The organism is Amycolatopsis sp. SB7-3 (assembly GCF_041021335.1).
GTDB classification, from domain to species: domain Bacteria; phylum Actinomycetota; class Actinomycetes; order Mycobacteriales; family Pseudonocardiaceae; genus Amycolatopsis; species Amycolatopsis japonica.
This window is the reverse complement of the sequence record NZ_JBFPJQ010000001.1, coordinates 3,153,386-3,209,531: the sequence shown is the minus strand read 5'-3', so window position 1 is coordinate 3,209,531 and position 56,146 is coordinate 3,153,386. Positions and strand designations below refer to the sequence as shown.

Genomic DNA, 56,146 nt, shown 5'->3' with positions numbered 1-56,146 from the left:
ATTTGCCCTCCGCGATCTTGCGGAAGCCGTTCTCGACCACCGGCTGCGCGTCGATCTTCGCGTCCTTGACGTACTTGCCGACGATCTTCTGCCCACCGGGGGCGTCGCGCGCGTTGAGCACGTCCGCCGTCACCACGACCTGGCAACCGGTCGGGCTCGACGCGCTCGACTCCCTGTCCTGTCCCGAGATGGCGACGACGACGATCAGCGCCAGTCCGCCGCCGATGAACAAGACCGGTTTCGAGATGGCCATGATGGTCACTCCTCGAACAAGGGAATCGTTTTCTGTCCGGTCCAGAGTGGCAGAAGCCGGGGCGGTCGCCCAGATCCCGGATCGCCTACCACCCGGAGGCGCCAACCCGGCCGGTCACGGGCTACCCACCGTCACAACGCGAAAAGGCCCCCTTCCGCGAGGGAAGGGGGCCTTCAAGCGGTTACGGGACTCAGGCCTGGGCGATCTTCTTGGCCAGGTTGGCGTCCAGCGTCGCGAGGAACTCCTCGGTGGTCTGGAACGGCTGGTCCTTGCTGATCAGCAGCGCGAGGTCCTTGGTCATCTTGCCGCTCTCGACGGTCTCGATGACGACCTGCTCCAGCTTGTTCGCGAAGCCGATCAGCTCCGGGTTCGAGTCCAGCTTGCCGCGGTGCTCGAGGCCACGGGTCCACGCGAAGATGGACGCGATCGGGTTCGTCGAGGTCGGCTTGCCCTGCTGGTGCTGGCGGTAGTGCCGGGTCACCGTGCCGTGCGCGGCCTCGGCCTCGACGGTCTTGCCGTCCGGGGTGCGCAGCACCGAGGTCATCAGGCCCAGCGAGCCGAAGCCCTGCGCGACCGTGTCGGACTGCACGTCACCGTCGTAGTTCTTGCAGGCCCAGACGTAGCCGCCCTCCCACTTCATCGCCGCGGCGACCATGTCGTCGATCAGGCGGTGCTCGTAGGTGATGCCCTTGGCGTCGAAGTCGGCCTTGAACTCGGCCTGGTAGATCTCCTCGAACACGTCCTTGAACATGCCGTCGTAGGCCTTCAGGATGGTGTTCTTGGTCGACATGTAGACCGGGTACTCGCGGTCGAGGCCGTACTGCAGCGAGGCACGTGCGAAGTCCTCGATGGACTTGCGGAAGTTGAACATCCCCATGGCGACGCCGCCACCCTCGGGGTACTGCGCGACCTGGAACTCCATCGGCTCGGAACCGTCGGCCGGGGTGTAGGTCATGGTCAGCGTGCCCGGGCCGGGGACCTTGAAGTTGGTCGCCTTGTACTGGTCACCGTGCGCGTGACGGCCGATGATGATCGGCTTGGTCCAGCCCGGTACCAGGCGCGGGATGTTCTGGATGACGATCGGCTCGCGGAAGATCACGCCGCCGAGGATGTTGCGGATCGTCCCGTTGGGCGAGAGCCACATCTTCTTCAGGCCGAACTCTTCGACGCGCGCCTCGTCCGGCGTGATCGTGGCGCACTTGACACCGACGCCGTGCTTCTTGATCGCGTTGGCGGAGTCGACGGTGATCTGGTCGTCGGTGCGGTCCCGCTCCTCGATGCCCAGGTCGTAGTACTCCAGGTTCACGTCCAGGTACGGGTGGATCAGCCTGTCCTTGATGAACTGCCAAATGATGCGGGTCATCTCATCACCGTCGAGCTCGACGACGGTGCCCTGGACCTTGATCTTGGCCATGAGCAGCGGTGCTCCTTCCGCGGATCTTCGCGTTTCTTCTTCAGTCTCCGGTAGCGGTACAAGCGTACTGCTTAACGGTCCTGGATGGTTCCAGTAGTGGTCGGTATCAAGTCTCCACGAGGCTGATGTGTCCGACGTCACCCGGTCGTACGACGGCCATCCGGCCGTCACGGGAACGTCGGCGACCGCGCCATCATCGAACCGAACCCGACAATCGGCACGTCGGCCACCGGAAAGGCGGACCTCATGACCACCGACCCCTACGCCGTGCCACCGCACGGGCAGCCGGCGACGCCGGAGCCTTACCTCCAGCCTAGGCAAAGCAGCCGGGCGGTGCCCCGGGTGATCAGCGGGCTGGGTGGTTTCCTGCTCACGCCGGTCGCGCTCGGCGTGACCATCTACGGCGGCACGCTGGTCCAGCGGGGTTTCTCGCGCTCCCTGTCCATCAGCGAGGACCCGCTCGGCATCATCCTCCTGTTCCTGGGCGGCCTGCTCCTGCTCGGTGTGGCGTTCCTCGGGGCGTTGTCCGGACTCGGTCCGGCGCTGGGCGGGCTGGTGTGGGGTGTGCTGCCGGGCGTGGGGTTCCTCCTGAGCCCGCGCGACGTCATGAGCGTCATCTACGACGCCGGGGGCAGCGGCCTCGGTGTCGGCCTGGTGACCTGGCTGGTGATGGGCGCGCTGGTGGGGAGCGGTTTCCTGTTGATCGGGGCGGGCCTGGTGGGCACCCTCTCGCGCCGTCGTTCAAATCGCGTTTAGCGGGCTAAACGCGCTCCGCGGAGATCAAAGTGAACCGAAGGGGGCCGGCGTCCGTAGTCCGGGTCAGGGAGGTGACCCGCCCATGTCATCGCACCGGTACGTCGCGGAGTACGACGACGAGGACTACCAGGAGTACGGCGAGTACGAGCAACCCGAAAACCCGCGAGACCCCCGGAGGCCGTACGAGGACGTCGAGTCGTACGAACCGTACGAGCCGTTCGATGACGACCTGGGCGCCGAAGACCCGCGCGCTGGCCGAGGTGTGCGACGCGTCCTCAGCGGCGCGGGCGGCCTGATCCTGACGCCGGTCGCCCTCGGTCTGCTGGCCTGGGGCGGGCTGCGGCAGCAGATGCTCGTCCAGGCGACGCTCAGCACCCAGCGTGACGTCTTCAGCATCGGCCTGCTCGTGGGCGGCGGGATCCTCCTGCTGGCCGTCGGGCTGCTCGGCGCGCTCTCGGCGACCGGCCCGATCCTCGGCGGTCTCGTCTGGGGCGTCGCACCCGGAGTGGCCACCATCGCCGTGCCCGAGTGGGGCTTCCGGCTGGTGAAACTGTTGCCGCAGAACGACGTCACCTACGGCGTCACGAGCTGGCTGTTCATCGGCGGCCTGCTCGCGACCGGTTTCCTCCTGATCGGCGCGGGCCTCGCGTCGAGACTCGCCCGGAGGCGCCGCTGAGCGGGCTGGGACCATCGGCGCATGGGTCTGTTCACCGTTCCCGAAGCCCGCGCCGAGCTAGCCCGGCTACGCCCGGTGCTCGACGAGCTCGTCCGTCTCCGCGCCGACGCGGCCGAGCTCGCCGCTTCCCTGCGCCCCGGCGGCCGGGAGACCTCGCTCGGCGGGATGCCGGAGTGGAAGGCCGCGCAGGCCCGGCTGGACGACCTGATGACCACCGTCCAGCGGACGGGGGCGGAGCTGAAGGGGTTCGCCCCGCTCCTGGTCGACTTCCCCGCCGAACTCGACGGCGTCGACGTCCTGCTGTGCTGGCTCGAAGGCGACCCGGAGCTGTGCTGGTATCACCGCGTCGACCTGGGTTTCGCCGGGCGGCGCCGCCTCCCGGATAGGGTCTCGGTCGTGAGCGAGGAGATCGCGGCCGGGCTGTTCGACGGCATCGCCGCGCACTACGACGAAGACACCTTCCACGGCCTCGTCGCCGACGCGCTCGTCGACGGTCTCGGCAGCACCACGCCCGAGCGTGTTCTCGACGTCGCGACCGGGACCGGGGTGGCCGCGTTCGCCGCATTGCGCCTGGAGCCGGGCGAAGTGCTGGCGATCGACATCTCGCCGGGCATGATCGCCCAGGCCGAGGCGAAGGCGGCGACGCACGATCCCGGCAAGCGCATCACCTGGCAGGTCGCCTCCGCGGTCCCGTCGCCGGTGGAGGACGAGGGCGCGGACGCCGTGCTGTGCGCGTCCTCGCTGCATTTCCTCGGCGCGGCCGCCCTGCGCGACTGGTTGCGTGCGTTGCGCCCGGGCGGGCGGGTCGGATTCAGTCTGCCGATCGCGTCGGCGTTCCGGCCGTCGGAGGCGTTCGCCGCGATCGTCCCCACCGACCTGAAGCTGCCGGAAACCGAGGACGATGCGGCGGAACTGGCCGCCGAAGCCGGCTTCACCGAGGTGACGGTGAAGCGGCTCGACGTCGAGTCCGACGATCGGGTCCGGTCGGTGTTCGTGGTGCACGCGACCAGGCCCTGAGGGCTACAGCGGCGCGAAGAACGGCACGCACTTCGGCGCGGGGGCGTTCTCCGGGTCGAGCGCCTTGAGGATCAGGCTCGTCACGTTCGGGTCGATCGCCTGGCTGAGGTGCCCGGAAACGTCCACGCCACACCGGTCCTGCAACACGATGTCGGTCGTGCCCGGCTCGCCGAGCACACCGCTGGTGTACGGCGTGACCACTCGATCGTGCCGGCTCACGATGCTCGTGTACGTCGGCCCTGGCACGCTCACCCCATCGCGGGCGAGGTCGTCGAGAAACGCCGATGGCGCGAGGTATTCACGGCACGCCCCGCAGACGCCGTCGGCGAGCAGGTCGATCCCGGGCAGCGACAGCACGGCCTTCGCCAGCTCGGAGAACCCGTTGAGCGACGTGCCCTTGAAGTTCGAGCCGAAGCCGACGAAATGCTTCACCTTCTCCGCGCCTCCCTCGAATTTGAGGTAGTACGCGGGCATCGTCGTCCCCTCGGAATGCCCGACGATGTCGACCTTGTCCGCGCCGGTGCTCGTGCGCACGCGGTCGACGAACGCGCCGAGTTCGGCCGCGCTCTTCCGCATCGAGGCGAGCCCGCCGAACAACTGTCCACCCAGGACGGTGGAGCCGTAGGTCAGCGAATAGACGCAGTAACCGGCGTCCTTGAGCTTCGGCGCGTGGTAGAACCAGTTGGTCGTCGCGTTGCCGCCGAGGCCGTGCACCAGCACCACCGGCTCGGGATGGCTCGCGCTCGGCCGGCACGACCAGTCGTTCCAACCGCTCGACGGCGCCGCGCTCGCCACCGCCGGGACGGCGATCGTGAACGTCAAGGCCGCGACAAGCGTGGTGAGGATCCGAGCCCGCATCCCTGCCTCCGGTTACTCGTCAGTATGTGATGCGAGTCATCATGCGTCACAAATCGACGAGCCGAACCGGGAGAACGACCAGACTTACGCGTCGCCTCTTGTGACGGATCACAAGGGCAGCAGCACACGCCTTTCGATCGGACTGGACATGACGATCGACGTCGTCGTGGCGCCCAGTGCGGACAGGTCCTCCAGCAGTTCTTCCAGGTGGCTCGTGTCGCGCACGGCGATCTTCAGGATCCAGCAGTCCTCGCCCACCACATGGTGCAGTTCGAGGATTTCGGGGCGGTCCATGATCTTCCGCGTCCGCGGATGCCGGACGGTGAACCCGCTGTGCGGCGCCATCCGCACGAACGCCCGCAGCCCGAGACCGATCCCGGACGGCGAAACGAGTGCCGCGTAGCCGGTGATCGTGCCGTCGGCTTCGAGGCGTTTGACGCGTTCGCCGACGGCGGCGGGGCTCAGCGAGACACGGCGCCCGAGTTCGCTCAGGGTGATGCGGCCTTCCTCCTGGAGGAGTTCGAGAAGTCGCCGATCGATCACGTCCAGTGAACTTTCAGTGGATCCTCGATTCGACCGAGAATCTTTCTGCGATTCCGCCGTTTCACCCATGCTTTCCCCTTCAAACACCTGGATCACCACCGTAACACTGGTGAACATGAAGAAAGTGCTCGTTCTCGGCGGAAGCCGGTACTTCGGCCGCGGGGTGGTCGAGCGGCTCCGTGATGCCGGAATGGACGTCACCGTCCTCAACCGCGGCTCCACCCCCGCGCCGTCCGGCGTCGCGCATTTGATCGCCGACCGCGACGACGAAGCCAGGCTCAAGGCCGCGGTGGGTTCCCGTTCGTTCGACGTCGTGCTCGACCAGGTCTGCTACACGCCGGTCCAGGCGGAGATCGCGCGCCGCGTCCTGCGCGCGGACCGCTACGTGATGACGTCGACGATCGAGGTCTACGACCAGGTCCGGACCGAGACCCCGATGACCGAAGCGCTGCTCACCCCGGCGACCGTCGACCTCGAACTTCCCGAGTACGAGTACGGCGAAGGCAAGCGGCAGGCCGAAGCGGTCTTCTCGGCGGGAGACACACCGTTCGTCCCGGTACGCGTCGCGCACGTCCTCGGTGGCGAAGACTTCACTGGGCGGCTGCGGCATTACGTCGAACGGCTGGACGCCGGGGACGCCGTGGACATCCACGCGGATCCCCGCCCCTCGACGTTCATCCACGCGCGTGAAATCGCGGACTTCCTGACCTGGGCCACGCTCGCGGACTTCACCGGTCCGGTCAACGCGGGTTCGCACGGCGCACTGTCGGTGCTCGATCTCGCCGCCGCCATCAGCGCGGAGCCGGGGTTCCGGGTCGTCGAGCAGGACGCCTCGCCGTTCTCCTTCGACCGCTACGCCGTCTTGGACACCTCGCGCGCGACCGGCCTCGGCTTCTCCTTCTCCACCACCACCGACTGGCTCGCCGAAGCCGTCGAAGAACTCAGAAAGGCTTGACCCCCATGCGTTACCGCAGCATCGGAGACGTCGAAGTGAGCGCGATCGGCCTTGGCGCGATGCCGCTTTCGATCGAAGGCCGGCCGGATCGCGACCGCGCGATCGCCACCGTCCACGCCGCGCTCGACGCCGGGGTCACGCTGATCGACACGGCCGACTCCTACCACTGGCACGCGGACGAGATCGGCCACAACGAGGAGCTGATCGCCGCCGCGCTGTCCGTCCACAGTGGAGCGGACGCGGTGCTCGTCGCGACCAAGGGCGGCCGTGGCCGTCCCGGTGACGGCTCATGGACCGTCACCGGGACTCCAACGCATCTCAAGGCGGCCTGCGAGGGCTCGCTGAAACGGCTCGGCGTCGACGCGATCGGGCTCTACCAGCTGCACAAGCCCGACGAGAACGTGCCGTGGGCGGAGTCCGTCGGCGCGATCAAGGAACTGGCCGACGAAGGCAAGATCCGGCTCGCCGGGATCTCCAACGCGTCCCGGGCGCAGATCCTCGAAGCACGGGAGATCCTCGGCGAGACACTGGTTTCGGTGCAGAACGAGCACGCGCCCGCGCAGCTGGCGCACGAACCGGAGCTGGCGCTGTGCACCGAACTCGGGCTCGCGTATCTGCCGTGGGGCCCGCTCCGCGGCATCGGCGCGGAATTCCGTGCCGTGGCGGAGGAACGCGGCGTCAGCCCCCAGCAAGTGTGCCTGGCCTGGCTGCTCGCGAAATCGCCGTCGATGATCGCGATCCCCGGCTCGACGAGGCCCGCCACGATCCGCGATTCGGCGGCCGCGGCCGATCTCGTGCTCACTGCCGAAGAGCTGGCCCGCCTGCCGTGATCAGGCGCCGGCCACCAGCGCCACGCCCAGGCCGATCATCGTCGCGGCGACCAGGCCGTCCAGCACCCGCCACGACGACGGTTTGCGGAAGAACCCGCTGAGCAGCCGCGCGCCGAAACCGAGCGCGAGGAACCAGAGCACGCTGGCCGACACGGCACCGACCCCGAACGCCCATCGGTCGCTGCCGTGCCCGGCCGCGATCGCGCCGAGCAGGAGGAGGGTGTCGAGGTAGACGTGCGGGTTCAGCCACGTGATCGCCAGCGTGGTCAGCACGATGCGGCGCAGCGATCCGCCGGTCTCCGGGCCGCCGGTCTCCAGCGCGGCAGGCTTGAACGCGCGGCGGGCCGCGAGAGCGCCGTAGCAAAGCAGGAAGGCGCCGCCGATCAGCGCGACGACGGTCAGCGCTTCGGGTGACGTCCCCACCAGCGCGCCGACCCCGCCGACGCCGAGACTGACCAGGATGGCGTCCGAGAAGATGCAGATCAGCACCACCACGAGCACCGCCTCGCGACGGATGCCCTGGCGCAGCACGAACGCGTTCTGGGCGCCGATCGCGACGATGAGGGCCATGGTGGCGCCGAATCCGGCACCCAGGCTGAACAGAACGTCTCCCATACGGACGAGGCTAGGAAGCCGATCGTCAACAGTACAGCTAAAGATTCTTACGTAAGATTAGCGCTCGTGATGAGAGATCTGCCCCTCGACCTGGTCCGCACGCTGCTGGTGGTCGCCGACGAAGGCACGTTCGACGCGGCGGCGTCGGCACTGCACGTGACGCCGTCGGCGATCAGCCAGCGCGTCAAGGCGCTCGAACAGCGCACCGGCCTCGTCCTGCTCATCCGCACGAAACCGGTGCGGCTGACCGAATCCGGGCAGGCGGTGGTGCGGTTCGGCCGTCAGATGGCCCTGCTGGAGGCCGACACCCGGGCCGAACTCGGCTTGACCGCCGGCGACGAACCGGTCCGGCTGCCGATCGCGGTGAACGCGGATTCGCTGGCGACCTGGTTCCTGCCCGCCCTCACGCGGGTGCCGCCCGAGCAGAAGATCTGCTTCGAACTGCATCGCGAGGACCAGGACCACACCACGACCCTGCTGCGGGAGGGCCTGGTGATGGCCGCCGTGACGTCGTCACCCGATCCGGTCGCGGGGTGTTCGGTGCACCGGCTCGGGCACATGCGCTACCTGGCCGTCGTGAGCCCGGCGCTCGGCACGGACCTCGACCTCGCCGAAGCACCCGTCGTCGTCTTCGACCGTCGTGACGACCTTCAAGACCGCTTCGCGCGCGAGCGCGGCACGATCGCGAGCTCGCTGCGGCACTACGTCCCGTCGTCCGAAGGGTTCTTCGACGCCGTCGCGGCAGGCATGGGCTGGGGCATGGTGCCGCTCGCGCAGATCGGCGACCGCCTGCGCGACGGCACCTTCGCCTGCCTGGACCCGGACCACCCGATCGACGTACCGCTGTTCTGGCAGCAGTGGAAACTCGACTCCCCCGCGCTGGCTGCGGTGTCGGACGCCGTCACCACGGCGGCCGCGGACCTGCTGGTGGACCCACACGGATGAGGACGCGCGCACCGGGCCGGTCGTGAGATCCTGGGCGCATGACGCGCGCATTGCACCTGGTCGGGGACGAGGAAGCGGACCGGCTGCTCACCGAAGACCCGTTCGCGCTGCTCGTCGGGATGCTCCTCGACCAGCAGTTCCCGATGGAACACGCGTTCCGCGGCCCGCAGAAGATCGCGGACCGGATGGACGGTTTCGACATCGAGAAGATCCACGCGATGGACACCGAGACCTTCGTCGAACTGTGCGTGGTCCCGCCCGCGATCCACCGCTACGGCGGCTCGATGGCGCGCCGGGTGAAGGATCTCGCCCAGCACGTCGTCGAGGTCTACGACGGCGACGCGGCCGGGATCTGGACCGCCGGGCGGCCCAAACCGGACGGCCCCGAAGTCCTCAAGCGGCTCAAGGCGCTGCCCGGCTACGGCGACCAGAAGGCCGCGATCTTCCTCGCGCTGCTCGGCAAGCAGCTCGGCGTGCAACCCAAGGGCTGGCGGGCCGCCGCGGGTGCGTACGGCGACCGCGGCTCACGACGTTCGATCGCCGACGTCGTCGACGCGAAGACCCTCGGCGAGGTGCGCGCGTTCAAGAAGGCGGCGAAGGCGGCCGCCAAGGCTCCGGCGAAGTAGCTACTTCTTCCCGGCCCCCGGCCACGGCCCCGGCGTCTCGGCGGGCAGTTCGGCCTGCTCGACCTCGGTGCGGAACAGCCGGAAGCCACGCGCCTGGTAGTTCTTGAGCGCGGCCGGGCCATCGGTGGTGCAGGTGTGGACCGTGACGCGGCGCGCCGGCGTCTTGCCCGGCCAGCGCTCCGCGAGCGCCCACGCCTCCCGCAGCGCGACGGTCAGCAGATGCCCTCCGAGGCCCTTGCCGACGAAGGACGACATAAGTCCGAAGTACGCGAGTTCGACTTCGCCCTCGACAGTGCCGTCGAGCTCGAAGTAGCCGCACGGCGTCCCCTGCGCGTACGCCACCCAGGTCTCGACGCCCGGCCTGTCCAGCCACTCGATCCACTGATCCCACGACCAGCCGAGCCGGTCGATCCAGAACCAGTCGCCGCCGACCGCGGTGTAGAGGTAGCGGTTCAGCTCCGGGCTGACCAGCTCGGCGCGGGTGACCGTCACCGGGACCGCGGGCGGCTTCGCCGCGCTCAAGTCGTCCGGCGAAGTCTGTTCGAGGTGCCAGGTCGTGATCTCCATGCGGCGATCATTTCAGCCAGACCCGCAGCGGCCCCAGCGCCGTGTAGCCGTCGCGGAGGGCGGCGTCGAGATCTTCGCCGCGTTCGTAGCCGGTGATCGGCAAGCCGGGGAAGCTCGCAGCGACGGCCGAGGTCGCGCCGCGCCATGCATCGTCCAGGTCGCCTTGAGTGTACAAATTGGACAGTCCGGCGAAGCCGCCGTCACGATTGGCCGTCACCCCGGCGACACCGTTCGACCACACGGCGACGGACGGATCGCCGTACTGGTCGTCGACTCGGGCCCAGCCCGATTCGAGCGGCACGTCGGCCGTCCGCGCGATCCACGTCGCCTCGAAGAGCACCTCGAAACCTTCGCGCGCGAGATCCAGGCAGGCGAAGCTGTCCTTCACCGCGCAGCCAGGCGAGGTGTCGATCCCGTCCAGTACCTCCGCGACCGTCGCGTCGGGAGCCAGGGTCACCGCGTCGGGGTACAGCGGCGGCGTCCGGATCGGCGACTTCCAGACGCGGGCGGTGAAGGTGCCCGTCCGGCACACCACATCGCACCAGCGGGCGTTGACGCGCGCGGCGTCGGCTACACCCGCGCGAACCACAGCACGTCCGGTTCTCCTTGCGGTACCGGGATCTTCAGCTCCCGCACCTCGCCGAACCGCGCCCGCAGCCGTTTCGCGAACGACGGGACCGACTCGGCGCTCCACACCGCGAGCACGCCACCCGGCCGCAACCGCGCGGTGAGCATGTCGAGACCGGCGCCGGAATACAGCTTCGCGTTGCCGTCGGTGACCGTCCACTCAGGACCGTTGTCGATGTCGAGACACAGCGCGTCGAACCGCTCTTCCGTCCGACGCAACCATTTCACCAGATCGGCCTCGACCACGGTGACCCGTTCGTCGGACAGGGCGTCGTCATGGACGTCCTTGAGCGGACCCTCGCGGTTCCAGCCGATCACGGCGGGCTCGCGCTCGACGACCACGACCTCACCGACACCGGGGTGGTCCAGCGCGGCGCGCAGCGAATAGCCGACCCCGAGGCCGCCGATCAGCATCCGTGCCTTGCCCGGCACCAGATCCGCGGCCACCGAGACGAGCAACCGTTCGGATTCACCGTTACGGGTGTCCATCAGGAAGACGCCGTTGGCGATGACCTCGAAATCGCCGCCCGCCCGGCGGAGCACCAGTTCGCCGCTCTTCCCGGCCACCTTGTCGAGTACGTCGGTCATCCGGGCAGCCTATCGGCGACGGTCAGAGCAAGCCCGCCAATTTGTACAACACCAGACTGCCCGCGACGGCGACGTTGAGGCTCGCGCCGGTGCCCACCATCGGGATTTCGACGACGGTGTCGAGAAGGTCCAGCGCTTCCGGCGGAATTCCCTGCTGCTCATGGCCCAGCACCGCGATCGTCCGCCCTCGCGCGGGCGGGAGATCGGCGAGGCGCACGGCTTCGTCGGCGAGTTCGACGCCGACGATCGCCGTGCCCGCCGCCTTCTCCCGCGTCAGCCAGCCGGGTGGATCGTGCACCCAGTGCACACAAGCCGGACGCCGCAACGTGTTCCCGCGGCGCAGCGCCTCCGGTACCCAGGGAAACCTCGGTACGGCAAGGCAAGCGCCCACGGCGTCGCAGGTCCGCAACAGGGTGCCGAGGTTCGCGCCGTGCAGCGGCCACAGCGGTGCCGCGACGAGATGCCCCCAGCAGGAATGGGATTTCCTTCTTCTGGCCGCACGCAGCTCCGAGGGCGTGCGGACCCGGATCGACGGGCTCACCGGACGTGAGGCGTCGCGCCTCCAAGGATTTCGAGGATCATGCCGACACTGTAGCGGGATCACTCCGACGCTCCTAACCTTGAAACGTCGGAGGTGGTTCTCATGCAGGCGACCGTCGGAGACGAGATCCACGTGCACGGACGCACGGTGGGCTCGGCCGAACAACGCGGCGAGATCCTCGAGGTACGCGGCGAACACGGTGCCCCGCCGTATCTCGTCCGGTTCGCGGACGGACACGAAGGGCTGGTCTTCCCCGGCCCCGACTGCGAAGTCCAGACGCGCGCCGAGTAGCCGTCACTCGGCCATGGCGGGCTGCTTCGCGCGGCTCCGCCAGCCCGCCACGACCACGGCCGCGCCGAGCGCGGTCAGCACCGCCGCGATCTCGGGCAGCAGGAGCGGCCCGCCGCCGCTGAGCACCGCTCCCCCGACCAGGCCGGAGAGGCCGACGCCGAGGTAGATCGCGGACGCGTTGAGCGAGAGCACGAGTCCGGCGTTCTGCTTGGACAGCTCGATCAGCCGGTGCTGGATCGGCGGGTTGACCGACCAGGTGGCCAGCCCCCAGAGGAAAAGGACGACGGCCGCGCCCGCGACGGTGGTCGCCACCAGCGGCAGCATCGCGAGCACCACGGTGATCCCGCCGAACACGATCAGCAGCGGTCCCCTGGCGCCCCAGCGGTCGGTGGCGCGGCCGCCGAGGACGTTGCCGAGCGCGCCGCCCGCGCCGTAGACGAACAGCAGCAGGCTGACCGTCGTGCCGTGGATACCCGCGGTGGCCGACAGGACCGGCGAGATGAAGGTGTAGACGGAGAACGCGGCGAGGCAGCCGAGCACGGTCGCGCCGAGCATGGCGAGCACGCGCGGGTCCTTGGCGACGGTGAACCGTTCGGCCAGCCGGACCGGGGGCGGCGCCGGGACGGCGGGCAGGACCAGCCGGACGGCGAAGGCGCCGAGAAGCGAGAAGGCCGCGACGAGCGCGAAGACGGCCTGGTAGCCGACGCTCTGCGAAAGGACACTGCCGAGCGGGACGCCCAGGATCGTCGCGACGGTGAGCCCGCCGAAGACGAGCGCGACCGCGCGGCCCCGGCGTTCCGGCGCGGTGAGTTCGGCGGCGACGGCGCTCGCGGCCGGGGTGAAGACCGCCGCGCCGATCGCGGTGACGACCCGCGCGAGGAGCAGGGTCACGTAGCCGGGCGCGAGGGCGGCGAGCGCGTTGCCGATGCCGGTGACGACGAGCGCGGCGACCAGGAGCGTGCGGCGCTCCCAGCGGCCGGTGACCGCGGCGAACAGTGGCGAACCGACCGCGTACGCGATGGCGAAGGCGGTGACCAGCTGAGCGGCGGCCGTCTCGGAGACGGCGAGCTCGCCGGTCAGCGCCGGCAGCAGCCCGGCGACGACGTAGCCGCTGGTGCCGACCGCGAAGGTGCCGAGCGCCAGCACCGCGGTCCTGGGTGGTGCGAAAGTCATGACTCCCCAGCTCCAGACCCCGCGGATCGCGTTTTGCCCGCTAAACGCAGGTCGGCGCCGGATCGCGGTTAGCCCGCGAAAGGCGACACGGGGTCGTTGTTCGATGGTTGTCGTAGTTCGATGGTGACCGTACTACGGATACGCGGGAAGTTCGAGGGGCGTCGTACTATGGACGGATGACCGCGACGCAGCAGTACGTCTATCCCGATCGGGACGAGATCCGGATCGAGGCGGTCCTCGCCGCGCTCGCGGACCCGGTCCGACTCGACATGGTCCGCCAACTGGCCGATGCCGGCTCCGAGATCTCGTGCAGTGGTTTCGACGTCGCCGTGACCAAGTCCACACTCACCCATCACCTGCGCACACTGCGCGAAGCGGGCATCATCATGGGCCGCCAGCAGGGCACCGCCCGCTACAACTCCTTGCGTCGCAACGATCTCGACGAGCTCTTCCCCGGACTGCTCCAGGGCGTGCTCGCCGCCCGCCGCTGAGGGTGGTCAGCCTCACCCGAAACCGGGATGACAAACGCCCCCTCGATCCGTTGAACTGGACGCAGGACAGCTCGTCGACGCTGGGGCCGCACGCGCTGTCTTCTTTTGTGCCCGAGACCTAAATCGATTCAGCTCCCCATCCGCGACGCTGGGCGAGTAATCGTTTACTCACGTACGACCCTCGAAGGGAGAGCCGTGCCCGTCGCGCTGCTCGCGCTCGCCATCGGTGCCTTCGGCATCGGGACCACCGAATTCGTCATGATGGGCGTGCTGCCCGAAGCCGCCGCCGACTTCGGCGTGTCGATCCCGTCCGCCGGTTACCTCATCTCCGGCTACGCCCTCGGCGTCGTGGTCGGCGCCCCGCTGCTCACCGCCGCCGCCGTCCGGCTGCCACGCAAGACGATGCTGCTGGCGATGATGGGGCTGTTCACGCTCGGCAACACCCTCTTCGCGCTCTCGCCGAACCAGGAGTTCGGTGTCGCGTTCCGCTTCCTCGCCGGCCTGCCGCACGGCGCGTTCTTCGGCGCCGGAGCGGTCGTCGCGTCCAGCCTGGCCAAGCCGGGCGAACGCGCGAAGGCCGTCTCGATGATGTTCCTGGGCCTGACCCTGGCCAACGTCGTCGGCGTGCCGCTGGGCACCTTGCTCGGCCAGAAGGTCGGCTGGCGCGCGACCTTCGGCGTCGTCGCCGTGATCGGCCTGATCGCCATGGCCGCGATCGCGAAACTGGTCCCTCACCAGGGCAAACCGGCCGAGCCGTCGCTGCGCGGCGAACTCGGCGCCTTCCGCCGTCCGCAGGTGTGGCTCGCCCTCGCGATCGTCACCTTCGGCCTCGGCGGCGTGTTCGCCTGCCTGTCCTACATCGCGCCGATGCTGACCGACGTCACCGGCTACTCGCCGTCGAACGTCACCCTGCTGCTCTCGCTGGCCGGGGTCGGCATGACGATCGGCAACATCCTCGGCGGCAGGCTCGCCGACAAGGCGCTGATGCCGAGCCTCTACGTCTCGCTGTTGGGCCTGGCCGCGGTGCTGGCGATCTTCACCTTCACCGCGAACGGCAAGGTCGGCGCGGCGGTGACGATCTTCTTCGTCGGCCTCGCCGGGTTCATGATCGGCCCGATGATGCAGGCGCGGATCATGGAGAAGGCGGGCGGGACGCCGTCGCTGGTCTCCGCGGCCGTGCAGTCGGCGTTCAACATCGCGAACTCGATCGGCGCCTACCTGGGCGGACTGGTGATCGCGGGCGGCTTCGGCCTGGTCGCGCCGAACTGGGTCGGTGCGTCGCTGGCCGTCCTGGGGCTCTCGCTGGCCGTCGTGTCCGGCGGCATGGACCGCCGCGAAGCACGCCTCGCGCCCGCGATGGCTTCCTGACCTCTTAGGACAGGGGCCCGCCGGTGATCGTGAACGCGATGAAGAGGATCAACACCGACAGCGCGCCGTAGGTCAGGACGTCGACCGGCTTGCCCCTGATCGCCAGCAACCCGGCCTTCGCTTCGGGCAGCGCCGCCCGGAGCAGGCCGGCGAGCAGCAACGCGCCGCCGATCAGCGCGGCGCCCTGCCGCCAGTGGTACTGGCCGATCCGCAGGGCGGCGACCGCCACCACGAGCATCACCAGCAGAAACGGCAGGTGATGGAGCAGTGCCCCACGGTCACGCCGCTGTCCGGCCACCGCCATCAGTCCTCGTCCTTCGGGGTCTCGCCGGCAAATCGGTTCACGCCGTCAGTATCCCGGGTGAGTGATCCGGCAGCAGGTCAGGGCGTCTTCCGAGGGAGTCAATAGCGGCAAAACCCACATGCGGGGTGCACAGGAGCGCGGATACGGTCAAAATGTGACCGTGGCACAACCGACGACTCAGTTGAACGCGACCGAGCAGGACACCCTGGTCAAACAGATCGGCCTCGCCCTGCTGCGGGCCGCTCCGCGTGATTGGCGGAAGGTGACCGCCGAGTACCGAGCCGTCGGCAGGTACCACGAGATGACCGGCGAGATCATCACCGAGGACGGCACCTCGCACGAGTGGGTCGCGACGCACGACATCGCGACGCTGTTCGGCAGGCTCCGCGCCGGGATGTACCGCGACGGCCGCGGCACCTGGTTCAACGCCCGTTACCAGCTCGACCACCCGTCCAGCTACAACCTCGAGTACAACCGCGACGAGCCGCAGTGGCGCCTCGCGCCGCCTCCGCAGGCGCTCTCCGACGAACTGCGCATGTTCCCCCGCTCCGAGGAGAACGTGCCCGAATGGCTGATCCGGCGTATGTCCGGCCTCGGCCCCGAGCAGCCCGGACCGCATTTCCGCATCGCCCGCATCTTCGACACCATCGGCCCGGCCGGGCGTCCGGTGATCAACCGGCCCGACCTGGAGATCGAGGAGCAGGACAGGCTGCTCGAATACCTCGACCACGCGCCGCTGGTGGTCACCGAGCGCGGCTACGACATCGACCGGCTCGCCCAGACGCCCGAGGCCACCGTCCCGGTCGCCTTCCACAGCGACGGGCAGTGGATCTGGCCCGCCGCCGTCAACTTCTACCTGCGCGAGTACGGCGTCTCGCCGGAGCTCGACCTGATCGACCACGTCCGGCAGAACGACTTCACGCTGCCCGAGGTCGACGCCCCGACGCTGCAGGCCGCGGCGGGGTACCTCACCCGGGGGAATCAGCCCCCGCAGCAGCGCCCCGGCCCGGGTGGACCCAACGGCGTGCCCGCGGGACCGCCTCCGCAGGGCCCGCCGCAGAACGGCCCGGCGCCTTCGCCGCAGGCAGGCCCGGGCGCTCCCGCACAGGCCGGTCCCGGTGGTCCGGGGCCGAACCAGCCCCCCGCTCAGCCGCCCGTCCCGCCGCCGCACCAGCAGGGCCCGGATCCGGCCGTGGCGGCCGCCGCGGCCGCGGCACCGGTCGCCGCGGCGGCGGCCGTCCCCGCCGCCGAGTCGGCCGTCCCTGACCAGGCCGAGCAGGCCCAGCGGTACGAGGACGACTACGACACCCGGGACTACCAGGCGCAGGACTTCCACGAGGCCGCCGCCGAGCAGCAGTACGAAGAGGGTTACGAAGACCCGTACACGTCCGAACAGGACGCCTACACCGACGAGGCCCGGCAGGACACCGAGCCCGAGCCGGAACCGCGGATCGCCGACCCGGAGGCGACCACGTACGCGCGGGCTCCGCAGGCCGACGCCTACGAGCAGCCTCCTCACGAGGAGGAGCAGGACGCGTACGCCCGGCAGGAGGAAGAGCAGCCGTACGCGCCCCCGGAGGAGGAGACGACCACCGGCTATACCCCGGTCGAGCAGGCCGACGCCGGTCCTGAGCTGCCTCTCCTGACGCACGACGCGGAGCCGAACGTGGCGCCGCCGCCGTCGGATTCCGAGGTCACACAGGTCGACGCCCCACCGCAGGAGCGGGGGACCTTTGCTACCACCCCCGCGCCCCAGCCGGAGCCCGAGCCGCGACGCGAGGAAGCGCAGCCGCGCCGCGCCGAGCACCCCGTGCCGGTGCTGAACGAGCTGCAGGCGAGGTTCGACGAGCTCGACGTGCCCGAAGACGTCTACCGCATCGGCGGCCCCGCCGAGCACGGCTGGAGCGTCGAGCAGGTCGACGGTGGCGGCTGGCGCGTCGGCTGGTACGACGGGAAGCTGACCAACCCGGCGGTGTTCGGCGACGCCGAGGACGCGGCCGCGTTCATGCTCGGCAAGGTCCTGTTGAACCCGAACGGCGCCCCGCCTCCCGAGGAGCCGCCCGCCGCCGAAGAGCCGCCTGTCGAGGAGCCCGCTCCGGCGCCTCCCGTGCTGGCGACGCTGTCCCCCGAGATCGCGACCGGTTCGCATCCGGTGCCGCCGCGGGAGTCGATCCCGGCGCAGGAACAGACCGCGTTCACGACGGCCGAGGAGCTGCTCGGGGACGATCTGGACGACGAGCCCGCCCCCGCTCCGGTCCCGCCCGCGCCCCCGTCGCGGCCGAACCCGGTGCTGGCGAGCCCGCCGCCCGCGCCGCCGCGGCGTGAGCCGCCGGTGACGCCGCCGCCTCCGCCGCCGATGCGGCGCGAGGAACCGGCCCGTCCGCCGGTCGCGGCGAACGCCGGGGCGCCCGACGCCAAGCAGAACTGGCCGATCTCGCCGCTCAACGGCGAGCCGCCGCTGACGCTGTTCCGCGGCAAGGAGCTGCGTGAGCTGCCCGCCGGCAGCGAACTGGACCGTTTCGGCGGCCCGAACGGCAACCTGACCTACGCGGCCGGGACGCCGTTCGAGGAGCGCTCGCTCGTGCCGGAGTGGGTGAACCGGCCGTACCACGTGTACCGCGTGCAGCGTCCGCTCGAAGCCCTCGCCGGTGTCGCGATCCCGTGGTTCAACCAGCCGGGTGGCGGGTCGGCGTACCTGCTGCCCGCGTCGATCGAGGAGTTGCTCGCCGAGGGCGACCTCATCGAGCTGGACCCGGGCGAACCGCCGATCGACTAGCCCTCTCAAGCGCTATGAACGGGCCGTTCCTTGCAAATTTTGCAAGGAACGGCCCGTTCATTGCACGCGGGGTCAGTGGATGACGAGGCCGTGCGCGGCGGCGTAGGCGATCGCGGTCTCGGTGTCCACGTGGACACCGGAGAGGTTCGCCTGCACCAGGCTGTTGGCGTCGAGCCGCGCGCCGCGCAGGTCCGCGCCCTCGAGTTTCGCGCCCGCCAGCCGGGCACCGGTGAGATCCGCGCCGCGCAGATCGGCGCCGGTCAGGTCCGCGTCCAGGAGGTTCGCCTCACGCAGCCGCAGGCCACCCAGGTCCACTTTGGACAAACGAGCCTTGCTGAGCGAGACCAGCGAAAGATCGCATTCGGTGAAGGCGATCTTCTGGAACCGGCAGTCCACAAAGGACGATCCGAGCATCGAGCAGGAGCTCCACCGCGTGCCGGCCAGTACGGTGCGGTCGAAGGTGCACGAGCGGAACGCCGACGCCTCGTGGCGCGAGCCCTCGAAATCCGTCTTGGTGAAGTCGCACTGGTCGAAGGTGCAGCCTTGGGTACGCAGCCCGCGCAGGTCGGCTTCGGTGAAATCACAGCCGACGAAACTGCGTTTTTCCCACCATTGCCGGGAAAGGACGGCTTCTCGGTAGTCCTCGGCAGTCTCGATCACCCGTCCAGGATCGCATACCCGCTCACTCCCAGGTGATCCTGCCGAACATAGCGCGCAGCTTCGCCGCCCGTGCCTGCGAAGACGCGGCGATCCAGCCGATCCGGCCGAGCAGATGGGCGCGGAAGTCCGGATGCCTGCCCCGGTTCTGCGCTTCCGGGCCGGTCCGGGCGCAGTTGTGGAGCAGCGCACGCAGGGCGTCGTAGTCGGCACGCGTCGCGGCGGGCGCGCTGTTGACCACCAGCCCCGCGACCCGTTGCCGCTGGTGCGCGCCGGCGATCGACGTCTTGTCGTCCCGGAGCCGGAAACCCTCGCCGGTCACGATCCGCCGGACGCCGGGCAGCAACCGGTGCAGTGGTAGGGAATCCCCGGAGAACGCCAGATCGTCGGCGTACCGCGTGTACGTCGCGCCCAGTACGCGCGCGAGCCCGTCGATCCGACGGTCCAGATGGTGCGTGACCGCGTTCGCGACCGAGGGCGAGGACGGCGCGCCCTGCGGCAGATGCGTGGCCGCCAGGTTGCTCAACAGCCGCGTTCGCGCCGGATCCCGGCGTCCGCCGGGCACGGTGGCGAGGACATCGGGCGGAACGGCGGTGGTGAGCACGCCCGCCAGCGCCTCCGCCACGGCGGGCGGGTAGCCGGCGAGGGCGAGCAGCGCCGAGATCCGGCGCGCGGACACGGCGGGGAAGAACCCTTCGAGGTCCATCCTGACCACGGTCTCCCGGCCCGCGTGCGGCGCGGCGCACGACAGCGGCGAACGCCCGCGCCGGAATCCGTGCGCGGCCTCGTGCACCGGCAGCGCGCCGACGACGTGCCGCACGATCCGGCGCTGCAGTTCGGCGAGCCGCGGTTTCGGCCGCTCGATGAGCCGCACGCCGCCCGAAGCGGTTGGGATCCAGCGATAGGTGTAGTGCCGGACCGGCTCGGCGGCGCGCCTGTTCCAGCCCTTCGCGTCGGCGAACCACGAGAGTTCGCCCGGTGTCAGGTCGAGGCCGGCGGCGCACTCGTCGAACGTCGTCCAGCGGGCCACCTGGAATCGCCAGACCGGCAGGGGTTCGAGGAGCGACGCGGGGGTGACTCTTTCTCCTGTCATCCGCGCGGACTCGCACGCGGAGCATGCCGCGCTCGCGCGGGGCGCCTTGTCTCGCTGACTTCGTACTCCCCGGGGTTGCCCCGGAGTGGGTGGTGATCCACCGGCTCACCTCCGCGTCGCTGCCACCACCCTACCGATTTCAGCGACTGGGGATGATCTTCGAGCTCGCCACGTAATTCATGGCCTCGATGAACTTCGGATCGTTCATCCGTCGCTCCATCTCCGGATAGTCGAGATCGACCAGCCGGGTCTGGATCCACCACAGGTTGCCGAACGGGTCGAGAACCCGCCCGACACGGTCGCCGAAGAAGAGTTCGGTCTGCTTCGTGACCTCCTTGGCCCCCGCCTCGATCGCCCGGCGCTGCGTCTCGATGCTGTCCTCGACGTAGAGCCTCAGATAAGCCGGAGTGTCGACCCAGTCGTCCTGCGCGTCGAACAACATGACGACCGAGTCGCCGATCCGGACCTCCGCGTGCCCGATCTTCCCGCCCTCGACGTACACCGGTTCACCGATCGGCTCGGCGTCGAAGACGCGCTTGAGGAAGTCGATCACGCTCGCGGTGTCACGCGAGATGATCCACGGGGTGACCGAGTGGTAGCCGTCGGGAATCGGGTTGCTCATCGGAGTTCTCCTCAGTCGTCGTAAGCGATGAGAAGAACGCTAGAACCCGTATAGGACAGATCGTGTCCTAATGCGTCTTCAGCAGGAAAGGCGGCTGCGATTCCTGCCACTCCGGCATGTCCAGCGAGTTGAGCACCTCGACGATCCGCTTCTCTTCGTAGCGGAAATGCGTCTCCATGATCGCCGTGAGGCCGTCCAGTTCCCGTTGGACGTCGAGGATCTCGTCCTGACTCGACCCGGGGCCGACCCCGGCGACCAGCTTTTCGAGCCGTTCGATGATCCCGGTCATCACGCCGTGGTCGTGCGCGAGCTCTTCGAGCGAAGGCCGCAATTCGGGGAATTTGTCCGCCAGCACAAGGAAAGCGCCGCCGTCCTCGCCGGTGTGATGCCTCGTGAGCGCCGAGCAGAAGGTCAGGCAATGCGCGCGGAGATCGCGCAGCCGCTCGGCACGCCCTTCCGCGACCGACCCGAGGTCGTCGTGCAGCAGGGCCAGCTCTTTACGCAGCCAGTTGTGAACCTGAACGAGTTGATTTCCGAACGCCGTCAACCGGCCGTTCGTCCGAGAAGGGGTTTCCATGATTTCCCATGGTCCGGCGCCTCCATGCCCGCGACGGTCTCTTTGCCGGGTGCACTGCGACGCTGGCGCAACTTCAGCACACCCCCCGAGTGATCGTCAAGAGGGTTCAGTGGAAGTCACGGGACTTGGCGGTGATCCGCAACGGCAGATGCCGGATCTGTTCGGCGAGGACGTTCACCACCTCACCGGTGCGCTCGACCACGCCTCGGATCAGCAGCGCGGGACTGCCGCGGGCGACCCGGTGATAGCGCTGCCACACACCCATCGTGCAGATGACGTTGATCATCCCCGTTTCGTCTTCGAGGTTCATGAAGGTGACGCCGCCCGCGGTCGCCGGCCGCTGGCGATGGGTCACGGCGCCCCCGGTCAGCACCTCGGCGCCGTGCGGGATCTCGCGCAGGCCCGCTGCGGTGACGACGCCGAGTTCGTCGAGGTGTTCCCGGATGAACTGGGTCGGGAAGCTGTCCGGTGACACCCCGGTGGCCCAGACGTCCGCGGCCGCGATGTCGATTTCGTCCATCCCCGGCAACATCGGCGCTTTGGCCCCGGTGATCAGCCCCGGCAGCTTCTCCAGGCTTTCGTCGGCGACCGCGCCCGCCGCCCAGAGCGCGCTCCGCCTGCTCTCGCCGAAACAACCGAACGCTCCGGCCGCGGCCAGCGCCTCGACCTGCGGTTTGGTCAGCCGCACCCGCCGGGCGACCTCCGCCAGGTCCGCGAACGGGCCGTCCCGTTCCCGCTCCTCGACGATCTTCCGCGCCAGGTTCTCGCCGATCATCCGCACGGTGGACAGGCCGCCGCGCACGGCGAGCAGTTCTCCCCCGTCCGGCAAGGGTTCCAGCGTCGCGTGCGGGAGGCTCGCGTTGATGTCCGGGCCGAGCACGCGCACTCCGTGCCGCCGCGCGTCGGCGACCAGCGACTGCGGCGAGTAGAACCCCATCGGTTGCGCGCGCAGCAACCCCGCCAGGAACGCGTCCGGGTGGTAGTACTTGAAGTACGAACTCGCGAACACCAGCAGGGCGAAACTCAGCGCATGGCTCTCCGGGAAGCCGAAATTCGCGAAAGCCTTGAGCTTGCCGAAGATCTTCTCCGCCAGCTCCCCGTCGACGTCGTTCCTCGCGGCACCTTCGAGAAAACGTCGTTTGAGCCTTTCCATCCGGTGTTCGGAACGTTTGGCGCCCATGGCGTGCCGCAGCTGATCCGCCTCCGCCGGGGTGAAATCGGCGATGTCGAGCGCGATCTGCATCATCTGTTCCTGGAACAACGGGACGCCGAGCGTCTTCCCCAGCGCGTTGGCCAGTTTCGGATGGTCGAAATCCCATTTCTCCTGGCCGTTCTTGCGCCGGATGTAGGGATGCACCGAACCACCCTGGATCGGGCCGGGCCGGATGAGCGCGACCTCGACCGCCAGATCGTAGAATTTCTTCGGGCGCAAGCGGGGCAGCGTGGCCAGCTGCGCGCGGCTCTCCACCTGGAAGACGCCGATCGCGTCGGCACGGCAGAGCATTTCGTAGATGTTCTGATCCTTGAGATCCAATTCGGAGATGTCGACCTCTTCCCCTTTGTGGTCACGAACCAGATCGATCATATAGTGCAGGGCCGACAACATTCCGAGCCCGAGCAGGTCGAATTTGACCAGTCCGGCGGCGGCGCAGTCGTCCTTCTCCCATTGCACGACACTGCGATTCTCCATACGGGCCCATTCGATCGGGACCACCTCGCTCACCGGCTGTTCGCAGATCACCATGCCGCCGGAATGGATGCCCAGATGCCGGGGGAAGTCTTCGAGCGCGCAGGCCAGCTCCACGACCTCCTCCGGGATGTCGTGATCGTGGTCCTTCTCCGTCGCCCGCAACGCACCCCAGCGGTCGATCTGCTTGCTCCACGCGTCCTGCTGGCCGGGCGAGTACCCCAGCGCCCGCGCCGCGTCCCGGACCGCGGATCGCGCCCGGTAGGTGATCACGTTCGCCACCTGCGCGGTGTTCAGCCGCCCGTATTTCCGGTAGACGTACTGGATCGCCTCCTCGCGGCGATCGGATTCGATGTCGAGGTCGATGTCCGGGTAGCCGTCGCGTTCCGGGGCGAGGAACCGTTCGAAGAGCAGGCCGTAGCGCACGGCGTCGACCTTGGTGATGCCGAGCGCGTAACAGACCGCCGAGTTCGCGGCCGATCCCCGGCCCTGGCAGAGGATGTCGCTCTCCCGGCAGAACCGCACGATGTCCCAGACGATCAGGAAGTAGCCGGGAAAACCCAGTTCTTCGATGATGTCCAGTTCGTGGTCGATCAGCTTCCGGGCCTTCTCGCGGTACTCGGCGTCTTTGTTCTTCTCGTGCTCCTTCGCGCCCTTGTAGGTGAGCTCCCGGAGGTAGGACGCTTCGGTGTGCCCCTCCGGCACCTCGAACGGCGGCAGCTTCGGTTCGATGTGGTGGAGTTCGAACGCGCACTCCCGGCCGAGCAGCGCCGCCCGCTGCACCGCGCCCGGATACCGGGCGAAGATTTCGGCCATCTCCTCCCCCGACCGCAAGAACGCCGTCCCGGCGGCGGGCAGCCAGCCCTCCATGTCCTCCAGGCCCCGCCGGGCACGAATGGCACTGAGCGCGTCGGCGAGCGGTGCCCGCTCCGGCCGGGCGTAGTGCGCGGCCGTGGTCGCCACCGTCGGCAGGCCGAACTCGTCGGCCATCTCGCTCAGCAGGTCGTTGTGCGTGCTGTCCAGGGGAAGACTGTGGTCGATGAGTTCGACATAGACGTTTTCCCGGCCGAAGCAGTCGATGAGTTCCTTCAACCGCACCACGGCCGCGGCAGGGCCTTCGGTGACGAGCGCCTTGCGCACCGCGCCCTTGCGGCAACCGGTGAGCACGACGCACTTCCCGCGCACCTCTTCGGCGACCGCGCGCAGGTCGTAGACCGGCCTGCCCTTCTCCGCCCTTTCCTTGGGGGACAACGACCGCCGGTCGAAGCCGTGCAGCTGGCCGGCGGTGATCGCCCGGTTCAGGCTCAGATAGCCGTCCTTCTGCTTGGCCAGCAGGAGCAGATGCTCGCCCTCGGGATCGGCGAACCCGTTCTGCGGGCCGGACAGCCCGAAACTGAGCTCCGTGCCGAAAACGGTGTGCACGCCCAGTTCCCTCGCCGCTTCGGCGAAGCGCACCACGCCGTACATGCCGTCGTGATCGGTGAGCGCGATCGCGTCCAGGCCCAGCCGTGCGGCTTCCTCCACCAGTTCCTCGGGGTGGCTCGCGCCGTCGAGGAAGCTGAAGTTCGAATGGCAGTGCAGTTCGGCGTACGGCACCCGGCGCGCGGTGGCGCCGTCGTCGTCACCGATCAGCCCGGTCAGATCCGCGGGCCGCTGGTATCCCTGCCGCTTCGCACTCCACGCGGGGCTGTCACCGCCGTCGCCGGGCGGTACCTCACCCGCGAGTTCGCGGGCGAGGTCCTTCCACGGCCGCGGAGGATTGTTCCAGCCCATCGGTCACCGGTTCTCGGTCGAGCTTCTCGGCGCGGGGACGAACACTTCCGCGCGCGGGACGCACGCCGCCCAGGCCGAATCCAGCTCGGCACGTTGCACCGGGATGGCCGGCTCCTCCAGCCATCGCCGCACCAGCCGCGTGTACTCCTCGTCCATGTTCAGTCGTACTTCCCTTCCAGTGTCCACATCGGATTCTTGTGGTGCTCGAAGCGGAGCAGCACCGCTTCCTCGGCGTCCTGCCCGTCGGCCAGCAACACCTGCAACCGCATCCGCGTCCCCGACCGGGCATGGCCCGCGCCGGCCCGGACACCGACGAACCACGGCCCCGCCCAAGCGAGAACCTCGCGCGGCTCACCGCCCTCGAAGCTCACGAGGTACGGCGCGGCGGTGACCCGGCGCCGCGCGGTGATCTCCACGACGCGGCCGTTCTCGTCCAGCACCTGGGCGGGCACCGGCCGGGCGAACACCGTCGCCGGGGAGGGCGACGGAAGCCTTCCGGCCCAGTTCGCGTCCGCTTGCGCCGTCTTCTCCCGCCTGTCGCCCCACGGCACCAGCCGGACCCGCTCGGCGGGGCCGTGGCCGCCGTCGAGCACCGCGGTGAAGACGCTCTCCGGGCCGAGCAACCCCTGCACCCGCACCAGGGCACGACCGGCGCGCTCGCCGGACAGGTCCTCGTCCTCGGTGGACGGCCGCAGGACACCCGCCGCACCCGCCTGCCACAACCCGAGCTGCAGCGACCGGCCTTCGACCGTCTCCTCCGGCTCCAGCCGAAGCCGGACGACCCCGGAACTGGGGCGATCTTTGGCTTTCAGCCAGCCTTCGAACTGCCAGCGCACCCTGTCCGCGACGCCGAGCGGTGTCAGCGGTTCGGCGCAACGCCACACCCGGCCGAGCTGTTCGCCGGTCTCGGTGGTGGCGTAGATGCCGAGCCGGGTGCAGGCCAGCCCGTACGCGGCGAGCCCGGCATGGAAGCGTTCGCCGAGCCCTTTCGCCACGAACGCGGCGGCGTCGACCCGGTCGATCGGCGGGTCGAACGCCTTCGCGAGCGAGAGTTCCGGTGGCGGACGGCGGCGCGACGGCGGACGTTCGGACCGTCCTCGTGCCAGCCGATGCGCGAGCACCCCCTCCATTCCGAACCGCGCGGAGACGTCACTTTCACCGAGCGCCGCGAAAGCGCCCAGCGTCTGCAAGCCGAGCTGCTTGAGCAAGGTGACCAGCTCGGCGCGGCCGGCCTCGGGCTGGTCGAGCTCGCGGATGGGCAGCGGGGCAAGGAATTCCGCCGTCCCACCGGGTTCGACCAGCGTCGACCGGCGGGCGGCGAGCGTCGCGGCGAACAGGCCGTCGGCCACGCCGACCTGGCTCTCCACTCCCGCCGCCACCGACACCTCGTCCACCAGTCTTTCGAGGAGGCCGTGCTCACCGCCGAAGTAACCGGCCGCGCCGTCGACCGGGACGGCGACGATCCCCGGGCGCACCACCTCGACCCCGACGGCCAGCTCTTCCACCGCCCGTGCGACGGATTCGAAGAGCCGGGCGTCGCGACCTTCGTCCTCCCCGAAGACCGCCAGCTCCGGACAGCAGGACTGGGCCTCGCGCCGCCGCATCCCGCGGCGGACGCCGTAGCCCCTGGCCACCGCGGTGCAGGCGACCACGCGGTTCGCCGAGAAGACCGCGGCCGGGCGGCCGACGGGTTCGCCCGCGACGGCCGCGGCGGCGACCGCGGGCCAGTCCGGGCACCACAGGACGAGCATGCGCACCGGCGGGTTCATGCCGTCCCCCACTTGGTCGTGGGGAACTCGGCCCGCTCGACCTCGCCCTCGCCGGGAAAGCGCAGCAAGGCCGACATCGGCCGGGCGGCCGCACCCCGGCCGCCTGCCCGCACTTCCACCTCACGGGCGCGCAGATAGCCCGCGCCGCCGCCGGTGAAACCCGTCCAGCGCGAACGACGACAACTCAGCTCGACCTCCGCACCGGGCCAGGAACCCAGCGAAAGCAGCACCGAACCACGGTTGCGCGCGCGGGCGGACAGTCTTCTCGCCACGTCGGGCCGGACGAGCCCCGGACCGACGACCACGAGATCGAAACCGTCCAGCAAGGCCGCGGTCACCGCCGGGAACTCGGCACCGGGACGGGGGACCAGCGCCAGCCTGCCCACCTCGACCCCGAGTTCCGCGGCGGCGACCACCCCGAGCGCGGGCAGGCCGACCGCGACCGCCCACGCACCGCCGGCGGTCGCGGCGGCCAGCAGGGTGAGCATCAGTGACGTGGACCCCAGCACCGAAACGGTGCTCCCGCGCCGGAGCCCCGCGGCGGGCAGCAGACCGGACAACGCCGGGGACACCGGGAGCACCCTTCCCGTCGTCCTCGCGTGTTCGGCCACGGAAGCCACGCCACTGGCCGTGCTCACTCCTGGCAAAGCCGCCAGCCTCGCCAACGGCAAGGCCCGCGCCTCGACCACCTCCGCTGTCACCGGACCTCGCCTCCCCACGACACCTAGACCGTCCTTTGTGGACGGCACCGGCGTGCCACGGGGAAGGCGGCACTTCGAACGCTTGTTCGATGACTCCAGTAGACCGGGTGGCACAGCGGTTGTCAAGCGAGCCGGAACGATCACCGGACCTGTCACGTCCGAGACCGGGGGTCTTCCCGTCAGGAAAGGAAAACCGCAGTGGACGACGCTTGGCCCGAGACGGTGAACGGCTGGGAACTCGCCAGGGAAGGCCATATCGAGAACTACCGCAAACGCCTGGCCAACCGGGTCACGGTCACCGCGATGTGGGAGAACGGGACCGGGCGGGGCCGGGTGGACGCCCGCACCGAGCCGCTGGGCGGCGGCCGGACACTGACCAGCAGCCGCAAGGATTTCCGGGACAAGGACGCGTTCTGGACCGCCGCGACGTGCGTGCTGGAGATGGCCGCGAACCTGCCGTCGCTGGACTGGCACACGAGCCCGGCGCCCACGGCGCTGGCCGGGACCGTGGCGGGCATGGTCGAGGCGGAGCCCGGCACCAGCGGCCACCCGGAGGCCGAACTGACGTTCACGTTGACCGAAGGGCACACCGTGACGCTGGTCATGACCGACGAACAGGCCTTCGACCTGAGCAACAGCATCTCGCGGCTCGATCACCACGTCTGGTCCGAAGAACGCGAAGACGAAGAAGAGGATGAAGACGACTACGACCTCGATGAGGTCGAGCCCATCGTCGTCGAAGAAGTGCCTGACGTCAGCGAAGTCCGGTCCGGTCCGGACAGCGGGCACGACCTGGTCACGGTTCTGGAGGAACGGTTCGGCGTCACCGAGGACAACCTGCTGGCGCACGTCGACTGGTCCGCGCTCATCGTGGTGGGCGAACCCGAGGTGAGCTCCCTCATCGAACGGGGTGGCGAGCTGACCGACGCGGTCGCGCCGCGGTGGTATCCGGTCGTGGCGGACCGGCCCGGTGAGCGCTGGGTCGTCCTGAAGCGCACCGGCCTGCGCTACCAGGGGGAATGAACGGCGGTTTCTGTCATTCTGGACGCCATGCCCTCGCCAGCCTTGCGCCGTGCCCTGACCGATCCCGGTGAGCCACCGCTTCGCCCGTTGCCGGACGAGGTGAGCGGACTGCTGGAAGAGCTGGCCGCGCCCCCGCGGCTGGCCGCGCATCTGCGCGCGGTTCACGACGTGACGTGTGCACTGGCCGACTGGTTGGAGAAGCAACACCCGGAAGTGGTCTTCGACCGCGAAGCGACCCTCTTCGGCGCGGCCGTCCACGACATCGGCAAGACGATCCACCGTGAAGAGTTGTCCGGGCCCGGCTCCGCTCACGAGCAGGCCGGTTACGAACTCCTTGTCTCCCGGGGGATCGCCGAGAACCGCGCGCGTTTCGCGCGGACTCACGCCGCTTGGAGGGCGGACGTCGGTGTCGAAGATCTCCTCGTGAGCGTCGCGGACAAGGTGTGGAAAGCGAAGCGGGTCACCGATCTCGAACAGGCCCTCGTCGACCGTCTCGCCGTCGCGACCGGACAGCTGCCGTGGGAGATCTTCTTGGGGTTGGACGACGTCCTCGACCGGATCGCGGCCGACGCCGACGGGCGGCTGGCATTCCAAGCCTGCCATCCCGTCGGCGACCGGCCTCAGACGGCACGGGGAAGCGGATCCGGGTGATACCGCCGGAAAGCGGGTGCGGCGGTACCCGGCTCACCGTGCAGCCAGTCGTAGAGGAAGCGGAACTCCGGGCCGAACCGGTTCGCCTCGGCGTTCAAGCGTTCCGGTGACGTCGAGGGCCAGCGACCGGTTTCGACGCGGTCCCGCAGCACGCGCAACGCCGTCAGTTCTTCCGCGGCGGTGTGCTGGCAGTGCCCGCCCCGGTTCACGAACAGCTGCCGGATCCGGCCGGGATCGACGCGGTCGCCGTAGGTCCGCTCGTGTTCGGGGGCGACGCCGTCGCCGATCGGATGCAGCGTGACGACGGGCTGACGACCGCGCCCGGTCGGGGTCCCGACGCGGCCGAGCCATCGTTCGGCGGCTTTGTCGGCCTCGATCCGTGGCGCGGTCGCGAGCCGTGTCAAGTCGGCGTCGAGGTCCAGGCCCGCGTCCCGGTAGGCCTGGTGCACGAGGCCGCGTTCACTGGACCGGGCGAGCAGGCCGCGGTAATCCACACCGGTGTTCCCGGTCGGATTACCGCCGGCCTGCGTCTCCAGATCGGCCCGATGCGCACCCCAGGCCAGCTGGTCGTAGACCGCTTGGACGAACTTCGTCTGCTGACGGATCTGCTCGGCGACATCGGTGGAACGGGAATGATGCGCCGTCGACCAGCCGGGGACGTCGGCGAACGCGTTGGCGAGAGCGAGCCGCGCCCGTCCATCGGGTGATTCCAGCGCCTTCGCGATCACCTGATGTGCTTTCGCGAGATTCGCCCCAAGGTCGGTGACGCGGACGATCTCCAGCTCGGGCGCCAGCAACGTCCGGACCGTGAACCCCAGATCGAGCGCCTGGCCGAACAACGCGGCACCACCCGCGACAGGACCGCACATCGCCAGCGCGCCGTCGATCCGGTGCGGGAGCCGCTCGGACAGCAGGATCGCGTTGAGCCCGCCGCCTGAAGCTCCCCAGGTGAGCACCTGCTCCGGGCGGCCGACGTTGCGGTCGAACCAGGACAGCAGCGCCGTCTGATCGTGAACGGCTTCACGGGCCGAGAAACCGTTCGGCTTGCTGTAGAGCGACGCGGCCAACGCGTATCCCTCGCCGAGGAGAACGGGTTTCGCCTCCGCCCGGTTGGCGAGTTCGATCTCCTCGGGAACGTAGCCCGGCGGATAGATCCCGTGGTTGTACAGCAACAACTTGCCGTTCCAGTTCGACGGCACCTCGACCCGGTACCGGGCACCGTCGATCGTTCCGGTGTGCACGTGGACGTCGTCCGTGTCGATGGCGGGCGCACCGGTGACGATCAGCGCGGCGGCCAGGATTCCTGTCAGTGTCATGGCGGAAATGCTGGCAGCGTGGAGCGTCGCGGGAATCCGTCGAAACGCGGCTTCTCGCCTACGCTTCCCGGCGTACGAGCGCTTCCGCCAGCTCGACGACGATCCCCGCCGGGCCACGCACGTAGCAGAGCCGGTAGCTGTCCTCGTACCGCACCAGCTCGCCGACGAGCGTGGCACCGTGCGGCCGCAACCGCTCGAGGGTCGCGTCGATGTCCTCCACCGAGAACACGAAGTGACTGATACCGGGCGTGTTCATCGGCGCGTGCGGATCACCTTCCGGTCCTTCCGGCGTGTGGTACTTGATCAGCTCCACTCCGCCGTGGCCGTCCGGCGGCCGCAGCACGGCGATATCCGTCCGGACCCCTTTCAGCCCGGTGATGCGATCGACCGTGTCGCCTTCGAGTGACGCCTCGCCTTCCAATTCGAGACCGAGCGCGAGGAAGAACGCCTTGGCCGCTTCGAGATCGTGGACGACGGCACCGATGTGTTCCAGCTTCATGATCGGCTCCGTTCAGGCGCTCTGGCGGCGGATGAGCTCTTCGACGGCGGTGGGCAGCGTTTCCTCGAAGTCGATGAGCTTGACCCAGGTCGGGGTCATCACGATGCGGACCATGCTGTCGTAGAGCGATTTCACGTTCACTTCCCACTCGGCCCGCTGTTCCGGCGTCATCTCATAGGTGCCGTTCCACTGCATGTACTCGTCGGGGATGCCGTCCACGTAGTCCAGCTCGACGGTGCCACGGAGGAGCAGGATCTTCGGCGGATGCGATTCGGTGTCGATCGTCAGCGCGACGGCCGGGTTGCGGCGCAGCGACGCCAGCTTCGGCGCGTTGGTCGAAGTGCACATGACGATCTCCGTGCCGTTCCAGTGGATGCTGATCGGGATCGCCCGGGGCGTGCCGTCGAGCGCGGTGTAGGCCAGCCGGGCCATGTCACGGGCCAGGAGCTCCTGGGCGTACGGACGGTTCAGGATCTCGTCGATCGTGCTCTGCCGCATGTCTCTCTCCTCGGGTCGCCGTCTTCGCGGACACCCCGGGGACGCCGCTGTCCGCCGCACTTCGACATCGCGAAATGTGACCTGCATCACTTCGCCTATCTGGTCTCAAAACTCGGTGAACCAACGGCCCGCCTCTGGCTCCGCGCCACCCGCCTGTGGGCCCGGCCCAACGGACCGGAGGTCGGTCAGAGAGACTGGGGGCCAATGCCCGCCCTCTCGACCTGGAGTCTTTTATGCCGCAAGGGACCGTCCGTTGGTTCGACGCCGAACGGGGTTTCGGCTTCCTCGCGCCCGAGGACGGCTCGCCGGACGTGTTCGTGCACGCCTCCGAGATCGTCGGGGACGGCGGCGCGAAAGTGCTCCGTGAGGGTCAGGCCGTCGTGTTCGAGGTCGGCGAGAACGACCGCGGGCCCCAGGCGCTGCGCGTTCGCGTCACCGCCGATGCGGCCGCCGGCAGCGCCGTGGGCCTGCTCGGCACCATCAACTGGTACGAGCCGGGCAAGGGGTACGGCTTCGCGTCGCCGGACGGCGGCGGCGCCGACGTCTTCGTGCACAGCTCCGCCATCGTGACCGGCGGCGTGGTCACCGAGGGGCAGCGGGTGGCCTTCCTGATCGTCGAAGGCGAGCGCGGACCGCAGGCCGGGCACGTGATCCCGCTGGGAGCAGGGGCCGGCTCACCCGCTGCGGCTGGTATCGCGGACGGTGCCGACGGCACGGTGGCCTGGTACGACGAGGACAAGGGCTTCGGCTTCATCAACCCCGACTCCGGCGCCGGGGACGTCTTCGTCCACGCCCGGGCCCTGGCCGAGGGGCTGACGTGGCTCGCGGAGGGCGACCGCGTCGCCTACGAGGTGACCAGTGGGGACAAGGGCCCGCAGGCCCGCGACGTGCACCTGGTCCGGGGCGCCGAGCCCCAGACGGCGCCGCAGCGGTCGGCACCTGCCGCGGCGGCGCGGGACGTGCCCGTACGAGGCGGCGAGGGCGTCGTCGCGCGCTACGACGACGACCGCGGCTTCGGCTTCATCACCCCGGACGCGGGCGGCGACGATCTCTTCGCCCACGCGTCCGTGATCATGGGGTCGGAGCCGCTGCGGAAGGGTGACCGGGTCCGGTACACGGTGCGTCAGAGCGACCGGGGCCCGCAGGCCGACCGCGTCGAACGCCTCTGAAGAGACGGCCCCACCGGAGGCTGATCACTTCCCGGCGGTAGTCGTAGCGAGCTAAATGCGCTCCGGTTGTCGAAAGCGCCCTTGGCCAGGCGTCGCTCTCATGAAGACACAAGAGAGAGGACAGTCATGGCGAAGGAATCCGAGGTCCGCTTCGAGGGCTTCATGCCCACCACCCCCGCCGACACCTGGGCCGCGATCACCACCGCCAGCGGCGGCTGGCTCTGGCCGATCCAGTACGAACCCCGCGACGGCGGCGCCGAGTCCGGCCTCACCCCCAACGGCGGCATGGTGACCGTCTGGAAGCCGTCGCGGCGCTTCGTCACGTACGCGGAAGACGAGACCGGCTGGTTCAACACGCTCGAATACCTCCTCGAACCGAAAGACGGAGGCACGTACCTGCGCTACGAGCACACCACCGTCCTCGACGACTGGGACGTCGAATACGACGCGTGCGAGCAGCACACGGCGTTCTACCACCACTCGCTGGGCGAGTACCTGACGCACTTCAACCGGCGTCAGGCGAAGTACTTCAAGGCCGATGCGCCCGACGCGTCGAAGGCTCCGGAGGCGTTCGAGACCGTGAAGGCGGCTCTAGGCGCGAAGGCCGTCGGCGACCGGGTGCATCTCGAAGTCGCCGACGTCGACGGTGTCGTCGACTACCTGACGCCGGCCTTCATCGGCGTCCGGACCGAAGACGCGCTGTACCGCTTCTACGGCCGGAACGTCTGGGGCTGGCCTGTGGGCATCGGGCACCACCTGTTCGCCGAAGACGCCGACGCGGACAAGGCCGCGAAGGCGTGGACAGCCTGGCTGAACGGCCTGTACGCCTAGCGGGGCAGGTTCTTCACGAGTTCGGCGCCCACGGATTTCGCCACTTCAGCGGACTCCGCGGGCGGGATCGGCGAGTTCGTGAAGAACCCCTTGTCCCAGCCCTTGTAGGTGACGAGGACGACGTACACGCCCTGGATGACCCGCAGCTCGGCGCCGCTGAAGGCGCTGTCGGTGTCGAGGGAGACGAGGACCGCCTTCTCCCCGATGCCCTGCACCTGCTGCTGGCGCTCGGACGGCGCGGCCGATCCGGTGGACGACTCGGCCGCGCGCTTCTCGGCGTCCGGGCCCTCGTGGCGGTAAATCATGACCTGGAGGGCGCGGTCGTGGACGTTGTCGCTCTCCGGCGGCAGCCAGGAACAGCCCTGCTGCTTGGTGACGATCTCGCCCGCTTTGATCTCGTTGTCGCGGACGCCCTGGAAGCTGGTGGTGAACGTCTTGTTCAGCAGCCCCGGGGAGACGGCGCACTCGGCGGGCGGCTGCTGTGAGACCGGCGCCTTGCCGACCGAGGAGTAGTACTCCGACGCGAAGATGGCGCCTGGGATGCCCAGCCCGAGAAGGACCACGACACCCACGATCACGCCGACGATCAGCCCGGTCTTTTTCTTCTTGGGCGGCTGCCCGTAGCCGGGCGGGCCATAGCCGGGCGGCGGACCGTATCCGGGACCGGCGGGCGGGCCGTAACCCGGCTGCTGTCCGTAGCCCGGCTGACCTCCCTGCCCAGGCGGCGGGCCGTAACCCGGCCCCTGGCCGTACCCCTGCGGCGGCTGGTGCACCGATCCTCCCCTGGCGACTCACTTACGTCCGCGTCGCGTTTAGCCCGCTAAAGGCGACATGCGCCCGGACCTGCGTTTCGCGGGCTAAACGCGATCCGGGGCCAGCATGGCACGAACCCCCGGGCCCAGGCACAGGGAACGCCCGCGGGCACCCCCGGATCGCGATTAGGGGGCTAAACGCAGGTCCGCGCGCGGATCGCGTTTAGCCCGCTAAACGCAGGTCGGCTCAGTGGGCGAAGTGCCGCGTGCCGGTGAGGTACAGGGTGACCCCGGCGGCCTCGGCGGCGGCGATGACCTCGGCGTCGCGGATCGAGCCGCCCGGCTGGACGACGGCGCGGACGCCGGCCTCCAGCAGGACCTCGAGCCCGTCCGGGAACGGGAAGAAGGCGTCCGAAGCGGCGACGGAGCCCTTCGCCCGGTCACCGGCCCGCGAGACGGCGAGCCGCGAGGAGTCGACCCGGTTGACCTGGCCCATGCCGACGCCGACGGTCGCGCCGTCGTTCGCCAGCAGGATCGCGTTCGACTTCACCGCGCGCAGCGAACGCCACGCGAACTCGAGGTCGGCCAGCGTCCGCTCGTCGGCGGGCGCGCCGGTCGCCAAGGTCCAGTTCGCCGGGTCGTCGCCCTCGGCGGCGATCGTGTCGACGGTCTGCACCAGCATGCCGCCCGAGATCGGCCGGAACTCGATCGGATCCGGCGACGTGATCGCGGGCAGCTTCAGCAGCCGCACGTTCTTCTTGCGCTGCAGGATCTCGAGCGCCTCGGCGTCGAAGTCCGGCGCCAGCACGACCTCGGTGAACACCTCGGAGATCTGCTCGGCGGCCTCACGGCTCACCGGCCGGTTGGTCGCGATCACCCCGCCGTACGCCGAAACCGGGTCGCACGCGTGCGCCTTCCGGTGCGCCTCGGCGATGTCCTCGCCGACCGCGATCCCGCACGGGTTGGCGTGCTTGATGATCGCGACGGCCGGGGCGTCGAAGTCGTAGGCGGCGCGGCGCGCGGCGTCGGTGTCGACGTAGTTGTTGTACGACATGGCCTTGCCGTGCAGCTGTTCCGCGTGCGCGAGGCCGGGCCGCCAGTGCTTGTACAGCGCGGCCTTCTGGTGCGGGTTCTCGCCGTAGCGCAGCACGTCGCCGCGCTCCCACGAAGCGCCGGTGAAGTCCGGGAAGCCGGAGTCGTCCGCGGGCGCGTAGACGTTGGCGAACCACGCGGCGACGGCGGTGTCGTACGCCGCCGTGTGCGCGTATGCCTGCGCGGCGAGCCGCTTGCGGTCGGCCAGCTCGAAACCGCCCGCCGCGACGCGCTCCAGCACCCATTCGTAGCGCGACGGGTCGACCACGACGGCGACGCTGTTGTGGTTCTTCGCCGCGGCGCGCACCATCGCCGGACCGCCGATGTCGATGTTCTCGACACAGTCCTCCGGGCTCGCCCCCGAGGCGACGGTCTGCGTGAACGGGTACAGGTTGACCACGAGCAGGTCGAACGGCGCGATGTCGAGCTGCTTGAGCTGCTCGACGTGCTCCGGGCGGTCACGGTCGGCCAGCAGACCGGCGTGCACGCGCGGGTGCAGCGTCTTGACCCGGCCGTCGAGGGACTCGGGGAACCCGGTGACCTCTTCGACCGGCGTCACCGGCACCCCGGCGTTCGCGATGACCTTCGCCGTGCCGCCGGTCGACACGATCTCGACACCCGCCGCGTGCAGCCCGGTGGCGAGTTCGAGCAGGCCGGCCTTGTCCGAGACGCCGATCAGCGCACGCCGGACGGGACGCTGTCCCTGTGCGGTACTCACGAAAACCTCACCTTTCGTCCCTCGACCGAGCACCCGCTCCGGCCGAGTTTCTCGATCGTTTCCACCAGGAGCCTGCGTTCCACGGCCTTGATCCGCTCGTGCAGGACGTTTTCGTCGTCGTCGGGCTCCACGATCACCGGCTCCTGCGCGATGATCGGCCCGGTGTCGACCCCGGCGTCGACGAAATGGACCGTCGACCCGGTGACCTTGACGGCCATCGCCAGCGCGTCGGCCACGGCGTGCGCGCCGGGGAACGACGGCAGCAGGGCCGGATGCGTGTTGATCACGCGGCCGGGGAACCGCGCGAGGAATTCGGCGCCGAGGATCTTCATGAACCCCGCGGAGACGACCAGGTCCGGCTGGTAGGCGGCGACGGCTTCGGTGATCGCCTTGTCCCAAGCCGCGCGATCCGGATGGTCGGCCATCCGCACGGTGAACGACGGCACGCCGGCGCGTTCGGCCCTGGTCAGCGCCGCGACCCCGGTGCGGTCCGCCCCGACGGCGACCACCTTCGCCGGGAAGTTCGGCTTTTCGACGGCGTCGAGCACGGCTTGCAGCAGCGTGCCGGAACCGGACGCGAGGACGACGAGCTTCACCGGAGTGGGCAGGTCCAACCGACTAGCCAGAACGGGCTCCTTGCCACGGCGGTACGCACTCGGGCGTACGGCGCTTCACCTGGTCGCGACAACCCTAACGGTCGTCGCCGGGGGCGCTTTCGTCGCCGGACCCGTCGGTGGACTCGGTCACAGCCTCGTCCTGCTCGGGCTCGGTTTCGGGCTCCGGTTCCTCCGGGACTTCGTCGGTGTCCTCGCCCAGCTCCCCGGCGAGTTCCGCTTCGGCCTCTTCGTCGAGTGCTTCGTCTTCGAGTGCTTCGGGTTCCTCGGCCGGTTCGGCTTCTTCTTCGACTTCGGTGATCTCTTCGACGTCGGGTTCACCCGGCGGTTCGGGGGCCTCGTGCGCTCCGGCGAAGAACGCGACGAACCCGCCGGGGACGACGATCCAGCAGAACGCGATCACGGACGCGACGCCGACCGGCACGCTGACCGGGTCGAACGGCCCGTCGCCGAGCCTGCCGCCGGAGACGGTCCCGAGGATGACGCAGCCGAACGCGACCAGCGCGCCCGCGACGGCGACCGCCCGCATCCGCAGCATCGGATCCTCGTCGATCGCGCGGATCCGCCAGCCGACCAGCGCACCGACCAGCGCGGGCAGGAGCAGCAACGCGGGCCACCAGGCAGCGTGGTGCGACGGGATCCCCGCCAGCACCGGCACCCCGGGCACCTGCCCTTCCTGGTAGCCGAACATGCCGACGGTCAGCGAGCCGACCGAGAAACCGGGCCCGGTGGTGAACGACAGCGCGGCGACGACCGCGTTGGGCAGATAGGCGACGGAGAGCACGAACAGGCCGAAACTCGCACCGAAGCCCGGCTCGAACAGACTGTCCACAGTGGACCAGGAGAGCGCGGTGGCCGCGGTGAAGACGACGGCGCCGCAGGCGATGAGGGCGGCCAGGCCGAGTGCGCCCGCCCGCAGGCCGTGGACGGCCACCGGGTCGAACCGGTCCCGGATCACGGCCGGAAGCCCGCAGACCTTGGCGACCCCGGCGACGGCGGCGAGCCCCGCGAGGAGGCCCGGCACGCAGAAAGCGGTCAGCGGGTTCACGTCGATCGGCGATCCACCGGCCGCCAGCGCGATCAGCACGCCGAACAGCGCGTGCGCCCCGGCGATCACCGTCACCACCGGGACGGCGTCCGCGGGGGTCCGGCCGCCGACACGGCGGGCGGCGCGCGCGGCCGCCCTCGCCACGAGCCAGCCGACGGCGAGCGTCGGCAGCAGCGGCAGCACGCCGAGCGGATGACCGCCGAGGTCGAGTTCCACCTGCCACGAGGCGAGCCAGCCGGGGCCGGCGGCGAGCAGGGCGCCGGTGGCGGAGAACCGGGTCCGGTCGGCGGCGAACGAGACCACCGCGAGCACCGCCGCGATGGCGGTATAGGAGAAGAGCAGGGGCGCGCAGGCGGCGGCGAGCAACACACGAACCCGCTTCGCCCTGGAGACCTCCAGCTCGGGGACGAGGTCGCTCACCGGCTCTTCGCCCGGCGGGCGTTCGTCGCGGGTGAGCAGCTTCATGAACCGCACCATGACATCCGGACTGGGCCGTCCGGGTGAGGCACGCCGCCGCCGGTCGGGGCACGTGGCCCAACCCACCCGGTCGGGTACCCCGGAAAAGAAAAACACCCGCTGTGACACGGAGAGTCACAGCGGGTGCTTGCGTGTTCGGAAACTCAGCTCTGCTGGCCGAAACCACCGGGCGGCGTGCCCGGGTTCTGGCCGGGCTCCGACGACGAGGACGGCTGCTGGAAGAACTGGCCCTGCTGCGGCGCGTACGTCGTGGCCTGCTGGCCCGGCGGCTGCGTCACCGGCGGCTGGAACCCGCCCGGCTGCGAGAACGGACCGGACTGCTCGCCCGGCTGCTGCCCCTGCTGGCCCGCGCCGGGGAACGGCTGGACCTGCGTGGCGGCCGGGCCCTGCTGACCCTGCTGGCCGAACGGACCCTGCGGGCCCTGCTGCGGGAACTGCTGGCTGTACGGGGCCTGCGGCGCCTGCTGCTGGGGCTTCGCGGCGGGCAGCTTGATGACGTCGTGTTCGAAGAGCAGCGCGGCGACCGCGACCAGCATCTGCAGGATGCCGAGGATCAGCACCACGGTGAGGATGCCCGGGACCGAGACGTCCTCACGACCGCTTCCGTAACCGATGACCAGGTCCAGCGCGCCGAAAGCGCCGATGACGCTGAACAACGCGGCGAACGGCAGCGTCTTCGGGCCGCGCGGCAGCGCGTGCAGGGCCGCGAGCAGACCGCTGACCAGGAGGAAGACCGAGACCTGTCCGGCGGCGTCGGCCTCGTCGGAGAAACCGATGAAGAACTGCACCAGGCCGAGGACGGTGACGGCGAGCGCGAGCAGCAACGCCAGGTTCAGCGGGGCGGCCGGTGACGGCGCCTGCTGCTGAGGGAAGGCCCCCGAGGCGGGGTTGGGGTGTTGCTGGCCGCCACCCTGCTGGGGGTAGCCGGGCCCACCGCTGGGATAGGACATCCGAATGCTCTCCTGTCGTTCGACCGGCACCCCGGGGCGCGCGGGACTCCCGGGACAAACGAGGCGGCTGTGATGCTCGAACGCTAGCGCACACGCGGACACCCCACGCCTCGGGCTCTGAGACGTCTGTACACCCGATCAGGTTCCCGGCGGAACCCCTTCCCGACCGTCGGATCGCGTTTAGCCCGCGAAACGCAGGTCGGCCGCGGACGTGCGTTTCGCGGGCTAAACGCGATCCGGGGCGAAAAGAGGCGGGCCGAGCACCGGTGAGGGTGCCCGGCCCGCCGGGGGAAGCTCAGTCTCCGAAGGATCAGAGGCTGTTGTACAGCTCGCGCGCCAGGACGGCGGTCTCGCTCGGGGTCTTCCCGACCTTGACGCCGGCGGCCTCGAGGGCCTCCTTCTTCGCGGCGGCCGTGCCGGAGGAGCCGGAGACGATGGCGCCGGCGTGGCCCATGGTCTTGCCCTCGGGCGCGGTGAAGCCGGCGACGTAGCCGACGACCGGCTTCGTCACGTTGTCCTTGATGTAGGCCGCGGCGCGCTCTTCGGCGTCGCCGCCGATTTCGCCGATCATCACGATGACCTTGGTCTCGGGGTCGGCCTCGAACGCCTCGAGGGCGTCGATGTGCGTCGTGCCGATGACCGGGTCGCCGCCGATGCCGACACCGGTCGAGAAACCGATGTCACGCAGCTCGTACATCATCTGGTAGGTCAGCGTGCCCGACTTCGACACGAGGCCGATCGGGCCCGCGCCGGTGATGTCGGCCGGGATGATGCCGGCGTTCGACTTGCCGGGGCTGATCACGCCGGGGCAGTTCGGCCCGATGATGCGGGTCTTGTTGCCGGTCGCGACGGCGTGCGCCCAGAAGTAGGCGGAGTCGTGCACCGGGATGCCCTCGGTGATCACCACGGCGAGCGGGATCTCGGCGTCGATCGCCTCGATGACCGCGTCCTTGGCGAACTTCGGCGGCACGAAGATGACCGAAACGTCGGCGCCGGTCTCCTTGACGGCCTCCTCGACCGTGCCGAACACGGTGAGGTCCTTGCCCTCGATGGTGACGGTCTGGCCGGCCTTGCGGGCGTTGACGCCGCCCACGATGTTCGTGCCGGACTTCAGCATCTTGGTCGCGTGCTTCATGCCCTCGGAGCCGGTGAGCCCCTGGACGATGACCTTGCTGTTCTCGTTGATGAAGATCGACATCTCACGCACCTGCCGCGGCGAGCTCGGCGGCCTTGTCGGCCGCGTTGTCCATTGTGTCCACCACGGTGACCAGCGGGTGGTTCGCGTCGGCCAGGATCTGGCGACCCTCGACGACGTTGTTGCCGTCCAGCCGCACGACGAGCGGCTTGGTGGCCTCGTCGCCCAGGATCTTCAGCGCCTCGACGATGCCGTTCGCGACCGCGTCGCAAGCGGTGATGCCACCGAAGACGTTGACGAAGACGCTCTTCACGTCGGTGTCGTTGAGGATGACGTCCAGACCGGCCGCCATGACCTCGGCCGAAGCGCCGCCGCCGATGTCGAGGAAGTTGGCGGGCTTGACGCCGCCGTGCTTCTCGCCCGCGTAGGCCACGACGTCCAGCGTGGACATCACGAGGCCCGCGCCGTTGCCGATGATGCCGACCTCGCCGTCGAGCTTGACGTAGTTGAGGTCCTTGGCCTTGGCCTTCGCCTCGAGCGGGTTCTCCGCGTCCTTGTCGACCAGGGCCTCGTGGCCCGGCTGACGGAACGAGGCGTTCTCGTCGAGGGTGACCTTGCCGTCGAGGGCGATGATCTTGTCCTGCGGGTCACGGACCAGCGGGTTGACCTCGACCAGCGTGGCGTCCTCGGAGACGAAGGTCTCCCAGAGCTTCACGACGACGTCGGCGGCCTCGTCGACGACCTTCTCCGGGAACTTGCCCGCGGTCAGGATCTCGACGGCCTTCGCCTTGTCGACACCGGCGATCGCGTCGACCGGGATCTTCGCGAGCGCTTCGGGGCGCTCGACGGCCAGCTGCTCGATCTCCACGCCACCTTCGGCCGAAGCCATCGCGAGGAAGGTGCGGTTCGCACGGTCCAGCAGGAAGGAGAAGTAGTACTCCTCGGCGATGTCCGAGGCTTCGGCCACCAGCACGCGACGCGTGATGTGGCCCTTGATGTCGAGACCGAGGATCGCCTCGGCCTTCTCGGCGGCCTCATCCGGCGTCTGGGCCAGCTTGACGCCGCCGGCCTTGCCGCGGCCGCCGGTCTTGACCTGCGCCTTGATGACGACCTGGTTGCCGATCTTCTCGGCGGTGGCCTTGGCTTCTTCGGGGGTGTTTGCCACGGCACCCGGCAGAACCGGTACTCCGTGGGCGGCGAAGAGATCCCTCGCCTGGTATTCGTAGAGGTCCACTACTCCAGTCTCCTGACGACACGCCACTGTGGTGGTCCGTTGCCGGACCGCGCTGTCGGACCAGTCGAGGTTAGCGACCTGCGCAGAAGCAGGGGACTCCGCACCTGGTGAAGTCGGTCACCGTACGCGGTCAGACGGTGTTTCCACGGTGTGAGACCGCACACCGGAGACCCAGTTCGCCGCGTCTTCCTGGCTTTCGAAGGCGTTGTCGAACCCGCTCGGGCCGTTACCGACCGCGAAGAGCAGAACGCCCGGGAGCGTTTCGGCGAGCCCTTCCGGTTCGCTCGCGCCACGCAGGATCCCGAGGATGTCCGGATCCTCCTGTTCAACCGTCCGGACGAGTTGTTCGACGGTGTCGAGACATCCGGCGTAGACGACCTCGACGCCTTCGTCGCGCAGCAATCTGCCGAGCGCGACCGCCGAACCTTCCTCGACACCGAACTCGGCCAGCACGACCCGAAGAAGAGGCCGGGTCATCCGGCCCGCCGTGAACCCGCGACGGCCATCCCGGCCGCGACGAGGGTGACGACGGCGCCGCCCAGCGCGAGCCAGAACCCCACCCCTGCCGACGAGCCGTCGTACTCCGAGCCGACGAGCGGCAGTTCCGCCGCGCGCAGGCCGAGCACCAGCGCGGCCCCGGCCAGCGCGGACGCCGCGGCGACCGGCCGCGAACGCGGGACGAGCGCGTACAAGCCGAGAACGACCGCCAGCGCGCCGAGCAGGCCCCACGACGCCGCGCCGAAGTTCGACCACAGTCCCGGGGCGGTGTAGCCGGGCGCGCCGAACACCGGGGTGCCGAACGCGGCGATCGCCAAGACCGCGGCCGCGACGACCGGGGTGAGCACGGTCCCGCTCACGCGCGTTTCGTCCGTTTCTTCCTCGGAATCGTCGCGTTCCACGACGCCGGTGATCACCGCGGCGAGCGCGGCCAGCGCCGCCAGCACGAGCGCGATGAACGTCCAGGTGACCCCGGCGCCCGCCGAGTAGCCGACCTTGTCCGGCAACGGCACCGGCAGGTCGACCCCGAACAATGCCGGGTCCACCGCCTTGTCCTCGGTCACGGACAAGGCCGCGCCCAGCACCGCCGCGCCCGCGAGGACGACGCCCGCCCACGTGGCCGCGACGACTCCCCTGGCGAACGCCGAGAGCCGCGGCACGAAGACGAACAGCGCCGGCACGGCGAGCACGACGGAGGCACCGAGCAGCAGCCAGCGCGCGGGTGTCTCGGAGACGGGCGTCGGACCGTTGGCCTTCAGCACCGGGGCAAGCGCACCCGCGGCCGCGGCACCGGCGGCCAGCAACGCCAGGCCTCCGGTGGCCAGCCGCCACCAGAACAGTCCGGGCAGCCTGGCTTCGCCCGCCAGGTCACCGGTGACGGCCTCGTCCGCTTCCGCGACGTCGAACCGGGTGAAGGCCAGTCCGACCAGCGCCAGACCGGCGATGGTCACCACCACCGAACCCGGCGCGACCGAAAGCCGGTCCACGACCAGCCCCGCGACCACCGGCGGGACACCGACGGCGAGCGCCGCCAGCCCCGCGCCCGCGAAGCCGCCCTTGCCGACCCCGGCCGAAGGCGAGCTCACGGCCACGAGCACCGTCAGCGGCAGCAAGGCCGCGAGCAGCAGGTACCCGGCCATCGCGACCGTCGGGCCCTCGAAGGCGTTCTTGGCCAGGAGGTACGCGTTGCCCGAACCGAACGGCGCGAGCAGCAGACCGACCCCGCCCGCCACGCCGAGCACGGGGCCGAGCAACCGCCAGCGGCGCCGTCCGTCGAGTTCACCCGCCAGTTCCGCCTCGTCGCGGGCGGTCCCGGCGGCGAAGGCCCCGGCCGCGAGGGTGAGCAGGTGCCCCGCCACCAGCGGCCACAGTCCCGGCCCGGCCTGCGGCATCGCAAGCAGCCTGTCGGCGAGGAACAACTCCGGACGCGCGGCCAGGGAACCATCCGCGAGCAGCTGCAGATCCAGCAGCAGCCGCCCGGGCGCGAGCGCGGTGAGCCCGAGCACCAGGCCCGCCGTGAGCCCCGGACGCCCGGAGACCAGTGCGTAGAGCACGGCCGCCGCGGGCGCCAAGGCCAGCACGACCAGCAAGGGAGCGGCGGTGAACCCGGGCGAACCACCCTGGACGACGGGCATCAGCGCGCCGGCGGCCAGCGCGACCGCACCGGCCGACACCAGCCCCGCCGACAGCAGGAGCGCTCGCGGGCGGGCGCCCGGTTCGCTCCGGAGAAGTTCGGCGGACGCGGTCCCGGGGACGGCTTGCCCGGTGGTTTCGTCACCAGGGTGCCGTGAGCGCGAAGTCATCGACGGCGACGCTAGCAAGCCGGGCTCGGCCGGGCCCGGCAGCAGGGGCACCAGCGTGGCCGAACGCCTCCTCGCCGTGACTGGCCGGCCTGGCTCCGGGTAAGGACCCTTCAACACCGTCGGGCAACCGGTTATTTCCCTCGTTCGCCCCCTTTCCGGCCGCCCGGTACCCCCGAACGGCCCTTCGAACCTGTAACGCAAGTCACACGGTTGTGAGTAAACCTGGTTTAACTTTGGGTAATCCCCACTGGACAACGGCCAGATCTCCGTCGCCCGATCGGCCGAGAGCGCCGTCAGATCTTGCTGACCGGGGTGCCGCTTCGTTACTGTCCCGGGGTCCCCATTACAGTCAGATCACGAATGAGAGCACCGAACGAACCACCCCCGAGGTCGTTCACCGGGATCCCCCGCCCGGGCTCTTGATCCGACTCCCCGAACTATGGAAGGCCCCGTCTTGGCTTCACACCGCTCCCCCGGCGGCCAAGCTCCTTCCCCGGCGCTCGAGAACGCACTCGATGGTGCGGTCGTTCGCGTCCGGGGCTCGCACCGCCTGTCGCCCCCGTCCTCGGCCCTTCGTGGCCGTGTCGTGGTCGCAGCCGTCGCTGCCGGCGCCTTCGCGGCCGCCGCTGCCGGGCAGACCCTGAAGTCCGTTTCGGAATCCTCCGACGCCGCCGTCACCCCGCTGGCCAGCACCCAGGACGCGAGCGCCTCGTTCGCCCTCGGTGGCGGAGCCGGTGGTGGCGCCCCCGAACTGCTGCCGACGAGCCAGTCGACGAACGCCTCCGCCGAGGCCCAGAAGCTCTCGGACAACAACAGCATCACCCAGGCCCGCGTGAAGCGTGAGGCCGAAGCGGCCCGCAAGGCCGAAGAAGAGGCCAAGCGCCCCAAGACCTGCATGCCGACCAAGGGCACCTTCACCTCGGGCTTCGGTGCCCGGTGGGGCACGAGCCACCTCGGCATCGACCTCGCGGCCCCGATCGGCACGCCGATCGTCGCGGCTTCCGACGGCACGGTCATCGAAGCGGGCCCCGCCAGCGGTTTCGGCCTCTGGGTCAAGGTCCAGCTCGCCGACGGCACCGTCCACGTCTACGGCCACATGAACTCGTTCTCCGTCCGCGAAGGCCAGAAGGTCAAGTGCGGCGAGGAGATCGCCGAGGTCGGCAACCGCGGCCAGAGCACCGGCCCGCACCTGCACTTCGAGGTGTGGCAGAACGGCACGAAGAAGATCGACCCGCGCCCGTGGCTCGCCGCCCGTGGCGTGAACGTCGGCTGATCGAGCCCCGCTCTTCCCCGCAGCACCTTTTCTCACCACACCGGTGATCCCGTCCGTGACGAGGGCGCGCCGGGCAATGACGCTCAGGCGCGCCTCCAGGACCTCCGCTTCCCCCATCGCGGGCATCACGAAGCGTCGTAGGTCCTCCGGTACGGAGCCCGAGTGATTTTCCGGGCTCTCAGAGCCCTCAGGCGACGCCGTCCGGCAGCTTCCGGACGAAGTACCCCACGGCGATCTGCCAGACCGTGCAGAGACCGGCCGGGCGCCGTTCGATCGGCCGCCATCCGGCGAAAAGTCTCCGAGACGGAGATCGGCACCCGGCTGGCCGCGGCCCGAACAGCCATCGCCGCGCGTGCCCGCATACGACACACCGTCCGGCCCCGTCCGGTTCGTGTGTCCGCAGTAACGCGCGCCAGGCCGCGACCAGCCTGAGCACTTCCGGCGGTTCCGGACCCCGATCCGGTCCCGCCCCTTCTTCAACACCCCGCAAGTACTCGAGTACCCCACTCGAGAGAACCTGAAACAGCACCCCGTCCACACCGTGCGCCCCCTCCCCAATTCGGGGCACACCGGCTTGTCCAGCATACCCCAGCGCATCGAACTCGTGTTCGACGACACAGGTATACGGGAAGGGTCCGACAGTTTTCGGACGCGCGGGGAAAACCGCAGGTCAGGGCTAGAGTTTGACCATCGGGACGCTGCCGATCAGCATCAGCCGGACCTTGCCGGCGGCACCGAAATCGATCGTCGCCGTGGCACGCGGGCCCGCGCCGTCGCAGGCGACGACCGTGCCGAGCCCGTACTTGTCATGGCTGACCCTGTCGCCGACGTCGAGTTTGAGCGCGACGGTGTCCTTCCAGCCCTTGCCGAACGGACTCGTGCTCGCCGCCCGTGACGACGAACCGCCGCCACCGCCCCGGCTGCCCCAGGTCGTCGCGGCACGCGGCGATCCGCCCGACGAACCGAAACCACCGGAGGAAGAGGAAGGCGCGAGCCTGCGCCAATCCACCAGATCGGCGGGAAGCTCGTCGAGGAACCGCGAAGCCGGGTTCATCTGCGGCTGGCCCCAGGCAGAGCGCACCATCGAACGGGAGACGTACAGCCGCTTCCTCGCCCGCGTGATCGCCACATAGGCGAGCCGGCGTTCTTCGGCCAGCTCGGTCGGGTCACCGAGCGCGCGCATATGCGGGAAGATCCCGTCCTCCCAGCCCGTTCCGAAGACGACCGGGTACTCCAGGCCCTTCGCGGTGTGCACGGTCATCAACGTGACCACGCCCGCGTCGTGCCCCTCGCCGTCGTCGCCGCCGTCGGGCGACGGGACCGAATCCGCGTCGGCCACCAGCGAAACCCGCTCCAGGAACGCGGGCAGCGAGCCCGGCTCCGGCACACCCGGGTCCGCCTCCGGCAGCTCACCGTCTGGACCGGCGACCTCCGCGGTGAATTCGGTGAACTCCCGCGCGACGGTGACGAGTTCCGTCAGGTTCTCCACCCGTGACGCATCCTGCGGGTCGTCGGACTCCTCGAGTTCGGCGCGGTAACCCGTGCGTTCCAGGACCGCTTCGAGGATGTCGGCGACTTCGGCGCCGCTCTCGACGACCTCGCCGAGCTCGTCCATCAACTCGACGAAACCGGTGATCGCCTTGGCGGAACGCGGGTTCAGCAGCGGCACCTCACCGCTGACGGCACCGCGCAGCGCCTGCGCGAACGAGATGCGCTCACGTTCGGCGTACGTCGCGATGACGGCTTCGGCGCGATCCCCGATGCCGCGTTTGGGGACGTTGAGGATACGGCGCAGGCTGACCGTGTCCTCCGGGTTCGCCAGCACCCTCAGGTACGCGAGCATGTCGCGGACCTCGCGCCGCTCGTAGAACCGCACCCCGCCGACGACCTTGTACGGCAGGCCCAGGCGGATGAAGATCTCTTCGAAGACACGGGACTGGTTGTTGGTGCGGTAGAAGACGGCGACGTCGGAGTAGTCCGCTTCGCCCTTGTCCGCCAGCGCGTCGATCTCGCCCGCGACGAACGCCGCCTCGTCGTGCTCGTTGTCCGCGACGTAGCCGACGATCTTCTCGCCGTCGCCCGAGTCGGTCCACAGCCGCTTCGCGCGCCTGTTCGGGTTTCGCGCGATGACCGCGTTCGCCGCGTTCAGGATCGTCTGGGTCGAGCGGTAGTTCTGTTCCAGCAACACGGTCCGCGCGTTCGGGAAGTCGCGTTCGAATTCCTCGATGTTGCGGATCGTCGCCCCGCGGAAGGCGTAGATCGACTGGTCCGCGTCACCCACGACGCACAGTTCGGCGGGCTCGATCCCGGCCTCGTTCGTCTCGGTGCCGACCAGTTCGCGGACCAGCGTGTACTGCGCGTGGTTCGTGTCCTGGTACTCGTCGACGAGCACGTGCCGGAAGCGCCGCCGGTAGTACTCGGCGACGTCCGGGAAGGTCTGCAGGAGTTCGACCGTCCGCATGATGAGGTCGTCGAAGTCGAACGCGTTGGCCTGGTTCAGCCGCCGCTGGTACTCGACGTACACCTCGGCGACGCGGCGTTCGAGGTCGTTGCCCGCGTCGGCGACCGCCGTCTCCGGATCGATCAGTTCGTTCTTGAGGTTCGAGATGTGCACGGCCAGCGTGCGCGCCGCGTACCGCTTCGGGTCGATGTCGAGATCGCGGGCGACGAGGGTGATGAGCCGCTTCGTGTCGTCCGAGTCGTAGATGGAGAAACTCGACGACATCTCCAGCGTTTTGGCCTCACGGCGCAGGATCCGCACGCACATGGAGTGGAACGTCGACACCCACATGGCGTTCGCGCGGCGGCCGACGAGGTCGCTCACCCGCTCCCGCATCTCCGCGGCCGCCTTGTTGGTGAACGTGATCGCCATGATCTGGCCGGGGTGGACGTCCCGCTCGGCCAGCAGGTACGCGATCCGTCGGGTCAGCACCCGGGTCTTGCCCGAACCCGCGCCCGCGACGACCAGCAGCGGCGAGCCCGCGTGGGTCACGGCTTCGCGCTGTGCCGGGTTCAGGTCGTCGAGCAGATCCGAGTGCCGGGGCTTGGCCGGACCGTCCGCTGGGAGATCGAAGAGGGTGTTCATCGCCGGTCCACGCTACAGCGCCGGGCGTAGGCGGTGTTGCCGCCTGCCGTCCGACGCGCGGACGGTGTTCGCGGCGGAGGATCGGATGCCATGGACACCAACGGAATTCCCTCCAGGCTCAGGGCCGCCGACGCCGACCGTGAGCGGGTCGCCACCCGCATCCAGGCCGCCGGCGGTGAAGGACGGCTCACTCTCGAAGAGGTGGAAGACCGGCTGAGCGCTGTGTATTCCGCCAAATACACGGAAGACCTCGCCGCGCTCACCTCGGATCTGCCGGAACCCGCCCCGAAGCGGCGGCCGATCGTCCTCGGCCATCCGGCGGTGCGGGTCCATCTCGCGATCGCCGTCGCGCTTTCGGTGCTGTTGACCGTCCGCTGGGTCGCCTCCGGGGTGCCGTTCTTCTGGCCGGCGATGCCCATGTTCTGGCTGGCCATGAGCGTCCTCGTGCACGCGCGTGTCCGCGGAGCGCGCCGTCGCTTCCGGCCGGAGGGCGGCGCCGCTGTGGCATAATGACCGGCATGCGGCACCACGCGACGCGATTTTTTTACGGGACCCGGACTCCGGCTCCCGTGATCGCATAGTGCCGCCATTGCCATCACCCGAAGCCCCGGAGTCCACGGACCCCGGGGCTTTACGCTGTTCCGGGGGCCAGCAGGGAATCCGGACCGAAGAAAGGTCCCGATGAACACCACACAGAAGCCGGACGCCGAAGAACCCACCGCCACAGCCGAAGAGATCGGCGAACTCCGCAAGGAGATCGACTTCCTCGACGGCGAGATCCTGCGGCTGGTCAAACGCCGCGTCGAAGTCTCGAAGACGATCGGTGCGGCCAGGATGGCCGCGGGCGGCACCAGGATCGTCTACAACCGCGAGATGGACGTGCTCGCGCGCTACCGCGAACTCGGGCCGGAGGGCCGGCAGCTGGCGATGGCGCTGCTCAACCTGGGGCGGGGCAGGCTGGGGCGGTAGGTGGTAGCAAAGGTCCCTTGCTCCCCCACGACGCACCCGGATCGCGTTTAGCGGGCTAAACGCGATCCGGCCACGTCACGATCCTGCGGCGTGAGGCGGAACTCAGGGTGTTCCCCGAGCCACGACGGCGCGGGACCAGGCAAACTGGACACATGATTAACCTCATCGCCGTGATCATCGCGATCGCCGGTGTCCTCGCGGCATTGGGCCATGTCGGTTATCTCGCCATGCTGAACAACGCGGCGGGTAAGCGCGCCGGTGGCACTCCCGTCGCCCAGTACGTCAAGACGCGCTGGCCGATCGCAGCGGGTACCACCGCGGCTTCGCTTTTCGCCTGGCTGCTCACGAGTGGGGGAACGCCGCTCGACATCATCGCGATTTTGCTTGCAGCGGGTAGCGGGATCACCGCCACGAAAGCCCTGCAATCGACCCAGCAGAAGTACCGCAGCGGCAACTGAGCGACCCCACCAGCGCCGATAGCACAGCGTTACGTCACCGAGGCCCGTTCGGCCGCGCCCGACCGAGTGAAACATCTGCAACTTGCAGAGTGGGTGAAGACTTGCGGGTGTCGAACTTTTAGTGTGGACCTCGTGAGGACCCTTGCGTCTGGGTCGGGCGATGCCCGCATGGCGCGCGGGGGCGACGGCCCCGCGCGCCCCCAGTCGTATGCGCGTGCATTTGCTCACGAGACTGCCCGGGAGTCTGCAAGCGAGGGATCCCGTGAAACCGCTGCTCCGTTCGGCTTAACCGGTGTCACATCGCCGTCAGGGTGGGCCTGTGAGGGGGTCGCTCGGACATGAACGGCTGGGCGGAACACCAGGGACGCAACGGCACCACACAGACAGGTCGTCACCGGGCGGGCGGCACCGAGAGCTGGACCCCACCCGTGCCGCCGAGGCGGCAGCGCCCGACCGGGCACGGGCATCACGCGCACCGCGAGTTCGCCCCGCCTTCCACCGGTTCCCTTCCCTTGCCGCCACCGCGGAACAGGAGGGCGCCGAGCCCCGGCTACGCCCCATCGAGCGGCCTGCTGCCGCTCCCCCAGCCCGCTCGCGAAGTTCCCGTAGAGCGCCCAGCCCGCGTCGAGGTCTCGTTGACCGAACCCACCATGACGCCCGTCGAGGAGCGGCGCGCGAAAGCCGCCCAGCGCACGAAGGTGACGCTGACCGCCCCCTCCCCCCGCCGTCCCGAGCCGGCGGAGATCGACGACAGTGACGTCCGTGTCTACATCGCCCCGCCCGTCGACGGCCTGAGCACCTTCGACCTCGGCTCGGTGCCCGCCTCCGTGACCCCGCCCAAGACCTGGCGCAAGGCCGCCTGGTTCGCGGCCGCGGCGTCCGCGCTGGTCGTGGTCGGCCTGCTCTTCGCCGGTTCGTTCCTGGTCGGCAAACCCCTCCCCGAGCAGCAGAGCCAGGGCGGCTGGCCCGGCTACCGCGGCGGCAGCCCGCTGTCCCAGGACGGTCTCGCCGGCAATCCGACCACCCCGCCGCAGGGTGGCGCGGCGGGCAACCCGTCCGAAGCCGAGACCGACTCCTCCACAAAAGACGACCGGAGTTCCAGCAACTCCGGCACCTCGTCGGACAGCGACGACACCGGGACCGGCTCGTCGCGGCCCGACTCGGGCGGACCGGTCACCTCCGGGCCCGCGCCGTCGTCGAGCGACCGGCCGCAGAAGCCGCCGGTCGTGCCCGCCGACCGGACCACGACCACGGCCCCTTGGTACAAGGAGCAGTCGGACCCGCAGGCGATGGGCGACAACACCGAGCTCTTCCTCAACTCCGTCACCACCGACCCTCAACAGGCGTCCTCGGTGACCTCGGGCAGCCTGGGCGAAGAAGGTGCTCAGGGCCTCCGTGAGCGCTACGCCGACGTCGCCTACTTCGAGGTGAAGAAGGTCAGCATCGACCAGCGCCGCGGCGTCACGGTCAACACCGTCGAAGTCACCCACAAAGACGGTACGAAGACCATGGAGCAGCGCACGTTCACCTTCGGTGACGACGACAAGATCGTCGACGACGGCATGTAGGCGACCGCGCACGTGCAAGTGTCCTGTTCCTCTGCACGTGCGGTGCGTTGAGCGGTCATCCCTGGTCCGGGTGGGTGACCTAAGCTGCCGTTCGTCGTATCGCGACGGCATTCCGGCGATAGAGCCTGGCCGTGCACCGTCCGCACAGGGTTACCTGACGACTGCAGGGTCCGCACCGTTCAGAAGACGGCCGCGCGGACCAAAGGCACCGGCCGAACGGCCCAGTGCCTGCCCCGGACCAGAGCGAGGAATTTCGTGCTTGATCGACAGCGCATACGGCGTGAGGACGCCGTACGTGTCGAGGACGTCATCCCGGAAGAGATCCTGAACGACACCCGCGTCGACCGCGAGTATCTCGAGCAGGTCTTCCGCGAGCCGCAGAAGTTCGTACCCGCGCGCACCCGTGAAGAGCCCGCACCCCGGCCCGAGCCCGAAGAGGACGAGCCGGAAAGCCGCGCCGCCCGGCGGGCCAAGCTGGCCGGACTGGTCGCCGCCGGACTGCTGGTCGCGGGCGCCGTCGTCACCGCGGGCGTGCTCGCGGGCGCCCAGCGGGAAGGCACGGTGCCGCGCGCCACCGCGCCGGAGACGATGAGCGGAGCCGCCGCGCTCGGCGGACTCGCCGTCCCGGACGCCACGGAGCCGCAGCGGAAGCAGGAGACGCCGGCGACGTCGGGCACCAGCTCGAAGGCCCAGCCCTCCTCGGGCACCGGTTCGGGCTCGCTCCCCCGGCCGAGTTCCCCGGCGGGCAGCACGAGTTCTCAGCCTGCCACCAAACCGGCCGCGGTCAGCACGGTCGAGGACAAGATCGAAGCGGTCCGGAAGTTCTACCGGACCGTCGACGCCGATCCGTACGGCGCGATGTCGCTGATCACGCCGGTGCTGGCCGAGTCCGAAGCCGGCAGGCTGATCGAGGCCTGGAGTTCGATGGACGCCATCCAGATCCAGGACATCCGCGAACAGGCCGACGGCACCATCCTCGCCGTGGTGACCATGCGCAACCCGGACGGCGGCCTGCTCCGGGTCACGCAGGTACTGGAATTCGCCGACGAGACGACCGGCCTGATCACCGACGCGCGGCTGTTGTCCGCGCAGCACATGTGACGAACACCCCGCGTGTAACAGCCCTCCACCCAGGGCGATCAGAGTGTGCCGCGTGTGTGTGCGCAGAGTGAGCGCCTAGCCTTGTCACGAGTCGGTCTCGGAAAAGCCGGCACACAGACCACTACATGTGCATACGCTCCAACGCTGTGGCGTGCTGAAGGCCGCACCGCGTGCGCGGACGACTCCGCGACGTGAAGACGGAGCCCAAAGGGAGGTCGCGTGAGCGACGAGGGTCGCCTGGTCGCCGGTCGATATCGCATCGCCGGGCGGATCGGCACGGGCGCGATGGGGGCCGTGTGGCAAGCGCACGACGAGGTACTCGGCCGCACGGTGGCGATCAAACAGTTGCTGCTGCAGCCGGGTCTTGAGGCTCACGACGCCGAAGACGCCCGCCAGCGCACGATGCGCGAAGGACGGATCGCCGCGAGACTGCACCACCCGAACGCCATCTCGGTGTTCGACGTCGTCACCGACGACAACGGCCAGCCTTGCCTGATCATGGAGTACCTGAACTCCACGAGCCTCGCCCAGGTGCTGCAGGAGGAGCGGACGCTGCCGCCGACCGAGGTCGCGCGGATCGGCGCGCAGGTCGCGGCGGCGCTGACCGAGGCGCACGCGGTCGGCATCGTGCACCGCGACATCAAACCCGGCAACATCCTGCTGGCGCCCAACGGCACCGTGAAGATCACCGACTTCGGCATCTCGCGGGCCAAGGACGACGTCACGGTCACGAAAACCGGGATGATCGCCGGAACCCCCGCCTACCTGGCGCCCGAGGTGGCCATCGGCGGCGACCCCGGCCCGGAGTCCGATGTCTTCTCGCTCGGCTCGACGCTCTACGCGGCTTGCGAAGGCCAGCCGCCGTTCGGCCTCAGCGAGAACACGCTGAGCCTCCTGCACGCCGTCGCGGCCGGGCAGATCATCCCGCCGCGCCAGTCCGGCCCGCTCGCCAGCGTGCTGGCCGTGCTGCTGCACCCGGAGGTGCGGCACCGGCCCACCGCCGAAGAGTGCGAAGAGCTTCTCGCCGCCGTCGCGCGGGGTGAAACGCCGCTGGGCGGCCCCGCCGACGACACCGTGCTCGCCGCGCCGATCGCGGGCGCGCTCGCCGGTGGCGGCGTGACCCAGGCGCTCGACAGCGAGGCCGCCGGCCACTCGGGTTCGCTCCTCGACGATCAGGCCGCGGCCGGTTCGTACTACAACGACGAGGACGACTACCACCAGCCGCCCGCGTCGGGCTACCCGGAAGACGACTACGACGGGTACGACAACTACGACGAGACGGCGCTGCTGGCCGAACGCGGCCACCCGGGCGCCGGCCCCGCGCCCACGCGCGCCGTCCCGATCCCCGCGGGCGACTACGACGACGATCCGTACGACGACGACTACGACGACCCGCCACCGCCCCCGCCGCCGCCCACCCGCGCGCAGACCAGCCCGGTGGACGAGGACGACGACGAGAAGCCGGGCGCGTGGAAGAAACCCGCGATCATCGGCGGTGTCGTGGTCGTGGCGCTGGCCGCGCTGGGTTTCTGGCTGCTGAGCCCGAACAACCCGGAGACGCCCGCGCAGGTGGGGAACTCGTCGACGAAGCCGACCCCTTCGGCGACGTCTTCGGCTCCGGAGACGACGGAAACGCCGACGGAGACGCAGTCGGCCGAGCCGCCCAAGGAGACGCCGACCTCGTCGAAGAAGACGTCGAGCAAGGCGAGCCAGACGGATGAGCCGGATCGGCCGACCAGTTCGAAACCGACGAAGACGTCGAGTCCGAAGCCGCCGACGTCGTCAGACGACCCCCCACCGAGCACCACGCCGACTCCTCCAGCGAGTTCGACCCCGGCTGGCGCGTGATCCGAGGATTGCCTTGAGTTCTGAAGGTTCCATCGTCGGCGGCCGATACCGCCTCGACCAGCCCATCGGGCGTGGCCGGGCGGGCATCGTGTGGCTGGCGTTCGACACCCGTCTGCTGCGCACGGTCGCGATGAAGCGCATGTATCTGCCCGTCGGCCTGCCGCCGGACCGGGCGGAACAGGCCAAGGCCGTCGTCGTCCAGGAAGGCAAGGACGCGGCCAAGTTCGAGCACGCCACCGCCATCAAGGTGTACGACGTGCTGCCCGACGGGCCGGACGTGTGGCTGGTGATGGAGTACATCCCGTCCCGCGGGATGGCGGCCTTCCTCGCCGAACACGGCAGGCTCACCGCGGAACAGGCGGCCGGGCTGGGCATCGTGCTCGGCCGCGCGCTGGCCGCGATGCACGAGGCCGGGGTGGTGCACCGGACGGTCGAGCCGGGCACGGTCCTGCTGGCCGACGACGGCGGCGTGAAGCTCACCGACATCGGCATCACCGGTGGCGGCCCGAGTCCGGCGTACCGCGCGCCCGAGGTGGCGCGCGGCGAACCGGCGACTTCGGCGTCCGACGTGTTCTCGCTGGGCGCGACGCTGTACACGGCCGTCGAGGGGGTGCCGCCGTTCGGGGAGGACGGCGAGTCCTCGGAACGGCCGCCACAGACCGCCGGGCCGCTGGCCGGCGCGCTGCGCAAGATGCTGCGGGCGGAGCCGGACGCGCGGCCGACGATGGCGGACACCGTCCGCTCGCTGAACGCGATCACCGAAGGACGGCAGACTGCGTTCATCCCGCCGACCGCCCCCGCGATGCCGACGGTTCCGGCCTCGATGCCGATCCCGACACATCAGCCGTCGCAGCAGCCGGTTCCGCAGTTCCCCCAGCACCAGCCGCAGCAGTATCAGCCGCCGCAGCCGCAGTACGCGCCGCCGACGCAGCAGTACGCTCCCGCCGCGCCGACGGCCACGAAGTCGCCGGACACCCGGAAGTGGCTGATCACGGCGGGTGCCGTGGTGGCGGCGATCCTGATCGGCGTGCTGTTCGCGGAGCTGTTCCTGATTTAGAGCCGCTCGCGGACCAGCGTCGCCAGTTCGACCGGGCGGCTGAGGTACGGGCTGTGGCTCGCGCGCCAGGTCACCGTCGTGTCGCACCGGGCGGCGAAGTGGACGACCATTTCCGGGACGAGCGCCCGGTCTTCGGTGCAGATGACGTACGTGGTCGGGGTGTCCTTCCACGCCGAGCCTTCCGGCGACTCGTCGAAGATCGTGACGGGTTCGGGACGCAGCAGGGTCGTGGCGCGCTCGGCGACGGCGTCCGTGCAGTCGGCGTACATGGCCTCGCGGACGACGGCGAGATCGAGATGGGTCCAGCCTTCATCGTCGAAGATCAAGGGCAGCTGCTGCGGTTCGCGGCCGGTTTCCTCTCTGGTCCGCTCGATCCAGTACTGCGCGGTTTCACCCGGCTCGCTGACGATCGCGGCCAGATAGATCAGATGCGAGGTTCCCTGAAGCCCGCTAGCGGTCAGGCCGCCGAAGGAATGCGCGAGCACCACCGGCGGCTCGGCCGCCTTGTCGACGATTTCCTGGACGGTCCGGGTGGTTTCGGCGATCGGGCGCGCGCCGAGGTCGGGGACGGTGACCTCGGCGCCGTCCCGGCGGAGGCGTTCGACGACGTCGTCGAAATGGGCGGGCTGGTGCCATGAGCCGTGCAGGACGATCAGGGGACGCACGGAAGTCCTTTCGCCGGCGGGAATGTGGCTTCCCCGCCAGGTTGTCGACCGCCCGCGCGGCTGTTCAAGCTCAGCCGGTTTTCGTGCCCACTCGGCCATTCCCGCTTGTCTGTACGGCCCCTTCGCGGATCGCGCCGAGGAATCGCCGCACCGCGGGATGTTCCCTGGCGTGCGCGGCGACGGCCGCGTGGATGGACCGCACCGGATCCGGACGGCGGACCTTGCGGATGGCGACACCGGGATGCGGGGCGCCGAGACCGAGCTCCGGGATCAGCGCGACGCCGAGCCCGGCGGCCACGAACCCTTGTGCCGTCTGGTAATCCTCGGATTCGACGACGTGGTTCGGGGCGAAACCGGCCGCACCGCAGGCGTCGAGCAGGATGTCGCGGCAGGCGCCGGGGAGACCGTCGACGCCGACCCACGGGTCCTCCGCGAGCTCGGCGAGATCGAGGACGCGTTTGCGGGCGAGCCGGTGGTTCCTCGGCAGGATCGCGCGGTACGGGTCGTCGAGGAGGTGGATGTACTCGACGCCCTTGATCCGGGGAGAGCTGCTGGGGAGCACGATCATCGCGACGTCGGCCTTGCCCGACTCGATCTCGGGCATCGAATCGTCGGGCTCGACCAGTTTGAGGTCGAGGCGGACACCCGGGAAGTCCCGGCGCAGCGCGGCGACGGCCAAGGGCACCAGCGACGCGCCGGCGGTGGCGAAGTAGCGGATCGCG

Annotated in this window: 57 protein-coding genes and 1 pseudogene (2 of these 58 cut by a window edge); 24 read left to right on the top strand and 34 right to left on the bottom strand. The window is 69.7% G+C overall.

The window, feature by feature from the left end; all coding sequences use genetic code 11:
• Positions 1-253 carry the 5' portion of a hypothetical protein gene (locus AB8M46_RS15885; protein WP_081975676.1) on the bottom strand. 53 nt of this gene lie to the left of the window's left edge, so the window shows 253 of its 306 coding nt (coding positions 1-253); its start codon is at positions 251-253; its stop codon lies beyond the left edge, outside the window.
• A 190-nt stretch (positions 254-443) separates the two neighbouring features.
• Positions 444-1,667 (bottom strand): NADP-dependent isocitrate dehydrogenase, encoded by a 1,224-nt coding sequence (locus tag AB8M46_RS15880; protein ID WP_037332460.1) that lies wholly within the window; start codon positions 1,665-1,667, stop codon positions 444-446.
• A gap of 246 nt (positions 1,668-1,913) precedes the next feature.
• On the opposite strand from AB8M46_RS15880, the gene AB8M46_RS15875 reads away from it, so the two are divergent.
• From AB8M46_RS15875 to AB8M46_RS15865, 3 genes are all read left to right on the top strand, one after another.
• Positions 1,914-2,423, top strand: coding sequence for a hypothetical protein (locus tag AB8M46_RS15875; RefSeq protein ID WP_233629569.1), 510 nt, complete (start codon positions 1,914-1,916; stop codon positions 2,421-2,423).
• Positions 2,424-2,505: 82 nt separating this feature from the next.
• Positions 2,506-3,099, top strand: coding sequence for a hypothetical protein (locus AB8M46_RS15870; protein WP_073847406.1), 594 nt, complete (start codon positions 2,506-2,508; stop codon positions 3,097-3,099).
• 21 nt (positions 3,100-3,120) lie between these two features.
• The gene (locus AB8M46_RS15865) at positions 3,121-4,116 is read left to right on the top strand and encodes a DUF2203 family protein (protein WP_394360583.1); all 996 of its coding nucleotides are present in this window, start codon (positions 3,121-3,123) and stop codon (positions 4,114-4,116) included.
• A 3-nt stretch (positions 4,117-4,119) separates the two neighbouring features.
• On the opposite strand, the gene AB8M46_RS15860 is transcribed toward AB8M46_RS15865, so the two are convergent.
• Both AB8M46_RS15860 and AB8M46_RS15855 read right to left on the bottom strand, forming a co-directional pair.
• Positions 4,120-4,974, bottom strand: coding sequence for an esterase/lipase family protein (locus tag AB8M46_RS15860; protein WP_394360582.1), 855 nt, complete (start codon positions 4,972-4,974; stop codon positions 4,120-4,122).
• A gap of 108 nt (positions 4,975-5,082) precedes the next feature.
• Positions 5,083-5,517, bottom strand: coding sequence for an Lrp/AsnC family transcriptional regulator (locus AB8M46_RS15855; protein ID WP_200882661.1), 435 nt, complete (start codon positions 5,515-5,517; stop codon positions 5,083-5,085).
• A 115-nt stretch (positions 5,518-5,632) separates the two neighbouring features.
• On the opposite strand from AB8M46_RS15855, the gene AB8M46_RS15850 reads away from it, so the two are divergent.
• Together AB8M46_RS15850 and AB8M46_RS15845 are read left to right on the top strand one after the other, a co-directional pair.
• A complete protein-coding gene (locus AB8M46_RS15850; protein WP_394360581.1) occupies positions 5,633-6,472 on the top strand; it encodes an NAD-dependent epimerase/dehydratase family protein in 840 nt (279 codons plus the stop codon).
• A 5-nt stretch (positions 6,473-6,477) separates the two neighbouring features.
• A complete protein-coding gene (locus AB8M46_RS15845; RefSeq protein WP_394360580.1) occupies positions 6,478-7,302 on the top strand; it encodes an aldo/keto reductase in 825 nt (274 codons plus the stop codon).
• Here AB8M46_RS15845 and AB8M46_RS15840 read toward each other — a convergent pair whose 3' ends face one another.
• Entirely contained in the window at positions 7,303-7,917 is a 615-nt protein-coding gene (locus AB8M46_RS15840; protein ID WP_037332475.1) for a LysE/ArgO family amino acid transporter, read from the bottom strand.
• Positions 7,918-7,983: 66 nt separating this feature from the next.
• Between AB8M46_RS15840 and AB8M46_RS15835 the strand changes: the two genes are divergently transcribed.
• Both AB8M46_RS15835 and AB8M46_RS15830 read left to right on the top strand, forming a co-directional pair.
• Positions 7,984-8,862, top strand: a complete 879-nt coding sequence (locus tag AB8M46_RS15835; protein WP_360084173.1) for a LysR family transcriptional regulator ArgP — start codon at positions 7,984-7,986, stop codon at positions 8,860-8,862.
• Positions 8,863-8,900: 38 nt separating this feature from the next.
• Positions 8,901-9,488, top strand: coding sequence for an HhH-GPD-type base excision DNA repair protein (locus AB8M46_RS15830; RefSeq protein ID WP_360968066.1), 588 nt, complete (start codon positions 8,901-8,903; stop codon positions 9,486-9,488).
• Here the strand turns inward: AB8M46_RS15830 and AB8M46_RS15825 are convergent, their stop codons facing one another.
• From AB8M46_RS15825 to AB8M46_RS15810, 4 genes are read right to left on the bottom strand one after another with little or no spacing between them, the layout of a single operon-like run.
• On the bottom strand, positions 9,489-10,055 hold the full coding sequence (locus AB8M46_RS15825) for a GNAT family N-acetyltransferase (protein WP_394360579.1): 567 nt from the start codon (positions 10,053-10,055) through the stop codon (positions 9,489-9,491).
• 7 nt (positions 10,056-10,062) lie between these two features.
• The gene (locus AB8M46_RS15820) at positions 10,063-10,644 is read right to left on the bottom strand and encodes a hypothetical protein (RefSeq protein ID WP_394360578.1); all 582 of its coding nucleotides are present in this window, start codon (positions 10,642-10,644) and stop codon (positions 10,063-10,065) included.
• Positions 10,626-11,270, bottom strand: coding sequence for a spermidine synthase (locus AB8M46_RS15815; protein ID WP_378428556.1), 645 nt, complete (start codon positions 11,268-11,270; stop codon positions 10,626-10,628). Before AB8M46_RS15815 ends, AB8M46_RS15820 begins: the two co-directional genes overlap by 19 nt.
• 22 nt (positions 11,271-11,292) lie before the next feature.
• The gene (locus AB8M46_RS15810; protein WP_228694728.1) at positions 11,293-11,811 is read right to left on the bottom strand and encodes a TrmH family RNA methyltransferase; all 519 of its coding nucleotides are present in this window, start codon (positions 11,809-11,811) and stop codon (positions 11,293-11,295) included.
• 102 nt (positions 11,812-11,913) lie between these two features.
• On the opposite strand from AB8M46_RS15810, the gene AB8M46_RS15805 reads away from it, so the two are divergent.
• Positions 11,914-12,102 (top strand): DUF1918 domain-containing protein, encoded by a 189-nt coding sequence (locus tag AB8M46_RS15805; RefSeq protein WP_037332488.1) that lies wholly within the window; start codon positions 11,914-11,916, stop codon positions 12,100-12,102.
• A 3-nt stretch (positions 12,103-12,105) separates the two neighbouring features.
• Here AB8M46_RS15805 and AB8M46_RS15800 read toward each other — a convergent pair whose 3' ends face one another.
• Complete coding sequence (locus AB8M46_RS15800) at positions 12,106-13,275, bottom strand: MFS transporter (protein WP_394360577.1); 1,170 nt, start codon at positions 13,273-13,275, stop codon at positions 12,106-12,108.
• A 176-nt stretch (positions 13,276-13,451) separates the two neighbouring features.
• Between AB8M46_RS15800 and AB8M46_RS15795 the strand changes: the two genes are divergently transcribed.
• Together AB8M46_RS15795 and AB8M46_RS15790 are read left to right on the top strand one after the other, a co-directional pair.
• Positions 13,452-13,766 (top strand): helix-turn-helix transcriptional regulator, encoded by a 315-nt coding sequence (locus AB8M46_RS15795; protein WP_125732284.1) that lies wholly within the window; start codon positions 13,452-13,454, stop codon positions 13,764-13,766.
• A gap of 195 nt (positions 13,767-13,961) precedes the next feature.
• Positions 13,962-15,134 (top strand): MFS transporter, encoded by a 1,173-nt coding sequence (locus AB8M46_RS15790; protein WP_350595160.1) that lies wholly within the window; start codon positions 13,962-13,964, stop codon positions 15,132-15,134.
• A 4-nt stretch (positions 15,135-15,138) separates the two neighbouring features.
• On the opposite strand, the gene AB8M46_RS15785 is transcribed toward AB8M46_RS15790, so the two are convergent.
• A complete protein-coding gene (locus AB8M46_RS15785; protein ID WP_007032100.1) occupies positions 15,139-15,438 on the bottom strand; it encodes a DUF3017 domain-containing protein in 300 nt (99 codons plus the stop codon).
• 118 nt (positions 15,439-15,556) lie between these two features.
• Here AB8M46_RS15785 and AB8M46_RS15780 point away from each other — a divergent pair, with 118 nt between their 5' ends.
• On the top strand, positions 15,557-18,214 hold the full coding sequence (locus AB8M46_RS15780; RefSeq protein WP_394360576.1) for a glycohydrolase toxin TNT-related protein: 2,658 nt from the start codon (positions 15,557-15,559) through the stop codon (positions 18,212-18,214).
• A 72-nt stretch (positions 18,215-18,286) separates the two neighbouring features.
• Here AB8M46_RS15780 and AB8M46_RS15775 read toward each other — a convergent pair whose 3' ends face one another.
• The 8 genes from AB8M46_RS15775 to AB8M46_RS15740 form a co-directional block, all read right to left on the bottom strand.
• Positions 18,287-18,874 carry a pentapeptide repeat-containing protein gene (locus AB8M46_RS15775; RefSeq protein ID WP_394360575.1) on the bottom strand — a complete coding sequence of 196 codons (588 nt, stop codon included), beginning with the start codon at positions 18,872-18,874 and terminating at the stop codon, positions 18,287-18,289.
• A 22-nt stretch (positions 18,875-18,896) separates the two neighbouring features.
• Positions 18,897-19,964, bottom strand: coding sequence for a reverse transcriptase family protein (locus AB8M46_RS15770; RefSeq protein ID WP_394360574.1), 1,068 nt, complete (start codon positions 19,962-19,964; stop codon positions 18,897-18,899).
• A gap of 139 nt (positions 19,965-20,103) precedes the next feature.
• Positions 20,104-20,586: a VOC family protein gene (locus tag AB8M46_RS15765; RefSeq protein WP_394360573.1), complete on the bottom strand. Its 483-nt coding sequence runs from the start codon at positions 20,584-20,586 to the stop codon at positions 20,104-20,106.
• Between the two features lie 67 nt (positions 20,587-20,653).
• Complete coding sequence (locus AB8M46_RS15760) at positions 20,654-21,163, bottom strand: hemerythrin domain-containing protein (RefSeq protein ID WP_360084157.1); 510 nt, start codon at positions 21,161-21,163, stop codon at positions 20,654-20,656.
• A 106-nt stretch (positions 21,164-21,269) separates the two neighbouring features.
• On the bottom strand, positions 21,270-24,623 hold the full coding sequence (locus tag AB8M46_RS15755) for an error-prone DNA polymerase (protein ID WP_394360572.1): 3,354 nt from the start codon (positions 24,621-24,623) through the stop codon (positions 21,270-21,272).
• Between the two features lie 3 nt (positions 24,624-24,626).
• Positions 24,627-24,779 (bottom strand): hypothetical protein, encoded by a 153-nt coding sequence (locus tag AB8M46_RS15750; RefSeq protein ID WP_162836879.1) that lies wholly within the window; start codon positions 24,777-24,779, stop codon positions 24,627-24,629.
• 2 nt (positions 24,780-24,781) lie between these two features.
• On the bottom strand, positions 24,782-26,392 hold the full coding sequence (locus tag AB8M46_RS15745; protein WP_378427809.1) for a DNA polymerase Y family protein: 1,611 nt from the start codon (positions 26,390-26,392) through the stop codon (positions 24,782-24,784).
• Positions 26,389-27,093 (bottom strand): hypothetical protein, encoded by a 705-nt coding sequence (locus AB8M46_RS15740; protein WP_394360571.1) that lies wholly within the window; start codon positions 27,091-27,093, stop codon positions 26,389-26,391. Before AB8M46_RS15740 ends, AB8M46_RS15745 begins: the two co-directional genes overlap by 4 nt.
• A 198-nt stretch (positions 27,094-27,291) precedes the next feature.
• Between AB8M46_RS15740 and AB8M46_RS15735 the strand changes: the two genes are divergently transcribed.
• Together AB8M46_RS15735 and AB8M46_RS15730 are read left to right on the top strand one after the other, a co-directional pair.
• The gene (locus tag AB8M46_RS15735) at positions 27,292-28,116 is read left to right on the top strand and encodes a hypothetical protein (RefSeq protein WP_394360570.1); all 825 of its coding nucleotides are present in this window, start codon (positions 27,292-27,294) and stop codon (positions 28,114-28,116) included.
• A 27-nt stretch (positions 28,117-28,143) separates the two neighbouring features.
• Positions 28,144-28,767 (top strand): HD domain-containing protein, encoded by a 624-nt coding sequence (locus tag AB8M46_RS15730; protein ID WP_350595174.1) that lies wholly within the window; start codon positions 28,144-28,146, stop codon positions 28,765-28,767.
• Here the strand turns inward: AB8M46_RS15730 and AB8M46_RS15725 are convergent.
• From AB8M46_RS15725 to AB8M46_RS15715, 3 genes are read right to left on the bottom strand one after another with little or no spacing between them, the layout of a single operon-like run.
• Positions 28,737-30,083, bottom strand: a complete 1,347-nt coding sequence (locus tag AB8M46_RS15725) for a hypothetical protein (RefSeq protein ID WP_394360569.1) — start codon at positions 30,081-30,083, stop codon at positions 28,737-28,739. The genes AB8M46_RS15730 and AB8M46_RS15725 overlap by 31 nt on opposite strands.
• A gap of 58 nt (positions 30,084-30,141) precedes the next feature.
• A complete protein-coding gene (locus AB8M46_RS15720) occupies positions 30,142-30,582 on the bottom strand; it encodes a VOC family protein (RefSeq protein WP_394360568.1) in 441 nt (146 codons plus the stop codon).
• 12 nt (positions 30,583-30,594) lie between these two features.
• Positions 30,595-31,080 carry a pyridoxamine 5'-phosphate oxidase family protein gene (locus AB8M46_RS15715; protein WP_378427799.1) on the bottom strand — a complete coding sequence of 162 codons (486 nt, stop codon included), beginning with the start codon at positions 31,078-31,080 and terminating at the stop codon, positions 30,595-30,597.
• Between the two features lie 233 nt (positions 31,081-31,313).
• Between AB8M46_RS15715 and AB8M46_RS15710 the strand changes: the two are divergent.
• The 3 genes and pseudogenes from AB8M46_RS15710 to AB8M46_RS15700 form a co-directional block, all read left to right on the top strand.
• Positions 31,314-31,511 (top strand): annotated as a pseudogene (locus tag AB8M46_RS15710) (cold-shock protein); the annotation flags it as partial.
• Between the two features lie 30 nt (positions 31,512-31,541).
• Positions 31,542-32,249 (top strand): cold-shock protein, encoded by a 708-nt coding sequence (locus AB8M46_RS15705; protein WP_369797388.1) that lies wholly within the window; start codon positions 31,542-31,544, stop codon positions 32,247-32,249.
• A 126-nt stretch (positions 32,250-32,375) separates the two neighbouring features.
• Positions 32,376-33,080 (top strand): SRPBCC domain-containing protein, encoded by a 705-nt coding sequence (locus tag AB8M46_RS15700; RefSeq protein WP_394360567.1) that lies wholly within the window; start codon positions 32,376-32,378, stop codon positions 33,078-33,080.
• Here the strand turns inward: AB8M46_RS15700 and AB8M46_RS15695 are convergent.
• From AB8M46_RS15695 to AB8M46_RS15655, 9 genes are all read right to left on the bottom strand, one after another.
• The gene (locus AB8M46_RS15695) at positions 33,077-33,853 is read right to left on the bottom strand and encodes a hypothetical protein (protein WP_394360566.1); all 777 of its coding nucleotides are present in this window, start codon (positions 33,851-33,853) and stop codon (positions 33,077-33,079) included. The two genes, AB8M46_RS15700 and AB8M46_RS15695, sit on opposite strands and share 4 nt — an antisense overlap.
• A gap of 226 nt (positions 33,854-34,079) precedes the next feature.
• On the bottom strand, positions 34,080-35,642 hold the full coding sequence (gene purH, locus AB8M46_RS15690; protein ID WP_016331202.1) for a bifunctional phosphoribosylaminoimidazolecarboxamide formyltransferase/IMP cyclohydrolase: 1,563 nt from the start codon (positions 35,640-35,642) through the stop codon (positions 34,080-34,082).
• Entirely contained in the window at positions 35,639-36,256 is a 618-nt protein-coding gene (purN, locus tag AB8M46_RS15685) for a phosphoribosylglycinamide formyltransferase (RefSeq protein ID WP_037332511.1), read from the bottom strand. The genes purH and purN overlap by 4 nt, the downstream gene beginning before the upstream one ends.
• A gap of 76 nt (positions 36,257-36,332) precedes the next feature.
• Positions 36,333-37,781, bottom strand: a complete 1,449-nt coding sequence (locus tag AB8M46_RS15680) for a DUF6350 family protein (RefSeq protein WP_394360565.1) — start codon at positions 37,779-37,781, stop codon at positions 36,333-36,335.
• A gap of 143 nt (positions 37,782-37,924) precedes the next feature.
• Positions 37,925-38,731, bottom strand: a complete 807-nt coding sequence (locus tag AB8M46_RS15675; protein WP_394360564.1) for a DUF5336 domain-containing protein — start codon at positions 38,729-38,731, stop codon at positions 37,925-37,927.
• A 310-nt stretch (positions 38,732-39,041) separates the two neighbouring features.
• Complete coding sequence (gene sucD, locus AB8M46_RS15670; RefSeq protein WP_394360563.1) at positions 39,042-39,929, bottom strand: succinate--CoA ligase subunit alpha; 888 nt, start codon at positions 39,927-39,929, stop codon at positions 39,042-39,044.
• 1 nt (position 39,930) lies between these two features.
• Positions 39,931-41,100 carry an ADP-forming succinate--CoA ligase subunit beta gene (gene sucC / locus AB8M46_RS15665; RefSeq protein ID WP_016331197.1) on the bottom strand — a complete coding sequence of 390 codons (1,170 nt, stop codon included), beginning with the start codon at positions 41,098-41,100 and terminating at the stop codon, positions 39,931-39,933.
• Positions 41,101-41,217: 117 nt separating this feature from the next.
• Positions 41,218-41,577, bottom strand: coding sequence for a hypothetical protein (locus AB8M46_RS15660; protein ID WP_125732257.1), 360 nt, complete (start codon positions 41,575-41,577; stop codon positions 41,218-41,220).
• On the bottom strand, positions 41,574-43,400 hold the full coding sequence (locus AB8M46_RS15655) for a hypothetical protein (protein ID WP_394360562.1): 1,827 nt from the start codon (positions 43,398-43,400) through the stop codon (positions 41,574-41,576). The genes AB8M46_RS15660 and AB8M46_RS15655 overlap by 4 nt, the downstream gene beginning before the upstream one ends.
• 586 nt (positions 43,401-43,986) lie before the next feature.
• Between AB8M46_RS15655 and AB8M46_RS15650 the strand changes: the two genes are divergently transcribed.
• A complete protein-coding gene (locus tag AB8M46_RS15650; protein WP_037332518.1) occupies positions 43,987-44,673 on the top strand; it encodes a M23 family metallopeptidase in 687 nt (228 codons plus the stop codon).
• Positions 44,674-45,349: 676 nt separating this feature from the next.
• Here AB8M46_RS15650 and pcrA read toward each other — a convergent pair.
• Positions 45,350-47,758 carry a DNA helicase PcrA gene (gene pcrA, locus AB8M46_RS15645; protein WP_037332520.1) on the bottom strand — a complete coding sequence of 803 codons (2,409 nt, stop codon included), beginning with the start codon at positions 47,756-47,758 and terminating at the stop codon, positions 45,350-45,352.
• Between the two features lie 90 nt (positions 47,759-47,848).
• On the opposite strand from pcrA, the gene AB8M46_RS15640 reads away from it, so the two are divergent.
• The 7 genes from AB8M46_RS15640 to AB8M46_RS15610 all read left to right on the top strand — a co-directional run bounded on the left by AB8M46_RS15640 (position 47,849) and on the right by AB8M46_RS15610 (position 54,759).
• On the top strand, positions 47,849-48,268 hold the full coding sequence (locus AB8M46_RS15640; protein WP_394360561.1) for a DUF1707 domain-containing protein: 420 nt from the start codon (positions 47,849-47,851) through the stop codon (positions 48,266-48,268).
• A gap of 171 nt (positions 48,269-48,439) precedes the next feature.
• The gene (locus AB8M46_RS15635) at positions 48,440-48,727 is read left to right on the top strand and encodes a chorismate mutase (protein ID WP_016331191.1); all 288 of its coding nucleotides are present in this window, start codon (positions 48,440-48,442) and stop codon (positions 48,725-48,727) included.
• A gap of 152 nt (positions 48,728-48,879) precedes the next feature.
• A complete protein-coding gene (locus AB8M46_RS15630; protein ID WP_037332522.1) occupies positions 48,880-49,185 on the top strand; it encodes a hypothetical protein in 306 nt (101 codons plus the stop codon).
• Between the two features lie 635 nt (positions 49,186-49,820).
• Positions 49,821-50,753 carry a hypothetical protein gene (locus AB8M46_RS15625; protein ID WP_394360560.1) on the top strand — a complete coding sequence of 311 codons (933 nt, stop codon included), beginning with the start codon at positions 49,821-49,823 and terminating at the stop codon, positions 50,751-50,753.
• 255 nt (positions 50,754-51,008) lie between these two features.
• Positions 51,009-51,854, top strand: a complete 846-nt coding sequence (locus AB8M46_RS15620; RefSeq protein ID WP_037332523.1) for a hypothetical protein — start codon at positions 51,009-51,011, stop codon at positions 51,852-51,854.
• 219 nt (positions 51,855-52,073) lie between these two features.
• Entirely contained in the window at positions 52,074-53,702 is a 1,629-nt protein-coding gene (locus tag AB8M46_RS15615; protein WP_394360559.1) for a serine/threonine-protein kinase, read from the top strand.
• Between the two features lie 13 nt (positions 53,703-53,715).
• The gene (locus AB8M46_RS15610) at positions 53,716-54,759 is read left to right on the top strand and encodes a serine/threonine-protein kinase (RefSeq protein WP_378420476.1); all 1,044 of its coding nucleotides are present in this window, start codon (positions 53,716-53,718) and stop codon (positions 54,757-54,759) included.
• Here the strand turns inward: AB8M46_RS15610 and AB8M46_RS15605 are convergent.
• The gene (locus tag AB8M46_RS15605) at positions 54,756-55,424 is read right to left on the bottom strand and encodes an alpha/beta hydrolase (RefSeq protein ID WP_394360558.1); all 669 of its coding nucleotides are present in this window, start codon (positions 55,422-55,424) and stop codon (positions 54,756-54,758) included. The two genes, AB8M46_RS15610 and AB8M46_RS15605, sit on opposite strands and share 4 nt — an antisense overlap.
• A gap of 70 nt (positions 55,425-55,494) precedes the next feature.
• Positions 55,495-56,146 carry the 3' portion of a LysR family transcriptional regulator gene (locus AB8M46_RS15600; protein ID WP_394360557.1) on the bottom strand. Its footprint extends 281 nt past the window's final position, so only the last 652 of its 933 coding nucleotides appear in the window; its start codon lies beyond the right edge, outside the window; the stop codon is at positions 55,495-55,497.

Coding starts and splice junctions, on each gene's coding strand:
- AB8M46_RS15825 (WP_394360579.1), bottom strand. CDS start 10,055: ATGGAGATCACGACCTGGCACCTCGAACAGACTTCGCCGGACGACTTG.
- AB8M46_RS15850 (WP_394360581.1), top strand. CDS start 5,633: ATGAAGAAAGTGCTCGTTCTCGGCGGAAGCCGGTACTTCGGCCGCGGG.
- AB8M46_RS15760 (WP_360084157.1), bottom strand. CDS start 21,163: ATGGAAACCCCTTCTCGGACGAACGGCCGGTTGACGGCGTTCGGAAAT.
- AB8M46_RS15805 (WP_037332488.1), top strand. CDS start 11,914: ATGCAGGCGACCGTCGGAGACGAGATCCACGTGCACGGACGCACGGTG.
- AB8M46_RS15880 (WP_037332460.1), bottom strand. CDS start 1,667: ATGGCCAAGATCAAGGTCCAGGGCACCGTCGTCGAGCTCGACGGTGAT.
- AB8M46_RS15680 (WP_394360565.1), bottom strand. CDS start 37,781: ATGGTGCGGTTCATGAAGCTGCTCACCCGCGACGAACGCCCGCCGGGC.
- AB8M46_RS15655 (WP_394360562.1), bottom strand. CDS start 43,400: ATGACTTCGCGCTCACGGCACCCTGGTGACGAAACCACCGGGCAAGCC.
- AB8M46_RS15770 (WP_394360574.1), bottom strand. CDS start 19,964: ATGACAGGAGAAAGAGTCACCCCCGCGTCGCTCCTCGAACCCCTGCCG.
- AB8M46_RS15845 (WP_394360580.1), top strand. CDS start 6,478: ATGCGTTACCGCAGCATCGGAGACGTCGAAGTGAGCGCGATCGGCCTT.
- AB8M46_RS15755 (WP_394360572.1), bottom strand. CDS start 24,623: ATGGGCTGGAACAATCCTCCGCGGCCGTGGAAGGACCTCGCCCGCGAA.
- AB8M46_RS15730 (WP_350595174.1), top strand. CDS start 28,144: ATGCCCTCGCCAGCCTTGCGCCGTGCCCTGACCGATCCCGGTGAGCCA.
- AB8M46_RS15815 (WP_378428556.1), bottom strand. CDS start 11,270: ATGACCGACGTACTCGACAAGGTGGCCGGGAAGAGCGGCGAACTGGTG.
- sucD (WP_394360563.1), bottom strand. CDS start 39,929: ATGTCGATCTTCATCAACGAGAACAGCAAGGTCATCGTCCAGGGGCTC.
- AB8M46_RS15630 (WP_037332522.1), top strand. CDS start 48,880: ATGATTAACCTCATCGCCGTGATCATCGCGATCGCCGGTGTCCTCGCG.
- AB8M46_RS15870 (WP_073847406.1), top strand. CDS start 2,506: ATGTCATCGCACCGGTACGTCGCGGAGTACGACGACGAGGACTACCAG.
- AB8M46_RS15750 (WP_162836879.1), bottom strand. CDS start 24,779: ATGGACGAGGAGTACACGCGGCTGGTGCGGCGATGGCTGGAGGAGCCG.
- AB8M46_RS15700 (WP_394360567.1), top strand. CDS start 32,376: ATGGCGAAGGAATCCGAGGTCCGCTTCGAGGGCTTCATGCCCACCACC.
- AB8M46_RS15745 (WP_378427809.1), bottom strand. CDS start 26,392: ATGAACCCGCCGGTGCGCATGCTCGTCCTGTGGTGCCCGGACTGGCCC.
- AB8M46_RS15725 (WP_394360569.1), bottom strand. CDS start 30,083: ATGACACTGACAGGAATCCTGGCCGCCGCGCTGATCGTCACCGGTGCG.
- AB8M46_RS15795 (WP_125732284.1), top strand. CDS start 13,452: ATGACCGCGACGCAGCAGTACGTCTATCCCGATCGGGACGAGATCCGG.
- AB8M46_RS15865 (WP_394360583.1), top strand. CDS start 3,121: ATGGGTCTGTTCACCGTTCCCGAAGCCCGCGCCGAGCTAGCCCGGCTA.
- AB8M46_RS15715 (WP_378427799.1), bottom strand. CDS start 31,080: ATGCGGCAGAGCACGATCGACGAGATCCTGAACCGTCCGTACGCCCAG.
- AB8M46_RS15640 (WP_394360561.1), top strand. CDS start 47,849: ATGGACACCAACGGAATTCCCTCCAGGCTCAGGGCCGCCGACGCCGAC.
- AB8M46_RS15800 (WP_394360577.1), bottom strand. CDS start 13,275: ATGACTTTCGCACCACCCAGGACCGCGGTGCTGGCGCTCGGCACCTTC.
- AB8M46_RS15765 (WP_394360573.1), bottom strand. CDS start 20,586: ATGAGCAACCCGATTCCCGACGGCTACCACTCGGTCACCCCGTGGATC.
- AB8M46_RS15635 (WP_016331191.1), top strand. CDS start 48,440: ATGAACACCACACAGAAGCCGGACGCCGAAGAACCCACCGCCACAGCC.
- AB8M46_RS15675 (WP_394360564.1), bottom strand. CDS start 38,731: ATGTCCTATCCCAGCGGTGGGCCCGGCTACCCCCAGCAGGGTGGCGGC.
- pcrA (WP_037332520.1), bottom strand. CDS start 47,758: ATGAACACCCTCTTCGATCTCCCAGCGGACGGTCCGGCCAAGCCCCGG.
- AB8M46_RS15875 (WP_233629569.1), top strand. CDS start 1,914: ATGACCACCGACCCCTACGCCGTGCCACCGCACGGGCAGCCGGCGACG.
- AB8M46_RS15785 (WP_007032100.1), bottom strand. CDS start 15,438: ATGGCGGTGGCCGGACAGCGGCGTGACCGTGGGGCACTGCTCCATCAC.
- AB8M46_RS15720 (WP_394360568.1), bottom strand. CDS start 30,582: ATGAAGCTGGAACACATCGGTGCCGTCGTCCACGATCTCGAAGCGGCC.
- AB8M46_RS15660 (WP_125732257.1), bottom strand. CDS start 41,577: ATGACCCGGCCTCTTCTTCGGGTCGTGCTGGCCGAGTTCGGTGTCGAG.
- AB8M46_RS15860 (WP_394360582.1), bottom strand. CDS start 4,974: ATGCGGGCTCGGATCCTCACCACGCTTGTCGCGGCCTTGACGTTCACG.
- AB8M46_RS15840 (WP_037332475.1), bottom strand. CDS start 7,917: ATGGGAGACGTTCTGTTCAGCCTGGGTGCCGGATTCGGCGCCACCATG.
- AB8M46_RS15830 (WP_360968066.1), top strand. CDS start 8,901: ATGACGCGCGCATTGCACCTGGTCGGGGACGAGGAAGCGGACCGGCTG.
- AB8M46_RS15780 (WP_394360576.1), top strand. CDS start 15,557: ATGCGGGGTGCACAGGAGCGCGGATACGGTCAAAATGTGACCGTGGCA.